Annotated in this window: 49 protein-coding genes (2 of these 49 cut by a window edge); 29 read left to right on the forward strand and 20 right to left on the reverse strand. The window is 61.9% G+C overall.

What is annotated here, in order from left to right; genetic code table 11:
* The 3 genes from M0H32_RS11795 to M0H32_RS11805 all read right to left on the reverse strand — a co-directional run.
* A protein-coding gene (locus M0H32_RS11795) for an MmcQ/YjbR family DNA-binding protein (protein WP_248154139.1) crosses the window boundary here: on the reverse strand, positions 1 to 147 show its beginning. It extends 207 nt beyond the left edge of the window; 147 of the gene's 354 nt are visible here — the first part of the coding sequence; it begins with the start codon at positions 145 to 147; its stop codon lies beyond the left edge, outside the window.
* Positions 144 to 1061 (reverse strand): carbohydrate ABC transporter permease, encoded by a 918-nt coding sequence (locus M0H32_RS11800; RefSeq protein ID WP_248154141.1) that lies wholly within the window; start codon positions 1059 to 1061, stop codon positions 144 to 146. The genes M0H32_RS11795 and M0H32_RS11800 overlap by 4 nt, the downstream gene beginning before the upstream one ends.
* A gap of 80 nt (positions 1062 to 1141) precedes the next feature.
* Positions 1142 to 2401, reverse strand: a complete 1260-nt coding sequence (locus M0H32_RS11805; RefSeq protein WP_248154143.1) for an ABC transporter substrate-binding protein — start codon at positions 2399 to 2401, stop codon at positions 1142 to 1144.
* 117 nt (positions 2402 to 2518) lie between these two features.
* Here M0H32_RS11805 and M0H32_RS11810 point away from each other — a divergent pair, with 117 nt between their 5' ends.
* Together M0H32_RS11810 and M0H32_RS11815 are read left to right on the forward strand one after the other, a co-directional pair.
* Positions 2519 to 3307: an IclR family transcriptional regulator gene (locus M0H32_RS11810; protein ID WP_248154144.1), complete on the forward strand. Its 789-nt coding sequence runs from the start codon at positions 2519 to 2521 to the stop codon at positions 3305 to 3307.
* Positions 3308 to 3333: 26 nt separating this feature from the next.
* Positions 3334 to 4395 (forward strand): ABC transporter ATP-binding protein, encoded by a 1062-nt coding sequence (locus tag M0H32_RS11815; protein ID WP_248154146.1) that lies wholly within the window; start codon positions 3334 to 3336, stop codon positions 4393 to 4395.
* Between the two features lie 352 nt (positions 4396 to 4747).
* On the opposite strand, the gene M0H32_RS11820 is transcribed toward M0H32_RS11815, so the two are convergent.
* Positions 4748 to 5638 (reverse strand): dienelactone hydrolase family protein, encoded by an 891-nt coding sequence (locus tag M0H32_RS11820; protein ID WP_248154148.1) that lies wholly within the window; start codon positions 5636 to 5638, stop codon positions 4748 to 4750.
* Positions 5639 to 6196: 558 nt separating this feature from the next.
* Between M0H32_RS11820 and M0H32_RS11825 the strand changes: the two genes are divergently transcribed.
* The 6 genes from M0H32_RS11825 to M0H32_RS11850 all read left to right on the forward strand — a co-directional run bounded on the left by M0H32_RS11825 (position 6197) and on the right by M0H32_RS11850 (position 11897).
* On the forward strand, positions 6197 to 7369 hold the full coding sequence (locus M0H32_RS11825) for a substrate-binding domain-containing protein (protein WP_425607312.1): 1173 nt from the start codon (positions 6197 to 6199) through the stop codon (positions 7367 to 7369).
* A gap of 128 nt (positions 7370 to 7497) precedes the next feature.
* Positions 7498 to 8283 (forward strand): ABC transporter ATP-binding protein, encoded by a 786-nt coding sequence (locus tag M0H32_RS11830; RefSeq protein WP_248154499.1) that lies wholly within the window; start codon positions 7498 to 7500, stop codon positions 8281 to 8283.
* Positions 8283 to 9008 (forward strand): ABC transporter ATP-binding protein, encoded by a 726-nt coding sequence (locus tag M0H32_RS11835; protein WP_248154152.1) that lies wholly within the window; start codon positions 8283 to 8285, stop codon positions 9006 to 9008. Before M0H32_RS11830 ends, M0H32_RS11835 begins: the two co-directional genes overlap by 1 nt.
* Positions 9005 to 10033: a branched-chain amino acid ABC transporter permease gene (locus M0H32_RS11840; protein WP_248154154.1), complete on the forward strand. Its 1029-nt coding sequence runs from the start codon at positions 9005 to 9007 to the stop codon at positions 10031 to 10033. Before M0H32_RS11835 ends, M0H32_RS11840 begins: the two co-directional genes overlap by 4 nt.
* Positions 10034 to 10044: 11 nt before the next feature.
* On the forward strand, positions 10045 to 11106 hold the full coding sequence (locus tag M0H32_RS11845; protein ID WP_248154155.1) for a branched-chain amino acid ABC transporter permease: 1062 nt from the start codon (positions 10045 to 10047) through the stop codon (positions 11104 to 11106).
* On the forward strand, positions 11103 to 11897 hold the full coding sequence (locus M0H32_RS11850; RefSeq protein WP_248154157.1) for an alpha/beta fold hydrolase: 795 nt from the start codon (positions 11103 to 11105) through the stop codon (positions 11895 to 11897). Before M0H32_RS11845 ends, M0H32_RS11850 begins: the two co-directional genes overlap by 4 nt.
* Positions 11898 to 11979: 82 nt before the next feature.
* On the opposite strand, the gene M0H32_RS11855 is transcribed toward M0H32_RS11850, so the two are convergent.
* From M0H32_RS11855 to M0H32_RS11895, 9 genes are all read right to left on the reverse strand, one after another.
* A complete protein-coding gene (locus M0H32_RS11855) occupies positions 11980 to 12231 on the reverse strand; it encodes a hypothetical protein (RefSeq protein ID WP_248154158.1) in 252 nt (83 codons plus the stop codon).
* Positions 12228 to 12989 (reverse strand): hypothetical protein, encoded by a 762-nt coding sequence (locus M0H32_RS11860; RefSeq protein ID WP_248154160.1) that lies wholly within the window; start codon positions 12987 to 12989, stop codon positions 12228 to 12230. Before M0H32_RS11860 ends, M0H32_RS11855 begins: the two co-directional genes overlap by 4 nt.
* Positions 12990 to 13248: 259 nt before the next feature.
* On the reverse strand, positions 13249 to 14316 hold the full coding sequence (locus M0H32_RS11865; RefSeq protein WP_248154162.1) for a Rieske 2Fe-2S domain-containing protein: 1068 nt from the start codon (positions 14314 to 14316) through the stop codon (positions 13249 to 13251).
* Entirely contained in the window at positions 14313 to 14471 is a 159-nt protein-coding gene (locus tag M0H32_RS11870) for a hypothetical protein (RefSeq protein WP_248154163.1), read from the reverse strand. The genes M0H32_RS11865 and M0H32_RS11870 overlap by 4 nt, the downstream gene beginning before the upstream one ends.
* A complete protein-coding gene (locus M0H32_RS11875; protein ID WP_248154165.1) occupies positions 14468 to 14689 on the reverse strand; it encodes a hypothetical protein in 222 nt (73 codons plus the stop codon). Before M0H32_RS11875 ends, M0H32_RS11870 begins: the two co-directional genes overlap by 4 nt.
* Positions 14690 to 15426: 737 nt before the next feature.
* On the reverse strand, positions 15427 to 17403 hold the full coding sequence (locus M0H32_RS11880) for a thiamine pyrophosphate-dependent enzyme (protein ID WP_248154166.1): 1977 nt from the start codon (positions 17401 to 17403) through the stop codon (positions 15427 to 15429).
* Positions 17404 to 17427: 24 nt separating this feature from the next.
* Positions 17428 to 19038: a glutamate synthase-related protein gene (locus tag M0H32_RS11885; protein WP_248154168.1), complete on the reverse strand. Its 1611-nt coding sequence runs from the start codon at positions 19036 to 19038 to the stop codon at positions 17428 to 17430.
* Between the two features lie 43 nt (positions 19039 to 19081).
* The gene (locus M0H32_RS11890; RefSeq protein WP_248154170.1) at positions 19082 to 20335 is read right to left on the reverse strand and encodes a cation:proton antiporter; all 1254 of its coding nucleotides are present in this window, start codon (positions 20333 to 20335) and stop codon (positions 19082 to 19084) included.
* Between the two features lie 111 nt (positions 20336 to 20446).
* Complete coding sequence (locus tag M0H32_RS11895; RefSeq protein WP_248154172.1) at positions 20447 to 21229, reverse strand: DUF1194 domain-containing protein; 783 nt, start codon at positions 21227 to 21229, stop codon at positions 20447 to 20449.
* Between the two features lie 179 nt (positions 21230 to 21408).
* On the opposite strand from M0H32_RS11895, the gene M0H32_RS11900 reads away from it, so the two are divergent.
* On the forward strand, positions 21409 to 22635 hold the full coding sequence (locus tag M0H32_RS11900) for a hypothetical protein (RefSeq protein WP_248154174.1): 1227 nt from the start codon (positions 21409 to 21411) through the stop codon (positions 22633 to 22635).
* A 155-nt stretch (positions 22636 to 22790) separates the two neighbouring features.
* Here the strand turns inward: M0H32_RS11900 and hemA are convergent, their stop codons facing one another.
* Positions 22791 to 24008 carry a 5-aminolevulinate synthase gene (gene hemA, locus M0H32_RS11905; protein ID WP_248154175.1) on the reverse strand — a complete coding sequence of 406 codons (1218 nt, stop codon included), beginning with the start codon at positions 24006 to 24008 and terminating at the stop codon, positions 22791 to 22793.
* A gap of 349 nt (positions 24009 to 24357) precedes the next feature.
* Here hemA and M0H32_RS11910 point away from each other — a divergent pair, with 349 nt between their 5' ends.
* Genes M0H32_RS11910 through M0H32_RS11930 form a run of 5 tightly spaced genes read left to right on the forward strand, consistent with a single transcriptional unit; the run spans position 24358 to position 28132 of the window.
* Positions 24358 to 25014 (forward strand): TetR/AcrR family transcriptional regulator, encoded by a 657-nt coding sequence (locus M0H32_RS11910; RefSeq protein ID WP_248154177.1) that lies wholly within the window; start codon positions 24358 to 24360, stop codon positions 25012 to 25014.
* Between the two features lie 10 nt (positions 25015 to 25024).
* A complete protein-coding gene (locus tag M0H32_RS11915; protein ID WP_248154179.1) occupies positions 25025 to 25798 on the forward strand; it encodes an enoyl-CoA hydratase/isomerase family protein in 774 nt (257 codons plus the stop codon).
* Positions 25799 to 25830: 32 nt separating this feature from the next.
* The gene (locus M0H32_RS11920) at positions 25831 to 27372 is read left to right on the forward strand and encodes an AMP-binding protein (RefSeq protein WP_248154181.1); all 1542 of its coding nucleotides are present in this window, start codon (positions 25831 to 25833) and stop codon (positions 27370 to 27372) included.
* The gene (locus M0H32_RS11925) at positions 27369 to 27764 is read left to right on the forward strand and encodes a MaoC/PaaZ C-terminal domain-containing protein (RefSeq protein WP_248154183.1); all 396 of its coding nucleotides are present in this window, start codon (positions 27369 to 27371) and stop codon (positions 27762 to 27764) included. Before M0H32_RS11920 ends, M0H32_RS11925 begins: the two co-directional genes overlap by 4 nt.
* On the forward strand, positions 27761 to 28132 hold the full coding sequence (locus tag M0H32_RS11930; RefSeq protein ID WP_248154185.1) for a hotdog family protein: 372 nt from the start codon (positions 27761 to 27763) through the stop codon (positions 28130 to 28132). The genes M0H32_RS11925 and M0H32_RS11930 overlap by 4 nt, the downstream gene beginning before the upstream one ends.
* 274 nt (positions 28133 to 28406) lie before the next feature.
* Here the strand turns inward: M0H32_RS11930 and M0H32_RS11935 are convergent, their stop codons facing one another.
* Entirely contained in the window at positions 28407 to 28796 is a 390-nt protein-coding gene (locus tag M0H32_RS11935; protein ID WP_248154187.1) for a DUF427 domain-containing protein, read from the reverse strand.
* Between the two features lie 191 nt (positions 28797 to 28987).
* Between M0H32_RS11935 and M0H32_RS11940 the strand changes: the two genes are divergently transcribed.
* The 9 genes from M0H32_RS11940 (at position 28988) to M0H32_RS11980 (ending at position 39810) form a co-directional block, all read left to right on the forward strand.
* The gene (locus M0H32_RS11940; protein WP_248154189.1) at positions 28988 to 30244 is read left to right on the forward strand and encodes a glycerate kinase type-2 family protein; all 1257 of its coding nucleotides are present in this window, start codon (positions 28988 to 28990) and stop codon (positions 30242 to 30244) included.
* 42 nt (positions 30245 to 30286) lie between these two features.
* The gene (locus tag M0H32_RS11945) at positions 30287 to 31468 is read left to right on the forward strand and encodes a GAK system CofD-like protein (protein ID WP_248154191.1); all 1182 of its coding nucleotides are present in this window, start codon (positions 30287 to 30289) and stop codon (positions 31466 to 31468) included.
* A 28-nt stretch (positions 31469 to 31496) separates the two neighbouring features.
* Positions 31497 to 31907: a D-ribose pyranase gene (rbsD, locus tag M0H32_RS11950; protein ID WP_248154193.1), complete on the forward strand. Its 411-nt coding sequence runs from the start codon at positions 31497 to 31499 to the stop codon at positions 31905 to 31907.
* Positions 31908 to 32190: 283 nt separating this feature from the next.
* The gene (locus M0H32_RS11955; protein WP_248154195.1) at positions 32191 to 33297 is read left to right on the forward strand and encodes a LacI family DNA-binding transcriptional regulator; all 1107 of its coding nucleotides are present in this window, start codon (positions 32191 to 32193) and stop codon (positions 33295 to 33297) included.
* Position 33298: 1 nt separating this feature from the next.
* Positions 33299 to 34648, forward strand: a complete 1350-nt coding sequence (locus M0H32_RS11960) for an ABC transporter substrate-binding protein (protein ID WP_248154197.1) — start codon at positions 33299 to 33301, stop codon at positions 34646 to 34648.
* A 212-nt stretch (positions 34649 to 34860) separates the two neighbouring features.
* Positions 34861 to 36165 (forward strand): carbohydrate ABC transporter permease, encoded by a 1305-nt coding sequence (locus M0H32_RS11965; RefSeq protein WP_248154199.1) that lies wholly within the window; start codon positions 34861 to 34863, stop codon positions 36163 to 36165.
* Positions 36162 to 37394, forward strand: coding sequence for a carbohydrate ABC transporter permease (locus tag M0H32_RS11970; protein ID WP_248154202.1), 1233 nt, complete (start codon positions 36162 to 36164; stop codon positions 37392 to 37394). The genes M0H32_RS11965 and M0H32_RS11970 overlap by 4 nt, the downstream gene beginning before the upstream one ends.
* 44 nt (positions 37395 to 37438) lie before the next feature.
* Positions 37439 to 38728, forward strand: a complete 1290-nt coding sequence (locus M0H32_RS11975; RefSeq protein ID WP_248154204.1) for an MGH1-like glycoside hydrolase domain-containing protein — start codon at positions 37439 to 37441, stop codon at positions 38726 to 38728.
* Positions 38729 to 38745: 17 nt separating this feature from the next.
* Entirely contained in the window at positions 38746 to 39810 is a 1065-nt protein-coding gene (locus M0H32_RS11980) for an ABC transporter ATP-binding protein (RefSeq protein ID WP_248154206.1), read from the forward strand.
* A gap of 10 nt (positions 39811 to 39820) precedes the next feature.
* Here M0H32_RS11980 and M0H32_RS11985 read toward each other — a convergent pair whose 3' ends face one another.
* The 4 genes from M0H32_RS11985 to M0H32_RS12000 all read right to left on the reverse strand — a co-directional run bounded on the left by M0H32_RS11985 (position 39821) and on the right by M0H32_RS12000 (position 48211).
* Entirely contained in the window at positions 39821 to 41263 is a 1443-nt protein-coding gene (locus M0H32_RS11985) for a serine protease (RefSeq protein ID WP_248154208.1), read from the reverse strand.
* Positions 41264 to 41398: 135 nt separating this feature from the next.
* Positions 41399 to 42274 (reverse strand): transglutaminase family protein, encoded by an 876-nt coding sequence (locus tag M0H32_RS11990; RefSeq protein WP_248154209.1) that lies wholly within the window; start codon positions 42272 to 42274, stop codon positions 41399 to 41401.
* A gap of 60 nt (positions 42275 to 42334) precedes the next feature.
* Positions 42335 to 44740, reverse strand: coding sequence for a circularly permuted type 2 ATP-grasp protein (locus M0H32_RS11995; protein ID WP_248154212.1), 2406 nt, complete (start codon positions 44738 to 44740; stop codon positions 42335 to 42337).
* Between the two features lie 135 nt (positions 44741 to 44875).
* Positions 44876 to 48211, reverse strand: a complete 3336-nt coding sequence (locus tag M0H32_RS12000) for a transglutaminase family protein (protein WP_248154214.1) — start codon at positions 48209 to 48211, stop codon at positions 44876 to 44878.
* A 526-nt stretch (positions 48212 to 48737) separates the two neighbouring features.
* Between M0H32_RS12000 and M0H32_RS12005 the strand changes: the two genes are divergently transcribed.
* From M0H32_RS12005 to M0H32_RS12015, 3 genes are all read left to right on the forward strand, one after another.
* Positions 48738 to 49802 (forward strand): ABC transporter substrate-binding protein, encoded by a 1065-nt coding sequence (locus M0H32_RS12005; protein ID WP_248154216.1) that lies wholly within the window; start codon positions 48738 to 48740, stop codon positions 49800 to 49802.
* Positions 49803 to 49904: 102 nt separating this feature from the next.
* A complete protein-coding gene (gene kynA / locus M0H32_RS12010; protein ID WP_248154218.1) occupies positions 49905 to 50759 on the forward strand; it encodes a tryptophan 2,3-dioxygenase in 855 nt (284 codons plus the stop codon).
* A 437-nt stretch (positions 50760 to 51196) separates the two neighbouring features.
* Positions 51197 to 52333, forward strand: coding sequence for an ABC transporter substrate-binding protein (locus M0H32_RS12015; RefSeq protein WP_248154220.1), 1137 nt, complete (start codon positions 51197 to 51199; stop codon positions 52331 to 52333).
* 218 nt (positions 52334 to 52551) lie between these two features.
* Here the strand turns inward: M0H32_RS12015 and M0H32_RS12020 are convergent, their stop codons facing one another.
* A complete protein-coding gene (locus M0H32_RS12020) occupies positions 52552 to 53607 on the reverse strand; it encodes an NAD-dependent epimerase/dehydratase family protein (protein WP_248154222.1) in 1056 nt (351 codons plus the stop codon).
* A 535-nt stretch (positions 53608 to 54142) separates the two neighbouring features.
* Between M0H32_RS12020 and M0H32_RS12025 the strand changes: the two genes are divergently transcribed.
* The 3 genes from M0H32_RS12025 to M0H32_RS12035 form a co-directional block, all read left to right on the forward strand.
* Entirely contained in the window at positions 54143 to 55882 is a 1740-nt protein-coding gene (locus tag M0H32_RS12025) for an ABC transporter substrate-binding protein (RefSeq protein WP_248154224.1), read from the forward strand.
* A 126-nt stretch (positions 55883 to 56008) separates the two neighbouring features.
* Positions 56009 to 57073 (forward strand): ABC transporter ATP-binding protein, encoded by a 1065-nt coding sequence (locus M0H32_RS12030; RefSeq protein ID WP_248154225.1) that lies wholly within the window; start codon positions 56009 to 56011, stop codon positions 57071 to 57073.
* A gap of 11 nt (positions 57074 to 57084) precedes the next feature.
* Positions 57085 to 57671: the 5' portion of an ABC transporter ATP-binding protein gene (locus M0H32_RS12035; RefSeq protein WP_248154227.1), read on the forward strand. Its footprint extends 502 nt past the window's final position; 587 of the gene's 1089 nt are visible here — the first part of the coding sequence; it begins with the start codon at positions 57085 to 57087; the stop codon falls past the right edge of the window.

Below are 57671 nucleotides of genomic sequence, written 5' to 3' on the forward strand. Positions count from 1 at the left end.
GACCGAGACACCGTCGCCGACGGAGCCGATGCAGGCGAACATCTTGCCGCAGACCTTCCAGGCATCGTGTCCTCCGCCCCAGGGGTCGGACACTTCCGCGCCTGGAAACCGCGCGCAAATGTCGTTGACGAGGTCGCGTCCGGTCATCGCGCACGCTCCTCCTTGTACATCGACCACAGGAAGTAGGCGATGAAGGCCAGCATGATCAGGAACAGCACCACGGCAATCGCCGCGCCGTAGCCCATGCGGAAGCCGTATTCGGAGAGCGCGACCTCGAACATGTAGAAGGAGAGCACTCGGCTGGCGCCGAAGGGGCCGCCATTGGTCATGACCGAGATCAGGTCGAAGGAGCGCAGCGCGCCGATGATGGTGACGACGAAGGCGATGAAGGTCGCCGGGCGCAGCTGCGGCACGATGATGTACCAGAGCATGCGCCAGCCCTTGGCGCCGTCGAGGCGGCCGGCCTCGATCTGCTCCGGATCGACGGCGTTGAGACCGGTCAGGTAAAGGATCATGCAATAGGCGGTCTGCGGCCAGAGACCGGCGACGATAATGCCGACGGTCACCCAGTTCTCGTCGCCGAGCACGTTCATCGGCGGCAGGCCGACGGCGCCGAGCAGCACGTTGAGGATACCGAAGGTCGGATCGTAGAACCAGGTGAAGACGAGGCCGACAACGACCTGCGAGATCACGAAGGGAAAGAAGAACAGAGACTTGTAGAGCCGGATGCCCGTGACGGTCTGGTTCAGAAACAGCGCGATGAAAAGACCGGCCGGGATTGCCAGCAAATACAGCAGCAGCCAGATGACGTTGTTCTTCAGCGATGTGTAGAACGCGTCGTCATAGTAGAGTTCGTCGTAATTGTAGAGACCGACAAATTCCGCCTGACCCAGCCCGTCCCACTCGTAGAGCGACAGATTAAAGGACTGGAAGATCGGGAAGATCACATAAAAGAGGAAGAACAGGATCCCCGGAGCCAGGAACAGCCAGGGTGTCAGCTGTTGCTGGTTGCGGTGCCACCAGGAACTCTGGCGGGTCTCGGTGACGGACGCTTGGGCCATTTTGGATCTCTCGGACGCGCGACGGCTGAAACGGAACGGTGGACGGGGGCGGGCCCCCGTCCGGGTTCGCTAAGCGGTGCTTATTTGTAGATGCGCTCCTGAGCGCGGTCGAGACGGTCCAGGATCTTGTCCAGGTTGTCCGGCTTGACCATGAATTCCTGCAGGCCTTCCATAGCGACCTTGGCCATTTCAGCCGGTGCGTCGCGGTCGAAGAACTGGGCGACGCCGCCCGGGGAATTCGAGGACAGCATTTCGAAGCCCTGCTCCAGGAACTTGTCCTGGTCGACGGAGGACTTGGAGTTCACTGGAAGCTGGCCAAGATGCTTGCCGTCGTTGATCCAGGTCTGAACGTCGGCGGAGGCCACGAATTTCAGGAATTCGCGGGCGTTTTCCTTGTTCTCGGCATTCGCCGGAATGTGGAACGTGTCTGTCGGAGCATCCTCTGCCTTTTCAACACCCGGGGTGATCTCCACGAACTGGTAGAAATCAAGCTGGTCGTCGGTGAGACCGCCGTCGCGCAGCGCGGCGACCGCGAAGTTGCCCATCAGGTAGGCGGCGGCATCGCCCTTGACCATGAACGGCAGGGCTTCCTGCCAGGAATAGGTCTGGTGGTTGTCGATGAAGGCGCCCATGTCGATCAGTTCACGCCAGTTGGCGAATGTCTGACGGACCTTGTCGGACGTCCACTTTTCCTTGCCGGTGAGCAGGTCCATGTGGAAGTCGAAGCCGTTTGTGCGCATGTTCAGGTAGTCGAACCAGCCGCCGGCGGTCCAGAGGAACTTGGTGCCGATCGTGTAGCATTTCTTGCCGGCATCGATGATCTTCTGGCAGTTGGCTTTTTCCTCTTCCCAGGTGGCGGGTTCAGAGAGGCCCAGCTCGTCGAAGATGTCTTTGCGGTAGTAAACACCCCACTGATAGTAGGTGTAGGGCACGCCCCACTGCTTGCCGTCGATGGTCATCGCGCCTTTTGTCGAGGCGAGGTTCTCACCGAGCTCCGTGCCGTCCCAAAGATCGGACACGTCTTCAAAGAGACCGGCTTCCACATAGGGACGCATGCGGTTCGCTGCATACCAGGTAGCAACATCCGGTGCGTTGGCGGTCAGGAAGTTGCGGATCTGGGTCTTGTAGGCCTCCCGGTCGATCACCGTGGTCTCGATGGTCAGGTCCGGGTTCTTCTCCTGGAACTGAGCAATCATCTCTTCCATGGTCGCGCGCGGCGCCGGGTTCGATGTGTCGAGAAAGATTTTCAGATTGCCCGTCAGGCCGTCAGCAGAAGCTGCGCCCATCGCGGCTGCCAACATGGCAAATGCCGCTACGGACGTTTTCAGCATGGAACGCATGGTGTCCTCCCTTTCGGTTCCATTATGTGAAACTTGATTTCGTATATTGATACTTTGATGCGAGCGGGGTAGGTTGTCAACAGGCTCGGCGAGAGAAACGGGCCAAAGGAGGAATGCATGAACAAACAGGCGGGCCCGGCGACCGGTGACGGGACGGTCGGAAAAGCGTTGGAGGTCCTGGATCGTGTAGCAGCCGTGGGGCGGCCCGTGCGGTTTACGGAGCTTCTGGCCGACAGCACCCATCCCAAGGCAACGCTTTACCGTCTGCTGCAGACCCTGGTGAGCCAGGGCATGCTGGCCTATGACGACACGGCGCAGACCTACTCGCTCGGCATCCGGCTTGTGCGTCTGGCGCATGCGGCCTGGCGGCAGAGCTCGATTGCGCCGATTGCGCGCCCCTTTGTCAGCGCGCTGTCGGAAGAGGCGGGGGAAACCGTTCACCTGGCCCAGCTCGACAGCGGTCAGGTGCTCTATGTCGACAAGCGCAACCCGTCGAATGCCATCGACATGTTCTCGCAGGCCGGCAAGGTCGGTCCGGCCTATTGCACCGGCGTCGGCAAGGCGCTGATGGCGTTCCTGGAGCCGTCCGACCTGGACCACGTGCTGCGCAAGCAGTCCTTCTATGCCTATACGCCGGAGACCCTGAACACCGAAGCGAAGCTGCGCGCCGATCTGGACAAGATCCGGCAGGAAGGGGTTGCCTTCGACCGGGAGGAGCACGAGCCCGGTATCATCTGCATTGCCGCACCGATCCTGAATTCAAAGGGCAGGCCCATCGGCGCCCTGTCGGTCACCACATCCACACAGCGCAAGAGCCTGGACGAGCTGATGAGCATCCGTCCGGCCCTTCTGGAAACCGCCACCAAGATTGCCGCGGCAGTCGAGGATTGGCAGTTTCCTGCCTGAACTTTAGTCCTGGGAGAGAGAATTTCATGTCTGGCGTCACACTGACAAAAGCCGTCAAGCAATACGGCGATCTGGAAGTGATCCACGGGGTGGACCTTGAGATCGAGCATGGCGAATTCTGCGTTTTTGTCGGCCCGTCCGGCTGCGGCAAGTCCACGCTCCTGCGCATGATCGCCGGCCTGGAGGAGACCACGTCCGGTATGATTCAGATCGGCGGCCGGGACGTCACCCGAACCGATCCGGCGGAACGGGGCGTTGCCATGGTGTTCCAGACCTACGCGCTCTATCCGCATATGTCGGTCGAGGAAAACATGGGCTTCGGCCTGAAGATGAACGGCCATCCCAAGGCCGAGATCCAGGAAAAGGTCGCCGAAGCCAGCCGGATCCTGCAGCTCGATCCCTATCTGAAGCGCAAGCCCAAGGCACTCTCCGGCGGTCAGCGCCAGCGCGTCGCCATCGGCCGGGCGATCGTGCGCGGCCCGGAAGTGTTCCTGTTCGACGAGCCGCTCTCCAACCTCGATGCCGAGCTGCGTGTCGACATGCGTGTCGAGATCGCCCGCCTGCACAAGGATATCGGCGCAACCATGATCTATGTGACCCACGATCAGGTCGAGGCAATGACGCTTGCCGACAAGATCGTGGTGCTGCGCGGTGGCAATATCGAGCAGGTCGGTTCCCCGATGCAGCTCTATTCCGATCCGGACAACAAGTTCGTCGCAGGTTTTATCGGCAGCCCGAGCATGAATTTTGTCGAAGGCATTGCCGACGAAGGCGCCGTCACGATTGCCGCCTTCGGCGGGATTTCCGTGCCGACCTCCGTCACCTTGCCGGCCAGGGGCGAGAAAGTTCTGGTCGGCCTGCGGCCGCAGCATTTGCAGGTCGCGCCGGCCGGCGAAGGCGCCAGGGTGGATCTGTGCGAACAGCTTGGCGGCGTCGCCTATTCCTATCTCGTCTGCCCGTCCGGTGAGCGCGTGATCGTCGAAACCAAGGGTGAGGACGCCCCGGTCTCCGACGGCACGGTCGCGATCAGCTTCGACCCGGCCTCGGCGCTGTTCTTCGATGCGAAGAGCGAAAAACGGCTGCGCTAAAAGACATTAGATGGGTCGTCATTCCGGACGGTCTGCAGCGAAGCTGCATGGCCAGATCCGGAACCCAGATGTATTTCGCGCCGAAGGCGCGTCCTCGTATAGTCGAATAGAGTTCGCTTGCGCTCACACTGATGCGCTGGATTCCGGATCGGCGCACAGCAAATGCTGTGCTTGTCCGGAATGACGGTGAAAAACGGTTACCCCACTATTGTCATCCCGGCCGCAGCGTAGCGCAGACCCGGGACCCATAACTCCCGGGCGGTAGCGTTTGTGCAAAACGGCCGCCGATGAAGGTTCCTGGTTCTCCGCTTTCGCGGAGAAGACAACTGGGAGGCGGGTGGCGCTCGACCGCCTACATCTTCTCCTTCAGAAACTCCAATACTGCTTTCTCAGCCTTGTCATGCGCGGTGGCATTGAACCCGAATGTCACGCCGAAGGTCGGGCTTTTCAGGGTGTTCTGGTAGTCCGGCATGACCGTTTCCTGACCCCATTTCGGATCGTCGAAACCTTGCAACGCGTCCGGAAATTCGGCGATCTCCACATTTGCATCCACTTCGGCAAGGGACGAGCAGAGTTCCGGCTGGGTCCAGTCGTTTTTGCCGGCATTCAGGATCAGAATCGGATCTGCAAAGACCGCGGAAGCGACCGATTTGCAATTGGGGTAGAACGACACCACCGCCCTGAAGCCTTCTGCGAAAAACTGCCGCGATCCGTCGCGGAGTGCGCTGCCGGTTGTCGAGCTGCGCGACCAGCCGACGGCGCCGATCCGGTTCGGGTCAACGGCCGGATGTTGTTTCAGGTAAAACAGTGCGCCGAAAGCGTCCATGACCCGCTCGCCGCCGAGGCCGCTGACCCCTTCGCCGAGCACATCCTCGCAGGTTCCCGAGACATCGCGTGGCGAGAAACTGTCAACTTGCAGAGTGGCATAGCCCGACGCGCGAAACGTTGCGGCCCAGTCGTCCTGAAAGGCCTGCGGCCCCTGGCAGTCGTGCAGCAGCACCAGGGCGGGGAAGGGGCCGTCGCCATCCGGAAGGCCCAGCTTGCCGGAAATCGGAAATCCGGGCTTGGGCTTCAATTCGATGCCCTTGGCCTTGGCCTGCTTGATCTTGAATTTGCTCGGCGGCGTGGACGCGCTCGGAAAATCGACGATTGTCGTTTCCGCTGCGCTGGTAGGGAAAGGTGCAAGGAGGCTCGTGGCCGCCAGAAGGAGAGGCAAGAGCTGTCGTCGCTTGGCGAGTGGCATGTGGTGTTCCCCCCAATAGATCGTTATTTTTGACGATGATAGGCGCAGAACTCGCGATTGTCTTGAAGAATTCCGGGAGGTTGCCTCAGCGCAAAGCGGCTGCCGATGAGGGGTCCGGGTCTCCGCTTTCGCGGAGATGACGGCAATGCACGTGACCAGGTCCATTCGTCGATGGGGTCGCAACCATCCTGCCCTGCCGGGCACCAAGCTCTAATGTCGGAGGTTGGGCGATGCGTTTCGCTTAATACCACTTCCCGGTTGCAGGGCTTGCGTTGCCTCTGTCATCATATGGTGTCAGGAGAACGCTAGGAGTTGAAAGCGCTGGCATTTTCCGGCTCTTCGCGCCCCAGAATTGCTGGGCGCCGGTCACCTGTTCCGCCAAACCGCCCACATTCCTTGAGTTTTCTTTCTTGACATGAATACTGATTCATGTGTCATATGCTGCAGCGTCAGGCGGCAATTTGGCGTTGTGCGGGCTGTGGGAGCGGCCCGATCGAGACGCCGGCCTTGCGCGCAACGGGAGGAGAATTCATGACGAAACGCGTATTCCGCTGGGCGATGCCGGTTCTGGCTGGCCTCGGCATCGCGGCGGCCGGCGCGACAGGCGCCCTGGCCGAGGACATCAAGATCGCCCATGTCTATGGCAAGACCGGACCGTTCGAGGCCTATGCGAAACAGTCGCATACCGGCCTGATGATGGGCCTGGAATATGCCACCGACGGCACCATGGAAGTCGATGGCCGCAAGCTGGTGGTGATCGAAAAGGACACCCAGCTGAAACCCGACATCGGCAAGGCGGCGCTGGCTGAGGCCTATGGCGACGACGAGGTCGACATTGCCGTCGGACCGGTTTCCTCCGGCGTGGCGCTGGCGATGCTGCCGGTGGCGGAAGAATACGAAAAGCTCTTGATTGTGGAACCGGCGGTCGCCGATTCGATCACGGGCGCCAACTGGAACCGCTACATTTTCCGCACCTCGCGCAACTCGTCCCAGGACGCGATTTCCAACGCGGTCGCGCTTGGCCAGGAAGGCGTCTCCATCGCGACGCTCGCCCAGGACTATGCCTTTGGCCGTGACGGCGTGGCCGCCTTCAAGGAAGCGCTCGAAGGCACCGGCGCCAAGCTGGTGTTCGAGGAATATGCCCCGACCGACACCAAGGACTTCACCGCCAACGCGCAGCGCGTCTTCGATGCACTGAAGGACGAGCCGGGCCGCAAGTTCCTGTTCGTGATCTGGGCCGGCGGCGGCAATCCGATCAGCAAGATCAAGGCGATGGAACCGGAGCGGTTCGGCGTGGAGATCGCGACCGGTGGCAACATCCTGGCGGCCATGAAGGCCTACAAGGAACTGCCGGGCATGGAAGGCGCGACCTATTACTACTACGAGATCCCGAAGAATCCGGTGAATGACTGGCTGGTCGCCGAGCACCAGAAGCGCTTCGACGCGCCGCCCGACTTCTTCACCGCGGGCGGCATGTCCGCGGGCATCGCGATTGTGGAAGCCATCCGCAAGGCCGGGTCCACGGACACCGAAGAGCTGATCGCGGCCATGGAGGGCATGGAGTTCGAGACGCCGAAGGGCAAGATGGTGTTCCGCGCCGAGGACCATCAGGCGCTGCAGCCGATGTATCACTTCAAGATCAAGGTCGACCCGGATGTCGAATGGGGCATTCCAGAACTGGTCCGCGAACTGAAGATCGAGGACATGAATATCCCGATCCGCAACCAGTAACGGCTCCGGCGCGGGCCCCTCCGGCCCGCGCCCTGGGTCTTGCGACCCGCGCTTCCGGTCTGCCGCTTACTGGGCAGCCGGCACTCCATCCGATACAGTTTTGGCGCTCTGACCGACCTGGGAACACAATCGTGGCCAAGGAACACCCGATTCTTGAAACAAGAGACCTGACCATCCGCTTCGGCGGGCATGTGGCGGTCGATCATGTCTCCTGCAGCTTCGACCGGGGCACGTTGACCGCCATCGTCGGGCCGAACGGCGCGGGCAAGACCACCTATTTCAACCTGATTTCCGGACAGCTGACCGCGACCTCCGGCAGCGTGCTTCTGAACGGCGAGACGATCACACGCATGTCCGTGCCCGAACGCACCGACCGGGGCATCGGCCGGGCCTTCCAGCTGACCAACCTGTTTCCGACGTTAAGCGTGCGCGAAAACGTGCGCCTGGTGGCGCAGGCCAAGGCAGGCAAGGGCTTCGATCTCTTTTCCGTTGCCGAAAGCCATGTCGAATTGCTGGAGCGGGCCGATCATGTGCTTTCGGAAGTCCGGCTGATCGACCAGGCGGATCAGATCGTGTCGGCCCTGCCTCATGGCGACCAGCGCAAGCTGGAAGTGGCGCTCCTGATCGCGCTCGGGCCGCAGGTGCTGATGTTCGACGAACCGACCGCCGGCATGAGCGTCGACGAGGTGCCGGTGATCCTGGAACTGATCCAGAAACTGAAAGCCGACATGGACCGCACCATCCTTCTGGTGGAGCACAAGATGGACGTGATCCGCTCGCTCGCCGACCGCATCATCGTCCTGCACAATGGCGAGCTGGTCGCCGACGGCGATCCGGCCGAGGTGATCGCGCTGTCGATCGTGCAGGAAGCCTATCTCGGCAAGGCGCCGGAAGCCTCCGGGGAGGCTGCGTGATGGCCGACAATCTTCTGAGCCTTTCCGGCGTGCACACCCATATCGGCCCCTATCACATCCTCCAGGGCGTGGACCTGACCGTGCCGGTGGGCGGCGTCACGGTCCTGCTCGGACGCAACGGCGCCGGCAAGACCACCACCTTGCGCACCATCATGGGTCTGTGGACCGCGAGCAAAGGCGATGTCCGGTTCGAGGACCATGTCATCACGCGGCTGTCGACGCCGGAGATCTCCCGGCGCGGCATTGCCTTCGTGCCCGAGGACATGGGCATCTTCACCGACCTGACGGTCGGGGAAAACATGCTGCTGGCGGCCGCCAATGGCCCGATCGACGACAAGCGCCTGGCCTGGATCAAGGAGCTGTTCCCGCCGATCGGCACTTTCTGGAATTCGTCCGCCGGCACGCTTTCGGGCGGACAGAAACAGATGCTGTCGGTTGCCCGCGCCATCATCGAGCCGCGCCGGCTGATCCTGATCGACGAGCCGACCAAAGGTCTCGCGCCGGCGATCATCAAGGCGATGACCGATGCGCTCAGGGAGCTGAAGGAAACCGACACCACCATCCTGCTTGTGGAACAGAATTTTGCCATGGCCTCGAGCATCGGCGACACGGTGGCCGTGATGGATGATGGAAGGATCATACATTCCGGATCCATGGCCGAACTGGCGGGGGACGCCGCCTTGCAGGAGAAACTCATGGGGCTGAGCCTGGAGGCGCATCAATGAGCGAGACATCGATCAAACCGCGGATCGAGAAGGTCCCCTTGAGCGAGCAGTTTTTCCAGAAACTGCCGGTGATGCTGGTGCCATTCCTGGCCGTTGCCGGGCTGATTGCCATCGGCAATCCGGCCAGTTGGCTGACCCTGACCGTGGCCGGTCTCGCCATGGGCATGATGATTTTCATTATGGCGTCCGGCCTGACGGTGGTCTTCGGCCTGATGGACGTGATCAATTTCGGTCACGGGGCGTTCGTGGCCGTCGGCGCCTTTGTCGGTTTCACCGTGCTGGCCTGGCTGGCGGGCTGGACGACCTCGCCGTCGGTGATCATGAACCTTGCCGCTGTCCTGATCGCGATCCTGGTGGCCATGGCGATCACCGGGCTTTTGGGCCTTGCGTTCGAGCGGGTCATCGTCATGCCCGTCTACGGCGAACACCTGAAGCAGATCCTGGTCACCATGGGCGGGCTGATTGTTGCCCAGCAGATGATTTACGTGGTCTGGGGGCCGGATGAGCTGCATCTGTCGCGCCCCGAGGCCTTTCAGGGCTCTTGGGTGATCGGCGAGGCGGCGATCGAAAAATACCGCCTGGTCGCGGTCGGCATCGGCCTCGCCCTCTTCGTCGCCATGCGCCACATCCTGAAGAACACCAAGATCGGCCTGCTGGTCAGGGCCGGGGTCGAAAACGGTGAAATGGTCGAGGCGCTCGGCTACCGTATCCGCCGCCTGTTCCTGATCGTCTTCATGACCGGTTCGGCACTCGCCGGTCTTGGCGGTGTCATGTGGGGGCTCTATCAGGAGACGATCACGGCCCATATGGGTTCGGAGATCATGGTTCTGGTGTTCATCGTGGTGATCATCGGCGGGCTCGGCTCGGTCGAGGGCTGTTTCATCGGCGCGATGCTGGTCGGGCTACTGGCCAACTACACCGCCTTCCTGGCGCCCAAGGTGGCGCTGATCTCGACCATCGCGCTGATGGTGGCGATCCTGATGTGGAGGCCGCAGGGGCTCTATCCCGTAGTCAAGGCGAAATAGGAGAGACGATCATGCTGACCAGACTTCTCTCCGGCGACACGCCCCGCAGCGGCCTCCTGACCGCGCTTCTTCTGATCGTTCTGATCTCGCTGGCCTTTGCGCCGTTCCTGTTTCCCGGCACCAAGTCGCTGGAGACAGCGGCCCGGATCTGCATCTTCATCGTGCTGGTGGCGAGCTACGATCTCCTGCTCGGCTATACCGGGATCGTCTCCTTCGCTCACACCATGTTCTTCGGCATCGGCGCCTATGGCACCGCACTGGCCCTGTCGGCGACCGGGCCGACCTACACCTCGCTGATCTGGGGCACCGTCGCCGGTGCCGTGGTGGCGGCGGTGTTCGCCCTGATCATCGGGCTGTTCTCGCTGCGGGTGAAGGCGATCTTCTTCGCCATGGTGACACTTGCGGTCGCGAGCGCCTTTGCCGTTCTGGTGTCGCAGATGTCCTGGCTCACCGGCGGCGAGGACGGGCTCAACTACAGGATCCCGCGCGAGCTGACGCCGGCCTTCAAGCTGATCGACGAGAAGATCCTCGATGTGCGGATCAACGGCAAGCTGATGGCCTATTACCTGGTGTTTTTCGTCTCCGCGATACTGTTCCTGGTGATGCTTCGGATCGTCAACTCGCCCTTCGGACGGACGCTGAAAGCCGTGCGAGACAATGCTTTCCGGGCGGAAGCCATCGGCTACCGGGTCGTCTGGTACCGCACCACGGCAACGGTGCTCTCCGCCGTCATGGCGGCGCTGGCCGGTTCGCTGCTGGCGATCTGGCTGCGCTACACCGGTCCTGCGACCACTCTTTCCATGGAAATCATGATCGACATTCTGCTGATGGTCGTGATAGGGGGCATGGGAACGCTCTATGGAGCGGTGCTTGGGGCCACCTTGTTCATCCTGGCGCAGACCTATCTGCAGAACCTGATGGGCGTGGCGGCCGAGGCAACCAGCGCACTGCCGTTTGTGTCGACGCTGGTGGCGCCCGAGCGCTGGCTGCTCTGGCTGGGCGTCTTGTTTATTTTGTCGGTTTATTTCTTCCCGACGGGCATTGTCGGGCGATTACGGGCAGGGCGTGCGTGAACGACAACTTGCTGCATATCCGCGATGTAGGATCCGGCCGGCCTCTGGTGATGATCCATGGCTGGTCCTGTCCGGGGTCCTTTTTTCAGGCACAGGTCGACGCTCTTATACCGGAGACGCGCTGCATCGTTCCCGATCTCCCGGGGCATGGGCAGACCGGCGGGCGGCTGCCGCTCAGCATCGCGTCGGCGGCCGACGCGGTTTATGCCGCCCTGGTCGAACGGGAGCTTGAGGAGATTGTCCTCGTCGGCTGGTCGATGGGCGCGCTGGTCTCCTATGCCCTGATCGAACGCTATGGTGCCGACCGGATTTCCCGTTTCGTCGCGGTCGACATGTCGCCGAAGGTTCTGAATTCGGCGGACTGGCCTCATGGCACGCGGAACGGGCTCAATGCCGAGCTGAACACCCATTTCCTGGATGGAATGGTCGCCGACTGGCCGAAACTGCCCGGCCGGATCGCGCGCCGGCTGTTCGCGGAAGGAAAAGAACCCGACGCGGATCTGGTCGCCCTGGCGCGCAAGGACATTGCCGCGTCGGATCCGGAAATGCTGCGGCCAATGTGGGCCTCTCTGACCGCGCAGGATTTCCGGCCGCTCTTGAAATCCTTCCCCGTGCCGTTTCACCTGGCCGCCGGTCTGAAGAGCCAGCTCTATGGCGCGGGCGTCCATGCCTGGCACAGGGAAAACGTGCCGGATTACCACTTCCACGGCTTCGAGGCCTCCGGCCACGTGCCGCATATGGAAGAGCCGGAGAAGTTCAATCAGTTGCTGCTGGACCTGGTACGGGGTTAAGCCAACTCCTCAGGATGACGTTGAATGTGTTGTTCTTCTGCCTTCGTTCCTCGTTCGTGGGGGGCGGGAGAGGAGGTGCTGGTCAGTGTCCGCCGCCCCGTTTCGACTTCACGAATTCCACGAGCCGGTCGAGCAATGTCAGCACCAGAAAGACGGCAAGCAGGCCGACGAAGAAGCGCAGGTCCGTCAGCAGGGAGCCGTTGGTGATGTCCCAGCTGCGCACGCCGATATTGGCATAGGTCCAGACGGCATAGGCGATTGCCACGAAAAGCGCGGTTGCGACGAGCGATGTCAGGATGGTCTGCCAGGCCGGTCTGTTGGGTGTGTCGCTCATTTCAGCACCCTCGCGGTCTTGAGATCCACCTTGAACACCATCAGGTCGTCCAGCTGCTCGACCTCGCCTTCGACCTCGACAAAGAGCGCCAGCAAGGGTTTGAGGTCGTCGCCGAGGAGCTTGCCGTCGCTGTCGGCCATCAGGAAGAAATTGCGGCCGTTCACATCGCCGGAGGAGACAAAGACCGGCGGGATGCCGCCGGTGAGGCAGAGGTCGGCGCAGGCCTTGTGGGCAAGGCCCCGGCCGGGGCGCATGGCGCCGGCATAACACTTGCCGTCGCAGATCTCGCCGGTCAGTTTCCAGCGGCCGAGCGGGATGGCCTTGGACGGGAATCCACCCTCAAAACGGGTCTCGGCCGGCTCAACAGCGCCAACCTGGATCATGGTCAGATCTCCGCGCTTGACCGGCACACCGCGCAGGGAGACCGGCGTCGCCTTGTTGGCCTCGGCCTGGTCGAAGACACCGCGTTTGCCTTGCCCCGCCAGCATGTAGGTGCGGGCGGGCGTGTCGCCATCGCCCGGCACCCGCAGAACCGGATAGGGGCGCAGCTCCAGAAGGCCGACCTGTTCAAAGCGGTTGCCCCATTGAAAGGCGCCGTTGCCTGGGTCGTTCTGTGTCGAGGATAGGGCGAGCGCGGCAAGGCCGAGACCGGCGGTGAAACACAGCGAAAAGACGCCGAGAAAAATCACCAGCGGTTTCGGTACCTTGTTGAGATACCCGACGAAGAAGGGAGCGACCTTGGTCTGTTTCCAGCTCATACCAACCTCAACAAATAAAAATCCATTTGACCATGACATGAAACTGTTCCGCGAGGAGCGTGTCGCGGAGCGATGTGGGTCATCGGCCAAGACGCGAGACGCTGCGGAGCGGTTTCATGTCGTGGCCTCCGGTGGCTTGTTCGGGCCCGCCGGACTACGTTGCGTCCCTTGACCGGCCAACCAGGCCGATCTGCGCGCCGCTCCTTGCCGACGGGTCCGATCAAGCCATCAAATGGGTTTTTATTTATTGAGGTTGGTATCATGCCACACCCCCGAACTCGACCGGATCGACATGGGTGCCGGGCGGCAGGGCATTCGGATCGAGCAGGATGGTCGAGCCGATCAGCTTCAGCCGGTAGGTGGCGATCTTTTCGGTGAAGGGCGCCGGGGCGCGGCCGTCGGCGAGATTGTATTGATAGCCGTGCCAGGGGCACGTGATGCAACCCCAGAGCACCTTGCCCTCGCCGAGCGGGCCGTTCTGGTGGGCGCAGACATTGGTGATCGCCGACAGCTTGCCGTCATATTTGAAGATCGCCACGCGCTCGTCGCCGGAGAGTGTCACCACCTTGGCGCAGGTGTCGTCGATCTCGTCGAGGTCGCCGGCAACCACCCAGCCCTGTTCCTCAAGCGAGGCCTGGGCGGTCCGCTCGCCGCGGTCTCTCCTTGCCTCCATGCGGCCGGTGACAAAATGCAGGCCGGAGACCGCAACGACGCTGGCGGCAACGATGGCGGTAAAGATCGGATCGCCGGGTCCCTGCAGGGCGCCGAGCGCGACATGCAGCACCACAAAGGCATAGGCCGCGTAGATGAACATGTGCAGCGCCTTCCAGATCGGTGCGCCCAGAAAGCTCAGCCAGAAATCATGGCTGGTCGCCGCCAGCACGAACAGGATGATCAGCGCGGCGATGCCGAAGGCCTCGAACGGAAAGCCGAGCAGCTGGCCGTAATTCGTGTTGGACGAGAGCAGGGCGACATACCGGTCCGTCGGCGAGAAATTGAAATACCAGCCGAGCACGTAATTGGCATGAACCGCCGCAATGCCGGCGGTCATGACACCGAAGTGGCGGCGGTTGTACAGCAGGGGCAGGAAGCGCCGGTCGAGCCGGGCCAGCGGGCCGATACACAGGATCACGGTCAGCATCAGGAAGGCGCAGCTCCCGAAAGCGCGCATGCGCAGGATGGCGCCGTCAATCGGGCGGGTGACGTCCTCGAAGGCGGGAGCGACCCTGATATAGAGAAAGAGGTAGAGAGCGACCGCGATCAGCAGGACCGCGTCATAAACGATCTTGTTCCTGTTCCAGATGACCGGCATGTATTGCACGCTCATTGCGCGGTCTCCTCGGCGGGGGCTTCGATCAGGATCGCGGGCCGGTCGGCGGGCGGGGACTGGCGCAGCGCCAGCAAGGCGAAGAGGGCAAGCGGCAGCAGAAGGGCCAGCCAGGTCCAGATGCGGGCATGGGCTGTGCGGTGAGCGCGCTTCATCTTGCGCCCTCGCCGTGTTTTTCCAGCCGGAACCAGCGATAGAGCACCAGCGGCCAGATCAGGCAGATGCCGGGAATGAGCAGCGGCCGGAAGACATAGGACCCGCGCGCGGAAGGCTCGACCCGATCGATGCCGATCACCAGAAAGGCGGCCGCGACGACGGCGCCAGCGATCAGGTAATAGCGGCTGATTTCTAGCAATAAGGTTGCTGACTGCATTTCAGGTCTCCGTGGTCCAGCTGCCAACGTGATGACACCACACTAGCTCAGTATGCCGTGATGCCAATAGGCGGTAAGCCATGCAGCTTCGTCATGCCATGGCTCGACCCACTGCTGTCCGGTTAAGCGGGAGCCTCTGACCGCAAACGGGCCTCACCGCTTGTTCCAGTCTCCCCCCTGGAGAGCAGGGCAATTGCATTTGCAATTCTTCATCACAGCTTTTGTCAAAGACGTCACCTACGGTGTCATCCAGGCCAAGCGCAGCGCGAGCCGGGACCCATTCGCAGAGCCGCTTGTCAAAGCGCATGGTGTGTCTGAAATGGTGCCTTCACTCCAGCTCTCTGCAAATGAGTAGGCTCCGGGTCTCACTTCGTTCGCCCGGGGTGACACCGATGTTTGTGGCGCGTCTCTTCCAAATACGATTGCCCTGCCCGCAAGGGTGGAGACGGCAGCAAGCGGTGGATCCGTTTCATGTCCGACAAGCCGTTCACCTCAGATAGTCAAGTCGTTCCAGCATCTTGCTGAAAGCATAGTCGTTTAAACCGGACACAAGTGGGTCGAGCCATGGGATGACGTGGTGAGGGATGTGTTGCCCTCTGCTGTCAGCCCCGCGGAAGCGGTGACCCAGGAGCCTTCATGGCCGGCCGCATGATCACAGCAGTTCTTCCCAGGAGCCCTGGGTCCCGGCTCGCCGCAGCGCGGCGTCCGGGATGACAAAAGGCAATGGGCTGCCGCCATCACACCAGATCCGCGTCGGTAATGATTTCCACCAGGGACGGGCCGTCGTAATTGATGGCATCCGCAATGGCGTCCTTCAAGTCCGAAACCTCCGTAACCCGGTGACCGTGTCCGCCGCACAAGCGCGCAAAGGCGGCGAAGGACGGGTTGGTGAGGCTGGTTTCCCAGACCGGCCATTCGCCGGAGCGCTGCTCCTTGGAGATCTTGCCGAGTTCGGAATTGTTCAGAAGTATATGAGTGATGTTCATTCCGTATTTCACGGCTGTGGTGAACTCCATGGCGTATTGGCCAAAGCCGCCGTCGCCGGAAATCGAGATCACCTTGCGGCCCTTGTAGTCGACAAAATCCTGGGTGGCGCACCAGGCGCCGATGGCGGCCGGCAGGCCGAAGCCGATGGAGCCGAGATAGCCGGACATCAGGATGCGCTGGCCGCGCGGCTCGAAATAGCGGCCGAAGGAATAGGTGTTGTTGCCGACATCGACGGGGATGATCGCGTCTTCCGGGCAAAGTTCGGTCAGCGCCTTGAAGACGGCTGCCGAATGAATGCCCTGGCCGCGGTCTTCGGCAAGACGCCGCTCCTTCTCCTCGCGCCAGAACGCCCAGCGTTCGATGAGTTCCGCTTTCTGGTCGGGCGCGTTTGCGGGTTTCAGCACCTCATCGATGATGGCCTCGCAGAAAGTGCCGATCTCTCCCCAGACGGGCAGGGTGACGGGATGGAACTTGCCGAGCTGCATGCGTTCGAAATCGACCTGGATGATCGGCTTGTAGGGTGCGATGCCGGTGTGATTGGCAAAGGACGAGCCAAGCGAGATGATAAGATCCGCCTCGTTCATGAACCAGCTGGCGATCGGCGTGCCGGAGCGGCCAAGCACCCCGGCGGCGAGCGGATGGGTGTCAGGGATCAGGCCTTTGCCCTTGAAGGTGGTCATCACCGGCGCGCCGATCTTCTCCGCGAGCGCGATCACCTTGTCGCGGACATTCTTGGCGCCGTAACCGAGCACGATGGCCGGACGCTCCGAGGCGTTGATCATCTCGATGGCACGTTCGAGATCATCGGAAGACGGCGTGATCTCCATGCCGCCGAGGCGGCCCTCCGGTGTGCCGGCGTCCTTGCCGCTCGGCAGGGTCTGGACATCGTCCGGAAAGATCAGGTTGGCGACGTCCCGTTCCACCAGCGCGGTCTTCAGCGCCAGCGACATCAGCTCGGCATGGTTGGACGTCGACAGGACCGGCTGGGAGAATTTCGAGACCGCCTCGAAGGCAGATTTCAGGTCGATGTCCTGGAAGGCTCCCGGGCCGAACACCTGGGTCTGGACCTGACCGGTCAGGGCCAGCACCGGCGACCGGTCGACCTTGGCGTCCCAGAGGCCGGTAAGCAGGTTGGTGGCGCCGGGTCCGGCAATTGTCAGGCAGGCCGCAGGCCGGCCGGTGAGCTTGCCATAGGCGGAGGCGGCAAAGGCGGCGGCACCTTCGTGGCGAATGCCGACATACCCGAGATTGCCGGCGTTCACCTGCCGGCGGATGGCGTCTGCGAGGCCAAGATTGGAGTGGCCGACCATGCCGAACACCCGCAGCACCCCCCAATTGACCATGGTCTCGGCCATGATGTCGGTGACCGTGCGTTCGTGCTCCGGTTCGGGATCAAGGCCGACGAAGATCTCATCGTTCTCGATCTTCAGGGGATAGAGCTTCTGGCCGCTGTCCTCGTGACCGCCCGGAGGGGCGCCGGTGAGGGGATCGAAGTCCCAGCCGTGCCAGGGACAGCGAATCCAGCATTTGCCGTCCGTGCCCTTTTCGATCGATCCTTCACCGAGCGGGCCGCGCTGATGCGGGCAGTGATTGTCCATCGCCGCCCACTGACCGTCGAAATGCGACAGGCAGATTGAGGTGGTGCGGGCGGTGACCGTCTTGACCCGGCCTTCGGCCAGGTCGCTGGTGGTGCCGACCTTGATCCAGTCGAGATTCTGAGCGTCCATCGTCTTCCTCCCAAATTAGTCCGATCAGGCGACACCGCCAAAGGCAACGCCGGAAAGATCCGCCATGTCCCGCTTCCAGGTCGTCAGATCGTCCAGGCGGAATTGGTTGAGATGCGAATGGCCGCAGGCGCGCGCCATCACCTGCATCAGCTCAACCGACGCCTCGAAGAAATTGGTCAGCTGGCGCGCGGATTTCTCGATCTGCAAGCGGTTGACCAGATGCGGTTTCTGGGTGGCGATGCCGACCGGGCAATTGTTGGTGTGGCAGGCGCGCATGGCGATGCAGCCGATGGCCTGCATGGCGGAGTTGGACACGGCGATCGCGTCGGCGCCGAGCGCCATGGCCTTGACGAAGTCGGCCGGTTTTCTGAGCCCGCCGGTGATCACCAGCGTGATATCCTTGCGGCCGAGCTGATCGAGATGTCGCCGGGCGCGAGCGAGCGCCGGAATGGTCGGCACGGAAATGTTGTCACGGAAGATGATCGGCGCGGCGCCGGTGCCGCCGCCGCGTCCATCGAGAATGATGTAGTCGACCCCGACCTCGAGCGCGGCGTCGATGTCCTTCTCGATATGCTGGGCGGAGAGCTTGTAGCCGATCGGGATGCCTCCGGTGCGCCCGCGCACCTCGTCGGCGAAGTCCCTGACCTGGGAACAATCCGTCCAGTCCGGGAAGCGCGGCGGCGAAATCGCGTCCTGGCCTTCCTTCAGGCCCCTTACCTCGGCGATCTTGCCCTTGACCTTGGCCCCCGGCAGATGGCCGCCGGTGCCGGTCTTGGCGCCCTGGCCGCCCTTGAAATGGAAGGCCTGCACCTTGTCGAGCTTCTCCCAGGCAAAGCCGAAGCGGGCCGAGGCAAGCTCATAGAAATAGCGCGAATTGGCTTGTTGTTCTTCCGGTAGCATGCCGCCCTCGCCGGAGCAGATACCTGTGCCGGCGAGTTCCGCTCCCCGGGCCATGGCGATCTTGGCGGGTTCGGAGAGGGCGCCGAAACTCATGTCGGAGACAAACAGCGGGATCTTCAGGTGCAACGGCTTCTGCGCGTTCGGACCGATGACAACATCCGTGCCGACCGGTGCGTCTTCCAACAGCGGAAAGCGCTGCAGCTGGGCGGTGAGGATCTGGATGTCGTCCCAATCCGGCAGCTGCGTCCTCGGCACACCCATCGCCTCGACCCGGCCGTGATGACCGGTTTTTGAAAGACCGTCGCGGGCATATTGCTGGATGAGGCCCGTATAAGGCTCTTCCTCGGTGCCGTGGCTGGTGTCGGCATAAAGGCCGAGGTATTTCTCGCGCTGGAACGGCTGCGGATGGTCTCTGGCCCAGGCGGCGACCTCGTCCGCGTCGACCAGCACGTCATCGCCCTCAATCCAGGCGCTGAATTTCGGCAAGGCCTCGGAGTTGTTGTATTCCGAAACGCCGCTGTCGAGCCGGTAATCCCAGTAATGCAGGCCGCAGATCAGATTGTCGCCCTGAACATACCCGTCGGACATCAGCGCGCCCCGGTGCAGACAACGGCCGTAGAACACGGACACGTCCTCGTCGAAACGGACGACCACAAGATCGACATCGGCAACAAGCGCGTATTGCGGGTCGCGGTCCGGCAAAGTGCTCATGGTGGCAACGACTTGTTTTTTCATGCTTTCCCCCGGCTAACGGCGATTTGCCCTGGCTCTTCGGTTTTCAAATCTCGTCTATCGAAATCTTCGGCCGCATCGGCGGCATTTCCTTCATCTCGGCGGCGCCTTCATTTTCCGACAGGCGCGCGCCGTACCACTTGGCGAAAGGCACGGCGGTGACGCCATGAAGAACGGCGCTGATCCAGACGGCGTTGACGGCAAGATTCAAAAGCTGTTCGCCGATTTCGTGGTCGAGCTGATCGACGACCAGCAGCGCGAACAGGGCCGTTGCCAGCCCGCGCGGACCAAACCAGCCGAAAAACAGTCTGGTCAGCGGCGCGGCATCGGTGCCGGCCAGCGACAGCCAGACCGCGAGCGGGCGGACGACGAAGAGGCTGGTCAGGACGATCGCGAGCGTGGCGCCATCAAGATGGGCGACGGCGGTCGGCACAAGAGCGAGCCCGATCAGGAAGAACGCGGCCCAGGACAGCATCTGGCCTTCGCTTTCGGTGAACTCGTAGATGAAGGCGCATTGGCCCTTGATGACATTGCCAAAGAACAGGCCGGAGACAAAGGCGGAGATGAAGCCGTTGCCACCGACGAGATCCGCGGCCAGATAAGCGCCGCAGGCCATGGCAATGGCGCCGATGCCTTCGATGGTCGCCGTGGTCATCGCCCGGCGCTTGGCGGCCAGGAACAACACGCCGCCGACCGCGCCCGTCAGGCCGCCGACCAGTGGGCCCAAAACAAGTTGCTTGGCGCCGAACATCAGCCAGTCGGTTGCGGCCGGCTGCATCATTTCGCCGGCCAGGCTGGCAAAGAGCAGGATCACCGGCAGCGCCAGCCCGTCATTGAGCCCGCTTTCGAGCGTCAGTGCCCGGCGGACCCGCTCGGGAACCGCCTTGTTGGTCACCACGGCCTGACCGAGCGCGGCGTCCGTCGGCGCCAGCAGGGCGGCGGCCAGCGCGGCAACGATCAGGGGCTGAGTGGAAAGAAAAGGGGCGGCGGCGGCCGTACCGATCACGATGGCGACCGGCAGGCCGACCGCCAGCATGCGCAGTGGCCATTGATGCCGCTCGCGCAAGGCCTTCAGGTTGGTCTGCGCGGCGTCCAGAAACAGAAGGACGATCAGCGCGATTTCGGCAACAACATGCAGAAGGCTTTCCGCCTGGGTCAGCGGAAAGAGGTCCGTCTGGGCCATCAGATAGCCAAAGCCGATAAAGAGGATTGGCGCGGTGAGAATGCCGTTGGACAGGGTTTTGGCCAGCAACGTGTAGCAGACGGTAAACAGTGCCAGCATCAAAAGACCGGTGGCCATAAATCTCTCTCCCAGAGCCCACGGCGGCATTAGGGCGACTTGGGCCCGCCAACTCAAATCATAAGCAGATGACACTCCCGTGTGGCAATCGTGAATTTCCCTATGGGAACTTTACTTGGGTAACAGGCGCACCGGGATCGTGCGTTGGCTGGTGTTGGCACTTCCAAGAAGGGCGGCCCTTTGAAGGATACGCTCCCCATCTTCAGGCATTGCCGCGATCTCCAGGATCAGCTTCTTGCGTACCGCTTCGGCGAAGGTTTCGGAGCTGTCGGCAGTCACGACAAAGGCGGCCGGGCCGCCGATGATGGTGCGGAAAAACCGGTCCTCCAGGTCGTAGGCGACAGGCCGGCCGGAACAATGACGGCACAGGACCGCCAGGCCGTTGATGACGATGCCGGAGGAGACGACGGTCTCTCGGGCTTCGGCAATGGTCGGACCGTTCCAGTTGTTGGCGCTGTCGGCGGAGAGATCGATCACCCGGCGCAGGCCCTGATAGGCGTTGCCGTCGATCAGCTCCTTTCCTTTCAGCAGCGCCGCCCCGATGGCGTTGCGGCCATAGGCCCTCCGGGGAGCGGCCATCAGCCTCGCGGCGAAGTCGTCCGCGGCGGCCTGACCGTCGATCACCGTCCAGTCGACGACGACATCCTGGGAGAACATGTCGGCCCATTCGACATAGGTGACGGCGATCTTGCCGTAGATGTTGGAGGAAATGGCATTGAGCACGGGCGCTGACGTGATCGCCTCGGCATAGCCGCGCCGCTGGAAGCGGATCTCGTTCTCGTCGATGGAGCCGGTGGCGTCGGCCAGGAGCACCAGTTCGAGGTCGAGTTCCTCGGAAAGGGCGGGCGGTGCGATCAGCAGGCACCAGAAAACAACAGCCACAACACTCCGCATCCGCATCGCTCCCCTGAAATAGGCACCTGAAGGTAGCTAGGGCGGGGTTCGGAAAAAGCAGTGGGCTGAAGGTCAATCTGTTGCATGCAACTCTCGAACTCCCGTCTCATGCAATTCAAAGTTTTAACTTATTTGATTTGCATGATAGTAAGGTGCCGACGTTTGCAAGGACGAGATGTTTGTCTGATTATTCTGTTATTCGGATCTTTTACTTGCTTTTGGGTCTGTTTTTTGTGGCAGGAGCCTCCACCTTTGGAGCAGCAGCGCGCACCGAAAAAGCCGAACCTGGAAGTGGTCCTGAGATTAAACTTGAGATCATTGACGGCCAGTTTCTGCTGAACGCTCCAATCACAGTCAGGATTTTCAAGCACCGGATTCCGCCGAACTCAAGTGTCGGAATATTCTTGGTGCCTGTTATGCCAGAGAATAATCCGCCAATTCACGGTGTCTGGAATCCAGGCTGCGATGGACCACTTTCGCGCAAAACAATCTCTTTAAGTGGCACAGGTGTGCAAGAGTTCGAGTGGAATGGCCGTGCTACTTGGTGGGCTCCCGCTGACGGCCCAATGCCTTGCGAAGATATTCTTCCAGGCAGGTACCTTTTTCAGATGTACTTGTATCAAGAACAGGATGTGCCACTAGTAGGCATGGGACGAAGGGCCGAGCCTGTCCAGTCGGCAATCTCCTTAACCTTTGATTTGACGGGTGAATTGGATCTTAGCCGTATTGAGCGCGATCTGAATATGCGTGCGGTGGACTTAATTCAAAAGAACCTTGAGTTACCGAATGCAAGCGACTTTGTGCAGGCAATGTATCGCAGCACCGGAAAATTGCAGGATAGAAACGGCGGCTACTTCTGTCAGAACAAGGTGGTTCCACTTCCGCATGAAGGATTGGTCAGGGCGTGCACGACGGTTCCTGTGTTAACGGAACTGGGCTTGAGACTTCCGTATGGTGAATATGTGGAAACTCGTCCAATCATGCGAATATCCAGACGTGCTGGCGCCTTCAGAGATGTGCTGCTCAAGGCACGGGATGCAGCGGCTATCCCCATGCTTGCCAGACTGGAAATGTCAGTGGCAAACGAAGTGGGCAAAGGCGAAAGTTGTTCGATTTCAACCACCGATCCTGAATGTCATGAGAGTTTCGTTTACGTCAAAGAGAGCTCCGTATTGCGGGCCACTGTCGAGAACCTGTTCTACCAACCTGAGAGGGACGATTGGGCATTCTTGTTCAAGTTTGAAGCAAGTAAGAACGGTGAAAGCCTTTTTGAGGTTGAAAGTTTCGTTTGTGTCAGTGGGCAAGGACATGTCATGCAAGTTTCGCCAATAGCACGAGAGTTAAAAGGGGAACGGCGACCCTCTAAAGTTATGAATTTAGTCGGACTGGAATGCGAAGGATCTTGATCTCTAACAGCACACATTTGCTGCAAGCCTTCACCGAAAATTACCAATAACTATATCAGCGCTAGGCTACGCCTCACTTGTCCGGGATCACAGTGATAAAAAACCCGCGCCTCATCGAGACGCGGGTTTCCTAAATTCAGCGGTCCGGACTGGCGTTAAGCCACCGCCCGTGCCAAAGCGCATTGCGACCAGAGGTCGTTGATCGCGGAGGCGAGGTGTTCGATGTCCTCGGCCGTGTGCAGCGGGGTCGGGGTGAAGCGCAGGCGCTCGGTGCCGACCGGGACGGTCGGGTAGTTGATCGGCTGGACGTAGATGCCGTAGGTCTCAAGCAGGATGTCGGAGATCCATTTGCATTTCTTGGCATCGCCCACCATCACCGGAACGATGTGGCTCGGGTTTTCCATGTGCGGGATGCCGCGCTTGTCGAGGGCGGCGCGCAGCTGGGCAACGCGGTCCTTGTGGGCCTTGCGCTCGAACGGGCTGTCCTTGAGGTGCCGGATCGAGGCGGTCGCGCCCGCGGCCAGAGCTGGCGGCAGCGCCGTGGTGAAGATGAAGCCGGAGGCAAAGGAGCGGATGAAATCGACCACGGTCTTCGAGCCGGTGATGTAGCCGCCCATGACGCCGAAGGCCTTGCCGAGCGTGCCTTCGATGATGGTCAGGCGATCCATCAGGCCTTCGCGCTCGGCGACGCCGCCGCCGCGCGGGCCGTACATGCCGACGGCATGGACTTCATCGAGATAGGTGAGGGCGCCGTATTTGTCGGCAACGTCGCAGAGTTCCTTGATCGGCGCGATGTCGCCGTCCATGGAATAGACGCTTTCGAAGGCGACCAGCTTGGGCGCGTCCGGATCGTCGGCGGCCATCAGGCGCTCCAGATCCTCAACGTCATTGTGCTTGAAGATGCGCTTCTCGCAGCGGGCATGACGGATGCCCTCGATCATGGAGGCGTGGTTGAGCGAATCCGAATAGACGATCATGCCCGGGACCTGGGAGGCTAGGGTGCCGAGGGCGGCCCAGTTGGAGACATAGCCGGAGGTGAAGATCAGAGCGGCTTCCTTGCCGTGCAGATCCGCCAGCTCGTTTTCCAGGAGCACGTGATAGTGGTTGGTGCCGGAGATGTTGCGGGTGCCGCCCGCGCCGGCGCCGCATTTCGACAGGACGTCCTGCATGGCGGCGACGACCTTGTCGTTCTGGCCCATGCCGAGATAATCGTTGGAGCACCAGACGGTCACATCCTGGACGGAGCCGTCTTCACGGTAGCGTTTTGCGCGCGGAAAATCGCCGGCCTGACGTTCTAGATCCGCAAACACACGGTAATTACCGTTGTCATGCAGTTTGCCGAGGCGCTCTTCCAGATACGCGTTCACGTCCATTCTCAGGATCCTCTCTTCGCGGGCACCTTTGCCAGCGTCTCTCTCCTGCCCGCGCAACATGCGTCCCGCGCGGCTTTTTCCAGTCTCGACCCGTTCCGTCCTGGCCGAGGCTAGCAGCTCATTTGATGCTATTCAAAACTGCTTAGCAAAGTTTTGGCCTTGATCAAGGTCAAATGCCTGCCTGCGTCCAAACGTCATATATTATTTTTTGCATGTTTTTTCGTTTGAATCCATCCGGCAAATGCCCGGATCTATCCGGCAAATGTCCCGATTGGCTCGAAAATCCGCGAATTCGGCCGTTTCGGGAAGAAGTTTCTTGCTTTCAGGCGTCAAACATGAATACTGATTCATGTTTCAGGAATTCGGGAGGAACGAGGACGTGCGCAAACCGGCCGAAGAGGCGGACATGCCGACGAAGGCGGCGGTCAATCAGCCGAAGACGGCGCGCGGAGAAGCCACGCGACGCGCGATTCTGGCCGCGGCCGAGAAGGTCATCGGCGCCAAGGGCTACAACGACGCCTCCATCGGCCATATTACCAGCGAGGCCGGTGTCGCCCAAGGCACTTTCTACATCTATTTCACCACCAAGGAGCAGGTCTTTTCCGAACTGGTGCTGGAAATGGGCCGTTTGGTGCGGCACACGATCGCCGAGGCGACCCAGGGCATCGGCAACCGTCTGGAGGCCGAAAAAGCCGGCCTTTATGCGTTTCTGGATTTTGTGCAGGCCCATCCGGACCTCTACCGCATCGTTCAGGAAGCGCTGTTCGTCGATCCGGCGGCCTATGAGGAATATTACACGACCTTCGCCGCCGGCTATCGCAGCGGTCTGGAGGCAGCCGAAGCGGCGGGGCAGATTTCGAAGGGCGATTCAGAAACCCGCGCCTGGGCGCTGATGGGCATTGCCAGGTCGCTCGGCGAACAGCTGGTGGTGTTCAAGTCGGACAAGCCGATCCCGGAACTGGTCGCCAGTGCCTATGACCTGATCGAAAACGGAATCAAGCCGTGAGGCGAGCTGGATGAGTTTCGTCGAGACCGAGTACCGGGAAGGGGCCGTCTGGCTGTGGCTGAGCCGGCCCGACCGGCACAACGCACTGATCCCGGCACTGATCTTCGATCTGCGCACGGCACTTGCGGAAGCAGCGGAAAAGGATCCGGCGGCACTGGTGCTTTCGGGCCGCGGCAACAGTTTTTCGACCGGTGGCGATCTTGGAGGGTTCCTGGATCATGCCCGTTCGCAGATCGAGCTCAGGGCCTATGCGGATCTTCTGGTCGGGGGGCTGCATGACGCGATCCTGGATCTGCTTGCCTTTCCGGCACCGGTCATGGCCGCGATCAACGGTCCGGTCACAGGCGGTTCGACGGGCCTGATGCTGGCCGCCGACATGGTCGCCATCGCGGACAATGCCTTTGTGCAGCCCTATTACAGCGAAGTCGGGTTCGGGCCCGACGGCGGCTGGACGGCGCTTTTGCCCGACCGGATCGGCACCGCGCGCGCCCTGGCAATCCAGTACCGCAACACCCGTATCGGAGCTGCCGAGGCGGTGGAGATGGGGCTTGCCGCCGGAAGGGGGCCAGCGGGTGAACTCCGCGGCATGATCGACGGCTGGGTCGCGGATCTGGGCAAGGGCTTTGCCCAGACCCATCAGGCAACTCGCCAGAACATCTGGGACGACCTGCGGCGCGAGGCGGTGCGCAGGCGGCTTGACCAGGAAAAAACACGCTTTCTCGACCTGATCGGCCGTCAGGGCACACTGGAAGGCATGAAGGACTTTACCAAACAGCGCGCCTGAGGGAAACGCGCGCCAGGTGTTTGGGAGGACACATGGATTTTCTGACAGATATGGCCGCCAAGCGGGCCGAGCTGACCCCGGAGGCGCTTGCCTTTGCCGATCAGGAGACGGGCAGGCGGTTTTCCTTCGGCGAGATCAATGACCGCGCCAGCCGGCTGGGCAATCTGCTGCTTGGCCGCGGCCTGTCGCGCGGCGACCGCATGGCGGTGCTGTGCCTCAATCATCCCGACTTCTTCGTGCTGCTGTTCGCCGCCCAGAAGACCGGTATCCTGCTGGTGCCGCTCAACTGGCGCCAGCCCGCGGCCGAGCTGACACCCATCCTGGAGGTTTCCGGCGCCAGGCTGCTGTTTCACGATGACGGTTTTGCCGAGACCGCGCGGCAGCTGGCCGCGCAAACAGGTGTCGAGCTGCTGCCGTTTGGCGCCGCGCAAGGTCAGACCAGCGCTTTGGATCCCTTGCTGGCCGCCGCCAGCCCGGCCGCCATCGGCTGCGGCCGCATCAAGGCTCATGCGCCCTGGTACCTGCTCTATACGTCCGGCACCACCGGCCTGCCCAAGGCGGTCATCCAGACCGCCGGCATGGCCTATGCCAACATGATCAATTACGGCCAGGCGGCCGGTCTTTCGACCGGTGAGAAGGGCGTCAATTTCCTGCCGCTGTTTCACACCGCCGGGATCAATCTTCCCACGCTACCGATCTTCTTGAATGGCGGTTCCTCGACCGTCCTGCGCAAGTTCGATCCCGACACGGTTCTCGGGCTGATCGACGCTGGCGAAGTGACCTGTTTTTTCGGTGTTCCGGCAATTTACCAGGCGCTGTCCCTGTCGCCCGGGATCGGTGCGACCCGGTTCGACGCCGTCCGCTCGCTCGGCTGCGGCGGCGCGCCCGTGCCCAAGCATCTCCTGACCGAATTCCAGGGGCGGGGCGTCACGATCTGCAATGGCATGGGCATGACCGAAACGGGGCCGACCGTGTTTCTGATGGACAAGGCCAACGCGGCCGGCAAGATCGGCTCGGTCGGCAAGCCGCAACTGATGACGGATGTGAGGCTGATCGACACCGATGGCGGGATTGTCGAAGGCCCGGGAGAAGGCGAGCTTCAGTTCCGCGGACCCAACATCACGCCCGGCTACATGGACAATCCGGAAGCGACCATCGCCACCTTCACGGTCGATGGCTGGCTGAAGTCGGGGGATATCGGCCGCCGCGACGAGGACGGCTATTACTACATCGTCGACCGGATCAAGGACATGTACATTTCCGGTGGCGAGAACGTTTATCCGGCCGAGGTCGAAAAAGTGCTGGTCAGCCATCCGGCGATCCTGGAGGCGGTGGTCATCGGCGTTGCCGACGAGAAATGGGGCGAAGTCGGCGCGGCCTTCGTGATCGCACGTCCGGGGATGGAGGTCGATACGGCTGCTCTGCCCGCCTGGTGCCGTACCCACCTGGCGCCCTACAAGATCCCGAAGAGTTTTGCCGTTGTCGACGACATGCCGCGCACCGCCGCCGGCAAGGTGCGGAAGAATATTCTGAAAGACAGGTTTCAATCCGACAAGACACCGGAGGACGCATGACCATGAGTCTTGCCGCAGACGCGCCCCTGAGCGCGACATTCACCTGGGTCCCGCGGCAGGCGGATTTCGATGCCTTCGCCAGACTTTCCGGCGATGACAATCCGATCCATGTCGATCCCGAGTTCTCCGCGCGCACGCGTTTCGGCCGAACCGTGTCCCACGGCATGCTGCTCTATACCCGCGTGTTCGCCCATCTGGAGGCGCTGTTTCCAGGCCGTAGCCACGAGGTGCAGACGCTGATGTTTCCGAACCCGTCCTATGCGGATGAGGAGCTGACTTTCTCCTTTCGGGAAAGCGAAGAGGAAAACGGACGGATCGAAATCGAGGTCAGTCGCAGCGCCGACGGTGCCGTCACCCTGTCGGGAAGCTGCAAACTGGGAGCGCGCGCATGAGCCTGGACCTTGGACAACGCGCCGAGCTGACACGCAGTTATACGGATCAGGACATGCGCGACTTCGCGGCTCTGGCCGGCGACGGCGCGGCCGTTCCGGTTTCCGTTCCGGGGCCCCTGATCGGCGGGCTGTTTTCCTATCTGCTCGGTGTCGAGCTGCCGGGCCGGGGCACAAATTACCTGAAGCAGAGCCTGGAATTCCTGGCGCCGGCCCCGGTGGGCGAACCGCTGACCGCGTCCGTGACGATCACAAGGCTGCGGCCGGAGAAACATCTGGTCGATCTGGAAACGCTCTGTGTTGCCGCCGACGGCACCCGCATTTGCCAGGGCCGGGCCCTGGTCTATGTCGAGGATGTCGGCAAGGGCTGATACCAACCTCAATAGATAGGAACCGATCTGACTGTGTTTGGGGACTGTTCGGCAAGGAGCAGGTTGCAGGGCGATATGGATTATCGTTCAAAACCTGGGACGCCGCTGAACAGTCCCCAAACACCGCCTTCGGTGGCCTGCACCGGCCCGCCGGACAGCGTTGCGCCGCTTGAACGGCCAACCAGGCCGTCCTGTGCAACGCGCCTTGCCGGACAAACCGGATCAGCGCCATCAGATGGGTTCCTATCTATTGAGGTTGGTATGAGCCGATAGGCTATTCCCCTTCCACCACACGCACCTTTGCCGACCAGAAGGCATAGTGACCTTTCAACCGGTTGGCCATGGCGATCGGCGACCGGTAGACCCAGCCGATTTCCTCGGCTTCGTGGGACACATAGCTGGCTTCGCCCTTGATCGGGCAGAAAGTGGTGCGGTCGACATGACCGAGCCGGGTCTTCAGATCCGCTTCCGGGATATAGAGCACCGGATCGTAGAAGGACTTGCCGATTTCCAAGACCCGCAGCGCATGTTTGCTGTCCGCGATGAGGGCTGCGCCGTCGTAGACACGGATGCGGCGCGGCACGTCGCGGATGACCATCAGATGGTCCGGATTGTCCGGATTGCGGATCGCCCCCTCCAGGGCGGGTGTCGTTTGCAGTGTCATCAGGTCCTCCCGTTTCTTCCCCTTCATGTGTGGTCGATGGGCCGGAAACGCAAAAAACTTTCAAGTCGCAAGCGAAGTGTTTCCGGCGATTTCGATGCGCACGGATCGGAATTGCCGCGTTTTGACCTTGAAAAGACGGCCGGTTCTGCGCTCAAAACACTGCAGTGATATTCGCGGGAGAGGCGGGCCGGATGGCTGACAAGGTTCAGGACTTTTTGAGGCAACTGTTCCAGCGGGCGGTCGAAGTGGCCGATCCGATGAAAAGCCTGGCTGCTTATCTGCCGGAAAAACCGGCGGGCCGAGTCGTGGTGATCGGCGCCGGCAAGGCGTCCGCCCGGATGGCGGAGGCGGTCGAGGCCGTCTGGGGGCCTTGTGACGGCCTTGTGATTACCCGCTACGGCTATGGCCGGCCCTGCCAGAGCATCGAGATTGTCGAGGCGGCGCATCCGGTGCCGGATGCCGCCGGGCTTGAGGCCACGCGACGGCTGCTCGATCTGGTTGGTGGACTTGGCGAAGAAACCTTCATACTGGCGCTGATTTCCGGCGGCGCTTCCGCGCTGCTGACCGCGCCCGCAGGCGAGATCACGCTGGTGGAGAAGCAGGCGGTCAACCAGGCCCTGCTCGCCTCCGGTGCGCCGATTGGCCAGATGAACGTGGTGCGCAAACACCTGAGCCGGGTCAAGGGCGGTCAGCTTGCCGCCGCCGCCTATCCGGCGACGATGCTGGCGCTGCTGCTCTCGGATGTGCCGGGCGACGATCCGGCGGAGATCGGTTCCGGTCCGACGGTCGGCGATGCCAGTTCGGCCGAGGACGTGAAAGCGATCCTGACGCGTTGGAAGATCGATGTGCCGGCGTCGGTGGAGGCCGTGCTGAATGGACCAACCGGCGTGCTCGATCCGGCGGACGAAAAACTCTCCCGCGTGACCAATACGGTTTTTGCCGCCCCGTCCCAGTCCTTGGAGGCGGCAAAAGCCCTGGCGGAAGAACGTGGTTGCGAGGTCGAGATCCTGGGCGATGCGCTTGAAGGCGAAGCCCGCGAAGTTGCCGCCGAACATGCGGCACTGGCGCTGAAAAAGCAGGCGGAACGCCAGGCGGACAGCCAACCGCTGTTGCTGCTCTCCGGCGGCGAATTGACCGTGACCCGTCGCGGGGACGGTGTCGGCGGCCCCAATGCCGAATACGCGCTGGCGCTCGCCGCCGCGCTGAATGGCGCGCCGGGAATCCATGCCATTGCCTGCGATACGGACGGTGTCGATGGCGCTGCCGAAGTGGCCGGTGCGGTGATCGGTCCCGAGACACCTGCGCGTGCCGCAAAGGCGGGACGGGTCATGCGGGACGCCCTCGGCAACAATGACGCCCACGGTTTTTTTGCCGACATCGGCGATCAGGTGGTCACAGGACCGACACTAACGAATGTCAATGATTTCCGCGCCATCTGGATCGAATAGGGTTAGGCTTCGTAAGCCGGATGGACGGAACAGGATCTGGACTTGACTGAATTCACCATCACCCGCGCCGTGCGCATGCCGGATCCGTTCCGGATCGAACGGTTCTTGTCCAATCCGAAACTCGGGCCGCGGCTGCTGTTTTTTAGCGGCGGTTCGGCGGCCAACGGCGTTGCCCAGCACCTCAAGCGCTACACGCACAATTCCATTCATCTGGTGACGCCGTTCGACAGCGGCGGCAGCTCCCAGGGACTGCGGCTGGCGTTCAACATGCCGGCCATCGGCGATCTCCGGAGCCGGCTGATGGCACTGGCCGATGAAACCGTGCTCGGCCATCCGGAAGTGTTCCGGCTGTTCACGCACCGGTTTTCCAAATCGGCGGCGCAGGCGGATCTCGCGGGTGAGCTCGAGGCCATGATCGCGGGCACCCATCCGCTGGTCGGGGCGATCGAACAGCCGATGCGCACGCTGATCCAGAACCAGCTCGGCATGTTTCATGCCGCCCGTCCCAAGAGTTTCGATCTGCGCGGCGCCAGCATCGGCAACCTGATCCTCGCCGGCGGCTATCTCAACCAGAACCAGCAGCTCGAGCCGATCATCTTTCTGGTCTCCAAGCTTGTCGGCGTGCAGGGCACCGTGCGCGCCGTGACGGACGACAATCTGCATCTTGGCGCGGAACTCGCCAATGGCGACGTTGTGATCGGCCAGCATTTTCTGACCGGCAAGGAGCATCCGCCACTCGTCTCGCCGATCAGGGACTTCTTCCTCAATCGCGGGCTGAAGGGCAAGGATCCGGCTCACTCCGTCTTTCCGGACCGGAACCGGTCTCTGATCGGCTCGGCCGACCTGATCTGTTATGCGCCGGGCAGTTTCTATACCAGCCTGGTCGCCAACCTGCTGCCCGAGGGCGTTGGCAAGGCCATCGCCAGACGCACGGTGCCGAAGGTCTATGTGCCGAGCATTGGCTGGGATCCGGAAACCGGCGACATGAGCCTGGCGGACAAGGTGCACACGTTGCTGACCTATCTGTTGAAAGATGCCGGACCGGATTGCCCGGCGCACAAGCTGCTCACTTGCGTGATTGTCGATCGGAGCGTTCCGGAAGAAGAGACGCTTGAAATCAGTGCACGCGGTATTGCCGTCTTGCGACTCGATCTCGTCAGCAAGGTGTCCGCGCCCTATTATGATCCGGTGCCGTTGTGCGAGGCGCTGGTGTCACTGACATGACCGGTGCGCCAATGAAAGGGATGAGGCCATGAAACGAACCAGGTTGTTGAACCGGCATCTGAGCAAGCTCGTGGCCTCGCTCGGGCATGGGGACGAGATCGTGCTGGCCGATGCCGGGCTGCCGGTGCCACCGAATGTCGGTGTTATCGATCTGGCGGTCAGCCCGGGCATGCCGGGCCTGTTCGATGTCCTCGACGCGCTGGTCGACGAACTGATCATCGAACAGGCGATCTTTGCCGACGAAGCGTCACCGGAGCTGACCACCGAGATTGAAGTGAGGCTGGCGCATTGGGCGGCCGAAACGGGCAAGCCGATCGAACATGTCCGCGTGCCGCACGAGGGTTTCAAGGCGCAGTGCGGGCGGGCCCGAGCAGTGATCCGCACAGGCGAGTGTACGCCTTACGCCAATCTGATTCTGGTGTCCGGCGTCACCTTCTGATCGCCCAAGGGCAAAAATCCACAAGCCGTATGACAGCCGCCACCGGTTTCCTGCGTGAAGCCGGTGGCGGTTCGTTTCTGAGTGCGTGTCGAAACCGCCGCGGGGCTGTGTTTTGTTGCAAAGACAGTGTCTTCCCGCTCTGCAAAATATTTATCGCGCGGCAACAAAACCGATTTTGTTGACTTACAAAATCGGTTTTGTAAGACTAAATCCAACAAAATGAAGCGTTGCCGTAAAACGGAAAGACGGCGGGAATCGAGCCGGGAGGCTCCGGGGAGGATTGATGTCGCGCTTACGCGGTTCCGTCACGATTGACGATGTCGCCCGCCATGTCGGCGTGGCCAAGGGAACGGTGTCCCGCGTCCTCAACAATTACACCGACATCTCCGAAGGCACCCGCAAGCGTATCCTGAAGGCGGTTCAGGATCTCGGGTATCAACCGTCGGCGACTGCCAGGAACCTGAAGCGCGGCCGCCAGGATACGCTCGGCATCGTCATTCCGGTCGGCCATGGCAGCGGCGCGGACCCGTTCCTGTCCGAATTCATCGACGGCATCGCCCGCGCGCTCGACGAGCTGGGGCTGGACCTTCTGGTGACCACGGCCCATTCGCGCACGCACATGATCGAGACGCTGCAACGCCTGATGGCGCGGCGCAAGGTGGATGGCTTCATTGTCACGCGCACCGAAGTCGACGATCCGCGGATTGCCCATCTCCTGGAACAGGGGTTTCCGTTCGTTGCGCACGGCCGGACCCGCGACCCGTCCGGATATGCCTGGTTCGACATCGACAACGAAAGCGCTTTTGCGGACGGTGTCCGGCATCTCTACAGCCTCGGCCATGAGCGCATCGGCCTGATCGGCGGAACGCTGGACCTGAATTTCGCCCTGCAGCGCCGGAACGGCTACCGGCAAGGTCTCGAGGCCCTCGGGCTCGCACATGATCCAGAGCTCGAAAGCCTTCAGGATGTCGGCGAGAAGGGCGGGTTTGCCGGTGCAAAGGCACTTCTGTCCTTGTCCGAGCCGCCGACCGCGCTCTTATGCGTCACCGACGCGCTGGCCATCGGCGCGGTCCAGTTCTGCCGCAAATTCGGCCTGAAGGTCGGCTCCGACGTCACCGTGATCGGCTATGACGGCCTGCCGGTCGGCGAATATCTCGATCCGCCGCTGACCACGTTTTCGCAAAGCGCGCAGGACGCAGGCGGACGGGTCGCCCGCATGCTGATCGACGTGCTCGACGGCAAGGATCCCAAAAGTTTGCAGGCGCTCGCACAGGCGACCCTGATCCGGCGTGCCTCCGATGGCGCGCCGAGCATGACACCGGCCGCGCTCTCCGAAGCGCTCCGGGACCGGCTGAAGCAACAGCCACATTCTGGCAGTAAGGGAGTATGAGATGTTTGGGAGGACGACATTCCTGGCCTCGACCATGGCAGGCGTGCTTGCGCTTGGCCTGACGGCGGTACAGGCGGACACGCTTCGGTTCTGGACAACGGAAGAACAGCCGGAGCGGCTGGCCAAGCAGGAAGAAATGGCTGCGGCCTTCAAGGACAAGACCGGCATCGAGGTCGAGGTCATTCCGGTTTCGGAATCCGATCTGGGTACCCGGACGACCGCGGCTTTTGCCGCCGGCGACCTGCCGGACGTGATCTATCACACGCTGCAATACGCGCTGCCCTGGGCGGAAGCCGGCATTCTGGACACGGAAGCGGCGACTGAAGTGCTTGAAAACCTCGGCGCCAGCACGTTTGCGCCGGGCGCGGTCGCCATGGCCGCCGTCGAGGATGGCGTCGCCTCCGTGCCGGTGGACGGCTGGACCCAGATGGTGGTCTACCGCAAGGACCTGTTCGAGGAAAACGGCCTGGCCGCGCCCGACAGCTACGAGGCGATCCTGGCGGCGGTTGAAAAACTGCACAATCCGCCAGAAATGTTCGGCTTTGTCGCCGCGACCAAGATCGACGAGAACTTCATGAGCCAGGTTCTGGAACATGTGTTCCTGGCCAATGGCGTCAGCCCGGTCAATGGCGACGGCTTCAGTGCCCTCGATGAAAAGAAAACCATCGAGGCGCTGGAATTCTACAAGGCGATTGCGGAGGCCTCGCCCCCGGGTGACCTTTTCTGGAAACAGTCGCGCGAGCTTTATTTCGCCGGCAAGGCGGCGATGATCATCTGGTCGCCGTTCATTCTCGACGAGCTGGCCGGCTTGCGCGACAGCGCTCCGCCGACCATCACCGACGATCCGACCTCGACCGAACTGGCCTCCAAGACCGGCGTCGTGACCACGCTGAAGGGTCCGTCCAATCCGGACGGAGCCGCCTGGGCCGACATCCGCTATTTCGGCATCACCAACGATGCGGACACGGAAGCCGCCATGCAGTTCGTCGAGTTCTCGATGGATGACGGCTATATGTCGACGCTCTCCATTGCACCGGAAGGCAAGTTTCCGATCCGGCGCGGCACGTCCGACAACGCCACGGAATTTGTCGACGGCTGGGCGAAGTTGCCGGTCGGGGTCGACCGCAAGGCACCGCTGACGGACCTTTATGACGCCGAGACCATCAGCACGATCGTCTCCGGTCTCGACACCGCCAGCCGCTGGGGCGTCAAGGAAGGCCAGCTGTCGCTCGCTTCCAAGATGATCAACAGCCAGGTCATCAACCGCTATGTCCGCGAATATATCGACGGCGAGCGGGACGCTGCGGCAACCGTTGCCAAGCTCAACGAGGAACTGGCCAAGATCCAGTAATCTAATTCCGCCTCTCTGGACCCATTCGAGAGGCGGGGTATTGCTCACCATCCCAGCACAGGACCGGGCGCCCGCCCGAGGTGCCCGGTCCTTCAAGACGAGACTTCCCGCGCCTGGCGCGGGAGATCGGGGAAGGTGTCAGCCGGGACGCATCTGCACCGGGGACGCCTGGACCGACCTGACGTTCACGCTCCAGACACTTGGCCGGGACAATGACCACAGACACTCACGACAGCGCTTCCGCCGGCCCGCCCAAGGGCATCGGCCCCATGCAGCGGCGGGAAATGTGGCTGGCCTATCTCATGCTGGCACCGACCTTCGCCATCATCCTGATGATCGTCGCCGGACCGCTCCTGGCCAATTTCTGGATCAGCGTGAAACCGGTGCAGCTCGCCGACCTGAGACCACCAACCGTGCTGGTGAACGAGCGGGTGCGCGGCGGTCCTGAAGCTGTCGGTGACAGCGCCACACTGGAATACCGCCTGCGCAACTCTTCGCAAGACGAAGAGATCCGCAATGTTGTCTTGAGCGACGAAATCCCGGCGGGTTTCGACATTGCCGAGGTGCCGGAGCCCTGTTCAGTGGACGGCGGCAAACTGACCTGTACCCTCGGTACGGTCGCACCCGGCTGGCGGGACCGGCTGCAGCTAGAGGGTACGGTGACCCAGGTCTTTCTGGACGCAGACCGGCCTGAGCGGCAAAGCGAGCCGCAGATCGCCGGCGAGGCCAACAACATCCTCACCAATTTCGATTTCACTCTGGAAAATTTTCGCAGGATCTTCAGCGCCGACGAGTTCTGGTCCGTTCTGCGGGTAACGTTCTACTATACGATCTTTGGAACCGGCGGCGCGCTGGTGCTGGGCCTCTTCGCGGCCCAGCTGCTCAACACGGTGTTCCCGGGACGCGGCGTCCTGCGCGGCCTGTTCCTGTTTCCCTATGTCTCGCCGGTGATTGCGGTCGCCTTCACCTGGGTGGTGCTGTTCGACCCGTTTTCCGGAACCCTGAACGCGTTGCTGACCAAGATGGGGGTCGTCGCCGATCCGATCAATTTCTTCGGTCAACGCGCCATCGAATTCTCTTTCCTGGGCATTCCGATGGAATTTCCGCTGGCGCTGACCACCGTGATCGCCTTCGAGGCCTGGCGTTATTTCCCGCTGTCCTTCCTGTTCATTCTCGCTCGCATGCAGTCGATCAACACGGACATGTATGAGGCCGCCGAAATGGATGGCGCGACGCCGCTGCAGCAATTCTGGTACCTGTCGCTGCCGCAGCTGATGGGCATCCTGTCGGTGCTGTTCCTGCTGCGCTTCATCTGGACCTTCAACAAGTTCGACGACATTTTCCTGCTGACCGGCGGCAATGCGGGCACGCGCACGCTGACCGTCGATGTTTATGAACAGGGCTTCGCGCTGTCCAATCTTGGTGCGGGCGCGGCCGTTGCCGTCGTCGTCTTCGTGGTGCTGGTCACTTTCGCCACCCTGTTCATCCGCTTCTCGCCGAAGGAGGAAGGGCTATGAGACCCGGCAGTGTCATCCTCGCCGCGCTCACCGGCCTGATCTGGGGCGTCACAGCCATGGTGGTGATCGCGGTGACCCTCACCCTGATCACGGGTGAAGTCGCCCTGCCGCAGGCAACCGTCGCCGGGCTTGCCGGTCTTGTTAGCGCCTTGGCTTTCGTCTGGTGGCGATCATCTGGAGCTGGTGGAGGTCTTCCGGCCTGGGCCCTCTCTGCCGCCATCCTGTTTCTGGTGCTGATGACCGCCTCTTTCGCCGCGCCCTTCGGTCTGCCGCTTGGCACCACGCCGGTGTGGCAGGGGCTCGGCCTGATTGCCTTTGTCGCCGGTGTGACCGCCGCAAACCGGGTCACCCTGTCCGGAGCCCGCCTTGGGCAGATGAGCCGCTATGAGCGCGAGGTCATCTATATCCGCATTGCCAAGGGCATCGGCTTTGTCGTTTTCACCATCATCGTGGCCCTGCCGTTCTACGTGATGGTGATGACCTCGCTGAAGAGCCAGCAGGCGCTGCTCGCCAACCCGCTTGATCTGTCCATCGATGTCAGTCAGGGGATCGACGGCCTGTTCCGCTCCTATGTGGAGCTGTTCACCCAGTTCAATTTCGGCCGCTACCTGATGGTCTCTGCCTTCGTTTCCATCGCGACCGTCGTCCTGACACTGCTGTTCTCCGTGCCCGGTGCCTACGCGGTCTCCAGGCTGCGCTTTCCGGGGCAGGCGTTTCTGGCCCGTTCGGTGCTGTTGATCTACATGGTGCCGGCAATCGTGCTGGTGATCCCGCTCTATGCGGTTTTCTCCCAGCTCGGGCTGCGCAACACGCTCACCGGGCTCCTGATCGTCTATCCGGCGACCACCATTCCTGTCGCGCTTTACATGCTGCAGGGCTATTTCCGCGGGCTGCCGTCGGAACTGGAAGAGGCCGGGCTGATGGACGGGCTGTCGCGGATCGGCGTGATCCTGAAGATCACGTTGCCGCTGTCGCTGCCGGCGCTCGCCTCCGTCTCGCTCTATGTCTTCATGATCGCCTGGAACGAGTTCCTGTTCGCCTTCATGTTCCTGGACGATCCGGACATCTTCACGCTGTCGCGCGGTGTCGTTTCTCTCAATTCCTCCGAGGTGCCGCGTCAGCACCTCATGGCGGGCGCGGTGATTGCGACCGTGCCCGTCCTTGTCATCTTCCTGTGGTTCGAACGTTTCCTTGTGCAGGGCCTGACGGCCGGCAGCGTCAAGGGGTGAGTGTTCAAGAAACGGGCTCGTCAAGGGAGCCCAAGGAGTTAGCTGTGTCGCACACGGACCTGGATCAAAAAGCCAAGACCATCCTGACGGACAACGACCAGGGCGGGTACACCATCCCGACCAAGGGGCTTTATCCTTACCAGTGGAACTGGGATTCCGTCTTTGTCGCGCTGGGATTCGCCGAGTTCGACCAGGACCGCGCCTGGCGCGAGATCGAGATGCTGTTTGAGGGCCAATGGCGCGACGGCATGGTGCCGCATATCCTGTTCCGTAAGGACGACCCGAGCTACTTCCCGGGGCCGGGTGTCTGGGGAACGGATGGCGGGCCGATCCCGAGCTCCGGTCATTCCCAGCCGCCGGTCGCCGCCTCGGTGATCCTCGATCTGGTGGAGAATGACCGCACGGGCAAGGCCCTGGAACGTGCGTCCGCGCTGTTGCCCGGCCTGATGGCCTGGCACCGCTGGTATCTGAATTACCGGGACCCGAAGGGGCTCGGCGTGATCGCGGTGATCCATCCCTGGGAATCCGGCCGGGACAACCTGCCGGATTGGGACGACGCGCTCCGGGCGGTCGAGGTCAAGGACATCGCGCCTTACGAGCGCAAGGACACCTCGCATGTCGATCCGGCCATGCGGCCGCACAAGGAAGACTATGACCGGTATCTCAGCATCGTCGCTGCCTGCCGCAAGGCCGGCTGGGATCCGGCAAAGGTGGCTGAGACCTGCCCGTTCTTCGTTGCTGATCCGGGCGTGACCTTCATCTTCCTGCGCGCCAACAGGGACCTTCTGTCTTTGGCTGAAAAGCTGGACCGGACCGAAGAGGCCAACGAGATCCGTGGCTGGATTGCCCTTATGGAGGCGGGCGCGAAGACCCTTTGGAACCCGGATCTACAGGCCCATGTCGCCATCGACGAGCGCTCCGGCAAGATGACCGACGGCATTTCCAGCGCGTCCTTCCTGGCGCTCTATGCCGGCCTGACGGACGCCGCGACGCTCAAACCGCTCCAGGCCCATTTTGATCGGATCGCCGCGAGGGTCCGCTACATGATGCCGTCCTACGATCCGGATCACCGCTGCTACGAGCCGCTGCGCTACTGGCGCGGACCGGTCTGGGCGATGATCAATTTCATGATCGCCAAGGGTTTCCGCGAGGCAGGCGACACGGTCCGCGCGGACCGGTTGCGCCGGGACACGGCGAGCCTCATCGAGGCCAGCGGGTTCGCGGAATATTTCAGCCCGGAAACGGGCGCCGGCGCCGGAGGCGGGTCCTTTTCCTGGACGGCCGCGATCTGGCTCACCTGGGCCTCGCCCTCACATGCCCGGCAGGCGGCTTAAGAGTAGGAGAGCAAGCGATGGGAGCGATCCAGCTCAACAAGGTCGAAAAGTGGTTCGGCAATCTGCAGGTTATCAAGGGCATCGACCTCGACATCAAGGACGGCGAATTCGTGATTTTCGTCGGCCCGTCCGGCTGCGGAAAGTCGACGCTGCTACGCCTGATTTCAGGCCTTGAGGAAACCAGCCGGGGCACGATCGACATCGACGGCAAGGATGTCACGGCCCTGCCGCCGTCCGGCCGTGGGCTCTCCATGGTGTTCCAGTCCTATGCGCTTTATCCGCATATGTCTGTGCGCGAAAATGTCGGCTTCGGGCTGAAGACGGCCGGTGTGCCCAAGGCGGAAATCGACCGGAAGGTCAATGCCGCCGCCGAAGTGCTGAAGCTTGACGATTATCTCGACCGGCGGCCCAAGGCCCTCTCCGGCGGTCAGCGCCAGCGGGTTGCCATCGGCCGCGCGATCGTGCGCGAGCCGAGTGCCTTCCTGTTCGACGAACCGCTGTCGAACCTGGACGCGGCCCTGCGCGTCGAAATGCGGTTCGAGGTGGCCCGCCTCCACAAGAGCCTCGGCACGACGATGATCTATGTGACCCATGACCAGGTCGAAGCGATGACGCTGGCCGACAAGATCGTGGTCCTGCAGGGCGGCACCATCGAGCAGGTCGGCTCACCGCGCGAGCTTTATGAGCGGCCGGACAATCTGTTCGTCGCCCAGTTCATCGGCTCGCCCAAGATGAATGTGCTGCCCTGTTCGGTCGATGGCGACCGGTTCTCCCTGCAGGGCCATGGCGGCGGGCACTATCCGCATGCGAGCGCCACACAGGCACCGGTAAAGCTCGGCTTTCGCCCGGAGCACATGCAGGTGGTCGGTGTAGGCGAAGGCCATTGCACCGGGACGGTGGAAGTCGCCGAATATCTCGGCGCCGACACGTTTCTCTATGTGGCTCTGGACGGGTTGGAAACGGTTCTCGTGCGGATCAGCGGGGCGGAAACTGTCGAGGAAGGGGCGCGAATCGGTCTGAAGTTCGATGAATCCCGCATGCATTTCTTTGATGTGGAGGGGCGGGCGGTCAGGTCGCTCTAACCGGCCGATCTCAATTCTTGCACAGGATCTGGACCGTGTAGAGGGCGGCTTCCTCGTCGATCACGGTCGGGCTCTTGAGGCGGGTGATCGTGTTGTAGGCGGGCGCGAGGCCGAGGCTTTCCATGAAGGTGGACATCAGCCGGCCGCGAATGGCGAAGTTGATGTTTTCCGGCAGGTCGCCGGCCACCTGCAATGTCTTGAACTTGTCCAGCCGCGAGACAACGGTGCCGATCACGGCGCCGGTCCGATCAAGCACCGGCCCGCCGGAATTGCCGGGCTGAACCGGGGCGGACACCATGAAATGGCGTATGTCGCCCCTGACGCCCGCCAGTGACGAGACGATGCCGTAAGTGAAGTTCAGATTGTTGTCGAGAAGCTGCGCGAAGGGATAGCCGAGGACAAAGACTTCCTCGCCGCGCACGATCGGCTGCTCGGCTCTAAACTGCGCAAAATGCTCGGCATGTTTGTTGTCCAGCTGAATGATGGCGAGATCATTGACCAGATCCGCCTGCACCAGGCTGGCCGTGCCATGGCCGGCGACTTCCAGGAAACTGCACTCGCTGACCACATGGGCGTTGGTGCCGATGTGGCCGGCTGCCGTGACCAGATAACCGGACCCGGAGGAGGATCCCGCCGGCATCTTGCGGCCGCGGTCCGACTTGCCGGTGATACGCACCGCTTTTTCCGGGTCTCTTCCCCCTGAATTCAGATCGGGCGCGGATGTCATCGCGTCCAGCTTGCCCGTGTCCGGGCCGCCTTCGTAAAACCGCAGGCTGTTGGACATCGCCACGGCGACACGGTCCATGAAAACAGCGTGTTTCGGATCCCAGGACAGGGAAAAGCCGCGGCTGTCGCCGGAGGTTTTCATGATCCTGACATAGAAGTCGCGGCCGTCCTGCGTGCCGGAGACGGCAAAATAGTCGTTGCGGAGCAGTTTGGTGTCGACTTTCCTGTCACGACCGTTTCGCGTCAGACGCTTGTAGAGATCCTTGTAGGCCGTTTCGCTACTGGCAACGCTGAGCGTTTCCAGCTCAATGCTGTTGTCGTAGGCCTGCCAGCGTTGCCCGCGTTTGCTCGGGCCGGGTTCCTCGAACAGTTTTACAGGCACGCCGAGCGTGATCCCGGTCGAGGCATCGTTCTTGGTCTCGAAGCCGACCCGTTTGACCAGGTCCAGGCCGTCGCGTTGCAGGACGAGCATTTCGGCGGCATCGAGGACGCCGTCGGGCGTATACTCCCGGTGCTCCTGAAAGGAGGTCAGCGCGTTGTAGGTCAGCTTGCCGAAGGCGCCGTCGACGATCGAAGCGTAGTCGCCGGTAAAGACCAGGAGGAACTGCGTGCGGATGCGTTCCTGGTAGCTCATCTCGTTGAACCAGGTCTTCGAGCTCCTGTAATCCGCCTGGCTTGCGCCGGCCGAGACACATAATAAAAGGATCGCAATAAGGACTGAACGCATCACCAGCTCCCGCACCCGTGGTCGCGCACTACAGTTTAACAAAACCGGGCGCTAGGGAACAGGACGGGACAGGTCCGTGGGGGATATCTCTGAATAAGACCGGTGGGAAACGCCGCGCACCAGGGCAGGCCCTGGTCAAAGCGGAATGACATCCACCTTGTGGCTGGTCGTCTGGCCGCCTGCGGTGCGCAGCACACCCTTGACCGGGGCAACGTCGCCATAATCGCGGCCGCGGGCCACGACCACATGGTCCTGGCCAACCCGCAAGGCGTTGGTCGGGTCGTATTCGATCCAGCCGACCTCAATGCCGCACCAGGCCCGGACCCAGGCATGCATGGCGTCGGCGCCCTCCAGGCGCGGCTGACCCTTGGGCGGGATCGTGCGCAGGAAACCGCTGATATAGCCCGCCGGAATGCCGAGACTGCGCAGGCAGGCAATCATGATGTGGGAAAAATCCTGACAGACCCCGTGACGGCGCTCGAAGGCTTCCAGCGCCGGCGTGTCCACTGTCGTCGCGTCGGCGTCGAATTTGAGATCCGCATTGAGGGCCTTTCCGATCGCCTCGACGGCTGCAAGCGTGCTCATGTCCGGCGACACATGCTCCTCGGCATAGACCGCGAATGCCGGGTCGAGCGGCAACCGGGGCGAGGGGGCGAGGAAATGGACCGGTTCCTTCGGCGCCAGGGACTGGACGCCGGAAAGCTCCTTCGCCAGTTGTCGCAAGGGCGGAGAAATGTCCAGTTCCTCTGGCATTGCGGTCCGGTCGACCCGCGCCTTCAGCTTGAAGGTAAGCTCGCTATGGGGCTTGCGATAGGCGACATCGGTGACCGCGTTGCCGAAAAAATCGACGCGGTCATGCCGTTCCGACGGCCCCGGCTGCAGGTGGATCTGGCCGGCAAGCAATCGCTGTTCACCCGAAATTGTGGCCGGCATCAGCCGCAGGGCATGGAGGCCCGCATTGGCCGGACTGGCATATTTGTAGCTGATTTCGAGGTTCAGGTCGTAAAGCACAATGGTCTCGTTACCTGTGGTTTCCAGGATCCGGCGCGCACTGACGGTGCGGCCTTGGGATCAGCGGATATAGGCACTGGTCAGTTCCACGGAGAGATAGGCGATCTGGTCTCTGAGTTCGCCGAGCTTTTCCGGGCTCAAGGTGTCGGGGGTTGAGATTGCCAGGCTGGTATGGATCTGCAGCACGGAGCGGGCAAGCTCCGACAGGTGACCGTGTTCCGCCGCGCCGGGCAGAGCGCTGACATGGTCTTTCATGTCGGTGAGCTGATAGAGCACCGCGCGCGGGTTCTTTGTGTCCATGGCCAGAAGATCCAGCACCGTGGAATGGCTGAGCGACACCGCGTAGCGGCGGCTCATCGACATGGCGCTGTCGCCAACCTCCAGCAGCAGTTCCAATGACCCTTCCGGTGCGTCCTCGACGGTGAATTCGGCGAGCAGATCAGCCATGCGGTGAGCACGCTCGAGCGCCCGGCCGATGCTGAGGAAGCGCCATCCGGTGAAGCGGTACATGTTTTCATGCACCAGGCCGGAAAAGCCGGTGATCTTGCGCAGGAGAAGGCCCATGGCGCGGGTCACATCGGCGCTTTCGCGCATGGTGCGCCGGGCGCCATTGGCGGTCTGGGCAAGGTCGTTCAGGGCGAGCCAGCCGTCGACGGAGAAGCGGTCGCGCACCTTGGCGGCGCTGGCAACGGCCGATTGCAGCATGTCGCAGAGGCCTTCCGGAATAGGATCGCTCGGCGCGACGCCGATCTTGTCCAGGAACTCCCCCGTCTGGGCCGCCAGCGGGGCTTCGGGATCCGCCGTTTCCAGGAGCCTTGCGTGGTAGGCGCGCAGCAACCGCACGGCGCCCTCGGCCCGTTCGACATACCGGCCGAGCCAGAACAGGTTGTCGGCGGCGCGCGAGGGTAGGGCGCCGCTCTGGGTCTTGAAAAACGGCGATTCCGTTTGGTGCAGCAGCGTTTCCTTGACCGGCTTCTGACCGCCGACAATCCAGACATCGGCAGCCGATCCGCCCGACTGCATGGCAATCGCGCTGGCGTCTTCCGTGCGGCCGATCCGGGCAAAGCCGCCGGCCATGACCTCCCAGCCCTGGGATGTGCGCGCCAGAAACACCCTGAGACTCATCGGCCGCGGCAGCAACTGGCCGTCATGATAGGCCGGTGTCGTCGACAGGGTGACGGCTTCCTGGCCGACCAGGTTGCCGGCTTCGGTGTCGATCCAGCTGTCCAGGATGCCCTGGTTCAGCTTGTCAAAATCCTTACCGATAAAATCGGTCTGGGCCGAGGCGAAGGGCAGCGCCGTGCTCAGCGCCGGGCTGAACATCATGGTACCGGCATGCTGTTTCACATAATCGCGCGTAGAGGCTTCGCCGCACCACCAGGTGGCGACGTTGGGCAGCTTCAGGGGCTCGCCGAGCAGGAATTCTGAAATCCGCGGCAGGAACGCCAGCAGCGCCCGCGTTTCCAGAATGCCGGTGCCGAGCGCATTGACCATGGAGACGGTGCCGCCGCGCACCGCCTGCACCAGCCCGGGCGTGCCGATCTGCGACGTCTCGTTCAACTCGACCGGATCGGTCCAGGCTGCGTCCAGCCGCCGCCACAATACGCTGACCGGTTTCGGTCCGGCGACGGTGCGCACCATCAGCTTGCCGTTCTCGACCGTCAGATCCTCGCCCTCCAGCAGCATGAAGCCGAGATAGCGGGCGATATAGGCATGTTCGAAATAGGTGTCGTTCAGCGGTCCCGGTGTCAGGATGGACACACGGCTATCGGGTTCCGCGCGCAGCTCCAAAAGGTGGTCGCGGAAGCGGCGGAAAAAGCCTGCCAGGCGGTGCACGTTGGCCTTGGCGAAGAATTCGTTGAAGACGCGGCCGGTGGCCACCCGGTTTTCCAGGGCAAAACCTGCGCCGGAGGGAGCCTGGGCACGGTCGGACAGCACCCACCAGGTGCCATCCGGTCCGCGGCCGATCTCAAAGGTCAGAAAATGCAGGAAGTGACCGGATTTCGGTTCAATGCCCACCAGCGGGCGCTGCCACTCCGGGCTCTGCGCAATCAGGCCGGCAGGCAGGTAGCGCTCGGAGACGAGACGGTTCGGGCCATAAAGATCGGCGACCACCTTCTCCAGAAGTTCGGCTCGCTGGGTTAACCCGTCCGAAATCACCTGCCAGTCTTCCTGGCTGATGATCACCGGAATGTGGCTGAGCGGCCATTCCCGCTCATTGGCGCCGTCCTGGCCATACTGGCGGAAATAGACGCCGGCATCGTTCAGATACTGGTTGCCGCGCGCAAAGCGTTCCGTGACCTCGTCCGCAGACAGCTTCGACAGGTGATCGAGAAAGGGCCGCCATACCGGGCGGACGCGGCCGTCCGGATACAGGAGCTCGTCGGAGACACCCGGAAAAGGGCTATAGGCCTTCAAAAGGCTGTAATCGAGTGCCCCTTTTTCTGTGTCTTCATCCAGGCTCATGCATCAGTTTCCAGGCGGTGCGTTCGTCGGTGGCAAATGCCCGACCATCTCCGGCCGGGCATTCGGACCTTATCTCACGCATTACCATAGAGCATCTTGTTTGCATTCGATTAAACGCGCGATGCTTCAGGATCGTCAGACATTCTGCGGTCTGCGCAAGTCCAGGGTCAACGGGAACTCCGGATGGGGCCGTTCCAGGCCCGGCATATAGAGACCCGGATTGTGGCCATGCGGCTCGAAGCGGGCCAGGCGCCGCGCCTCCGCCTCGTTGCCGTTGACCGGGAAGGTGTCGTAGTTGCGCCCGCCTGGATGAGCAACGTGATAGACGCAGCCGCCAAGCGCCCGGCCGCTCCAGCGGTCGAAGATGTCGAAGGTCAGCGGCGCGTCGACCGGGTGGACCGGATGCAGAGCCATGGCCGGCTGCCAGGCCTTGTAGCGCACCCCGGCCACGGAGACACCGTTGGTTTCGGTTTTCTGCAAGGGCATCATACGGCGGTTGCAGGTGACGGTGTAGCGTTCCGGATCGCTGCAGGTGAGCTTGACCTGCAGGCGCTCGGTGGAGCTGTCGGTGTAGCGCACCGTGCCGCCGATGGCGCCGGTCTCGCCCAGAACATGCCAGGGCTCCAGCGCCTGGCGCAGCTCCAGATGGACCCCGTCGATTTCCAGTTCGCCGCAGAACGGAAAGCGGAACTCGGCCTGTGCCTCGAACCAGTCCGGCCTCATCTGGAAGCCATGATGCTCCAGATCCCGCAAGACATCGAGAAAATCGGTCCAGACATAATGCGGCAGCATGAAGCGGTCGTGGAGCGCCGTGCCCCAGCGGGTGAGGTTACCGGACAGCGGATGCTGCCACAGCCGGGCGATCAGCGCGCGCAGGAGCAGCTGCTGGGCAAGGCTCATGCGCGGATCGGGCGGCATCTCGAAACCGCGGAACTCGACCAGGCCCAGGCGCCCGGTCGGACCGTCAGGCGAATAGAGCTTGTCGATGCAGATCTCGGCCCGGTGGGTGTTGCCGGTGACATCCACCAGCAGATTGCGCAGGAGCCGGTCGACCAGCCACGGGAACGGCGCGGGGCCTTCCTGTGGCCGGTGGATCTGGGCGAGGGCGACCTCAAGCTCATAAAGCCCGTCGTGGCGAGCCTCGTCGACCCTCGGCGCCTGGGAGGTCGGGCCGATGAAAAGGCCGGAGAACAGGTAGGACAGGCTCGGGTGGCGCTGCCAGTGCAGGATCAGGCTGCGCAGGAGATCCGGGCGCCGCAGGAACGGGCTGTCGAGCGGCGTTGCTCCGCCGACCACCACATGATTGCCGCCGCCGGTGCCGGTGTGCTTGCCGTCGATCATGAACTTGTCTGCGCCGAGGCGCGACTGCCGGGCGTCTTCATAGACGCCTTCGGTGATGTCGACGCAGTCCTTCCAGCTTTCGGCCGGATGGATGTTGACCTCGATCACGCCCGGATCCGGAGCCACCCGGATGACATTCAGGCGCGGGTCGGTTGGTGGCGGGTAACCCTCGATATGCACCGGCAGGCCGAGGTCGGCGGCGGCGCTTTCGGCCACGGAAACCAGCTCCAGGTAATCCTCGAGCCGCTCAACTGGCGGCATGAACACACACAGGCGTCCGTCGCGCGGCTCGGTGGACAGGGCGGTGCGAACCGCGCCTTCGCCGAATTCGTCCTCCGGCAGGCTTTGTTCGCGCCGGTCCTGCTGGGCCTCGCTGGCGGTGAAACGGGCGACATCCTGCTTGCGGTCAGGTTTCGGTCCCGCCGGAAAGTCAGGCAGGGGATCGCGTGGTACGGTTGGATCGGCAATGTTCGTGTACGGATATTGCGACGGCGGCACGTGCGGCAGAGATTCCAGCGGGATCCGGTAACCGACCGGGCTGTCGCCGGGCACAAGGAAGAGCGCGTCACGGCGCAGTTTCCAGCGTTCGGAGCGCCAGCGCTTGCCGGCGGCGGCTTTTGCCTGCCAACGCTGAACCGGCAGCACATAACCTGCCGGCGAGGCCAGACCCCGGTCGAACACCTTTGCGATGCGATGACGGGCTTCGGCGTCTTCCAGCTTGGAATTGGCCGGCGTGACGTTGTCCGGGAGATTGGCTTCCTTGACCAGCCAGACCGCGGGATCTTCGTAAGCCGGAACCACATAATCCGGGTCGATCTCAAGCCGGTCGGCAATGGCCTTCATCAGGGCCTCGGCCTTCGGCGCATCCGCGCCGGTGTCCTGGCCCTCGTCGGCAATCAGCTCCGGGTCGTGCCAGATCGGCTTTTCGTCCCGGCGCCAATAGAGCGAAAAGGTCCAGCGCGGCAGGGTCTCGCCCGGATACCACTTGCCCTGGCCGTAATGCAGGAAGCCGCCCGGGGCGAACCGGTCGCGCAGGCGACGGATCAGGGTGTCGGCCAGTTCGCGCTTGGTCGGACCGACCGCGTCGGTGTTCCATTCGGGGGCCTCGAAATCGTCGATCGAAACAAAGGTCGGTTCGCCGCCCATGGTCAGGCGGACGTCTTCCTGGGCGAGGATCCGGTCGACCTTGTCGCCAAGCCGGTTGAGCGCGGTCCAGGCGTCATCGGAAAACGGCTTGGTGATGCGCGGGTGCTCCGCGACCCGGGCGACCTTCATGTCGAAGGCAAAATCGACATCCGCCTTGCTGGCCATGCCCACGATCGGTGCGGCATTGGTGTAATGCGGCGTGGCGGCGAGCGGAATATGGCTCTCGCCGGTCAGCAGGCCTGAGGTCGGGTCGAGGCCGATCCAGCCTGCGCCGGGCAGATAGACCTCTGCCCAGGCATGCAGGTCGGTAAAGTCGTGGTCTGTTCCGGAAGGGCCGTCCAGGGCTTCCAGATCCGGCTTCAGCTGGATGAGATACCCGGAGACGAACCGGGCTGCGAAACCCAGATGCCGGAGGGCCTGGACGAGAAGCCAGCTGGAGTCCCGGCAGGAGCCGGTACCTTTCTCGAAGGTTTCCTCGGGCGTCTGCACGCCCGGTTCCATGCGAATGACATAGCCGACTGCCTGGGAGACGCGCGCGTTCAGCATGACAACGAAATCGACCGTGCGCATTTCGTCCTTCGGGATCGTTTCCAGAAAGGCCGTCATGCGCGGTCCGGTCGGGTCCAGGCGCCGGTAGATCTGCAGGTCTTCGTTGAGTTCGGGCGGATAATCGAACGGCCAGGTCTCCGCGCGCTCCTCGACGAAAAAGTCGAAGGGGTTATAGACCGTCATGTCGGCGACCAGATCGACCTCGATCTTGAATTCGCGGACCGGCTCGGGGAAGACGAACCGGGCCAACCAGTTTCCGTAGGGATCCTGCTGGTGATTGACGAAGTGATTGGACGGCGACACTTTCAGGGTATGCGACAGCACCTTTGTTCGGCTGTGAGGCGCGGGGCGGAGCCGGATGATCTGTGGGCTTAATGTGACCGGTCGGTCGTATCGGTAATGAGTGAGATGATAAATGCTTGCTCTTATGGACATTTCCTGGGCCCCGATCCGCTGCCGATCAATCACGCGGCTTCAGGTTTTCACAAAATGACACACCGCACCACGTCTTTCTGCGGGCGGAATTCCCTGGCAGGGTTTGCCAACAATGCGCCTGCAGGAATAAAAGAAAACTTTAGTAAAATTGCTCCGGCTCTACTGGTTCTGTTAAGCATTTCGCCATCTTGCCGGGCACATACTGCTGATGTGTCCTCTGTTGCTGTATTTTGAGCTTGCATTGAAATTGTCTTGCTTTACGTAAACGGAATGCACAGGACGTGCAGTTTGCAGCTCAGGCCGGGCCAGCGCATGCGCAGCAGCCCGGTGAAAAGGCACCATGCCGGAGCAATCCGATTGCTTCAGGTGAATAAAATGTGCGTAAGCGGCTGCTTTCACTACAGAACGTAACGTGAGTGGCTAAGATGGCCTTGGGTGCCTGGTACCCAGGGTGGATAGGGATTCCTGTTTGGCACGGCAGGAAACCGGGTGAAGGATTTCGATGTTCGTCAGGCTCGTGTGCATAATGTGTTTCTGGATCGCTTCTTTTGCGGTTCAGGCGGCCGATTTTCGCGTTACCTTCATCAATCCGGGCGACGACACCGGGTTCTGGGGAGAAGTCGCGAAGACCATGTCGGCCGCGGCCAGGGATCTGAATGCCGATCTGGAAATCCTGAACGCCAACCGGCGGCCCTATGCCATGGAAGAATTGCTCAGCCACCGGCTGGAGCGCGGAGACCTCCCCGACTATTTCATTCTTGTGAACGAAAACCAGGCGGCTGCGCGGCTGATGCAGCTGATGGAAGGTCATCCCAGCAAGGTTCTGTTCCTGCTCAACAAGCTGACCCCGAACCAGAAAACCAACCTGGAACGGCGCAATATCGACCTGCGCAGTATCGTTGCCTCGATCGTTCCGGACAATGAAACCGCGGGTTACGACATGGCGACGAGCCTGATCGAAAAGGCCCGCCGCTCCGGATCGTTCAAGGGCAAGATCCGGTTGCTGGCCCTGACCGGTGATACAAACACCCCTGCCGGTTTGCAGCGCGAGCTCGGTATGCTGCGCGCGGTTGCCGATCATTCCGACGTCAAGCTGGTTCATGCCATTCCGGTGGACTGGAGCGAAGAGCTCGCCTATCAGCGCACCAGGGATGTTCTAGCGCGAACCCGTGTGGACATTGTCTGGGGGGCCAGTGACGATCTGGCGCTGGGGGCGCAGAAGGCTGCCCGGGAAGCCGGTCTTGTGGCTGGTAAGAACATTTTCTTTGCGGGTCTGAACTGGTCGAAGCGCGGCATGGATGCCGTCGCCACCGACGGCATGACCATGAGTCACGGCGGCCACTTTTTTGCCGGAGCGTGGTCGATGGTGATGCTGCGCGACCATTTCTTCAAGAGCGTCAAGGGCGAGGTCTTCGTCGACGTCCTGTTCAAGATGTCGCCGATCACGATGGACAATGTCGAGGTCTATCTGACGCATCTCGGGGACGGCGACTGGGACAAGATCGATTTCACCCGCTTTTGCAAGTCACGTACCGGCCGCAGCCATTACGATTTTTCCGCCGAAGCCATCCTTGAGGCGGCGGGCAGCTGACCATCTTTCCATAACTTCTTGAATTCTCTCCTATCCAAGCGCCTTTCCGGGGCGCTATAGATCCGGGAAGGGCCGCGTTCCAATGAGCCCAGGGAGAGAGCGATGACGAAGCAAACCGACGAGACCGGCGCCTATAATCCGGAAAAGGAAGGCGCCGAGATGCGCTTTGCCGACAAGATGTCCTATGGCGATTATCTCGGTCTGCCGCGGATCCTGAGCGCCCAGGCGCCGCTGTCCGATGCACCGGACGAATTGCTCTTTATCATCCAGCACCAGACGTCGGAACTCTGGATGAAGCTGATGCTGCACGAGCTGAATTCGGCCCGGGATGCGATCGCCGACGATCACATGCCCGAGGCGATGAAGCTGCTGGCGCGGGTGAGCCGCATCATGGAGCAGCTCAATTCCGCCTGGGACGTGCTCCGGACGATGACCCCGAGCGACTACACCAAGTTCCGCGATGCGCTGGGCATGTCGTCGGGTTTCCAGTCGCTGCAATACCGCCTGATCGAATATGCGCTCGGTAACCGCAACACCGCCATGGTCAGGCCGCATGAGCACGATCCGGACAGTGTCGCGCTGTTGAAGGCCGAGCTGGCGCGGCCAAGCCTTTATCAGGTGGTGCTGTCCTTTGCCCGCCGCCGGGGCCTTGCCGTGCCGGAGGCGATCACCGACACGCCATCGGCTGTACCGCACACGGAAGTGCCGGAGATCATGGCGCTGTGGCAGACGGTCTACCGGGACCCGTCCGCCCATTGGGCGCTTTATGAAGTCGGCGAGAAGCTGGTCGATCTGGAAGATTATTTCCGCCGCTGGCGCTTCAATCACGTCACCACGGTGGAGCGCGTGATCGGCTTCAAGCGCGGCACCGGCGGCACCGGCGGCGTCTCCTATCTGAAACGCATGCTGGAAGTGGAACTCTTCCCCGAACTCTGGCACGTGCGCACGGCGCTTTGAGACTGATAAGGCGGGACGGGCAATAGGTGAGAAGGGGCGCGAAATGTCACTTCTCCCGCCGCAGGGACCTGAGCGCTGAAAAAGACTCGCACTCACCGGCGTCATCCCTGTCAAGCGAAGCGCGAGCCGGGACCGGGGAGGCAGACGCTTTTGATCCTCAGCTCCCTTCAGCATGCAGGCCCGGGCTCCCCGATCCCGGGTCTTCGCTCCGCTGCGCCCGGGAAGACGGTGTTAGGGCTTTCGGCAGACTATGAGAGGCCGAATGTCCGTTTGCGTCAGGACATCCCGGTTGTGGTGTGCCGAGTCATGGGCGTCGAACTCCACCCCTTCCTTATTCTCCGAATTGCGTGTTTGCCATCGGCGAGGCTGCCGATAGAGTGTCTTGCCAAGAGCCTCCAAGAAGGCTCGACGGGATTGAAAGAGAGGGGATTTTCGAAATGTTCAAACAGCTTGCAGCCACGGCCAGTGTCCTGGCCCTTCTGACCGGCGGTGCCTTGGCCGAACCGGTCAAGGTCGGCATGATCACCACGCTCTCGGGCGGTGGCGCCGGGCTCGGCATCGATGTGCGCGACGGGTTCCTGCTGGCGGTCAAGCAGGCCGGCAACGAGGATCTGGAAGTCATTGTCGAGGACGATCAACGCAAACCGGATGTGGCGGTGCAGCTCGCCGACAAGCTGGTCCAGTCGGAAAAGGTCGATGTCCTCACCGGCATAATCTGGTCGAACCTGGCCATGGCTGTGGTGCCGTCCGTGACCGCGCAGGGCAAGTTCTACCTGTCGCCGAATGCCGGACCGTCCGCGCTGGCAGGCAAGGGCTGCCATCCGAACTATTTCAACGTCGCCTGGCAGAACGACAACCTGCATGAGGCCGCAGGCGCCTATGCCAAGGAAGCCGGCTACAAGAACAGCTTCATCCTGGCACCGAACTATCCGGCCGGCCAGGACGCGCTGACCGGTTACAAGCGCTTTTACGGCGGTGATCTGGCCGGTGAAATTTACACCAAGCTTGGCCAGACGGATTACGCCGCCGAACTTGCCCAGATCCGTGCGTCGGGCGCCGACAGCGTCTTTTTCTTCCTGCCGGGTGGCATGGGCATTTCCTTCCTGAAGCAGTATGCCGACAGCGGCATCGACCTTCCGGTGGCCGGTCCGGCCTTCTCGTTCGACCAGGGCATCCTGCAGGCCGTCGGCGATGCGGCACTGGGTGTGAAAAACACCAGCCAGTGGAACAAGGATCTCGACAACGACGCCAACAAGGCCTTTGTCGAGAGCTTCCAGGCCGAATATGGCCGCCTGCCGTCGCTCTATGCGTCCCAGGGCTTTGATACGGCCAACCTGCTGTTGTCCGCGATGGCCAAGGCCGACGTGAAAGACGCCGATGCGTTCCGCGCCGCGCTGGAAGCGGCCGATTTTGCCTCGACCCGCGGCGATTTCAAATTCGGTCCCAACCATCACCCGATCCAGGACATCTATGTCCGGGAGGTGATCAAGGAAGGCGACGTCTACACCAACAAGATCATCGGCACCGCGCTGGAAGATCGCGCGGACGCCTATGCGGCCGAGTGCAAGATGTAGGTCGGACAGGTCCAATTGACGGAGAGAGCGCGGCCATTCGGCCGCGCCTTTTTGTTGTTCGGCAACCCTTCAGTTCGTCATCCCGGGCGAAGCAGAGCGAAGACCCGGGATCGGGGAGCCCGAGTGTATCGACGCTATCAGACATGTAACGGTCAAACTGCGGGCTCCCCGGTCCCGGCTCGCGTTGCGCTTGGCCGGGAAGATGGCGGTTAGGGGGGCTACCTCCGAAACACCCCGGCCTCGATCATCTGCTGGAACATGTCCTCCATGGATTCCTTGTAGGGCCGATAGGTAACGCCAAGAGCGCGTTTGCTCTTGGAATTGTCGGCGCGCCACTTGATGTCGACATTGTTGGAAACGAATTTGCGCGAAATGCCGCCGAGGATCGGTCCGACGGCCCAGACGATCCATTTCGGCAGGGACTTGCGCGGGACCGGGTAACGGTCGCCGTATTTATCGATGAGGGCCTTGCCGAGTTCCAGGAGGTTGGTGTTGTGGCCCGAGACGATGTGGCGGCCCTCCGCATCCTCGACAAACCCCGCCGCGACATGGGCCTTGGCAAGGTCGCGGACATCGACAACGCCGATGCCGAGTTTCGGCGCGCCCTGTTTCATGGTGCCGTCGCCCATCTGTCGGACGATGTTGAAGCTTTCAGAGGTCGGCTTTTTGGCAAGAGCCGGTCCGATCACCAGCGACGGGTTGACGGTGACCAGCCTGAACCGGCTCTGGTTCTCGGCTATTTTCCAGGCTTCCTTCTCGGCCAGCGTCTTGGAGTAGCTGTAGGGCTGATAGGAAAGGGACGCGGTCGTGTTCCAGATCGCCTCGGTCAGGACGCCGCCAGGCGCCTGCTGGCAGTCAATGGCATCGGTGTAGATGGCAGCGCAGGAGCTGGTGACCACAACGCGCTTGACGCTCGGGGTCGCCGCGGCGGTTTCCAGAACGTTGCGGGTGCCTTGGACGGCCGGATCGATCAGTTCCTTTTGCGGGTCCTTGACTGAGACCGTGAAGGGCGAAGCGGTGTGAAAGACGACGGAACAGCCCTGCATGGCCGCCTCATAGGAGCCGGGTTGCAGAAGATCGGCCTTGAAGAACCTGATTTCGCCTGGAGCCGTTTCGGCAATCGCGGTCAGGTGCGAGAGCTTCTCCGTTGCCGCCGGATCGCGGACGGCCGCATGGACAGTGACGCCTGCTTCGAGCAGCTCTTTCACCAGCCAGCCGGCGACATAGCCGGTGGCGCCTGTGACCAGAACGGGGGCGTCGGTTGAAAGTGTCATTTGTTGGGTCCTCGTTCCACCTTTGGCGGGCCTGGGGTTCAGTCTTCAGGGTCTACCGAGAGCCTGTGGTCTGTTCCGGTCAACGTCTGCCGGGTGACGTATCCATATCTATCGTTCCGGGACCCTAGCTTCAAAGCCAATGGCGCCAACTTGACTGCAGATCGCGCCAATGGATCTCTTTCAACGCTGATGTTGCGATGCAGCATTTGTGACTGATTTTCGTTTTGCAGTGCAAAACGAAGCTAAAAAGAAGTCATTCTGCGTTTTAACTGAAAGACCCGAAACCGGATTTCGGGCTACCTCTCGTGTCAAATTTATGCCACACTAGGCTCGTTCGGTGGGGCTGATGACATCGAAGTGACAGTGTTTTTCACGCGCGGTCGTTCGAAATAACAGATAAAAATCAGCAAGTTATAGCCCGATAACGTAGGGCCGGATATCTACTAAAAAATTAGTTTGACATCGTGGCGAGGCTGTGACTTTGTATGTCCAGCCGGATAGTCACGGCGAAAATATCTCACGGGAGGAGATGCAGATGCGTAAGTATCTACTCTCCGCAGTCGCAGCTGGTGCTGTGCTTGCGGGAGCAGGGTCCGCTTTTGCTGACGAAGCAGCGGCCCAAAAATGGATCGACCAGGAATTCCAGCCGTCCGTTCTGTCGAAGGATGAGCAGCTTGCAGAAATGCAGTGGTTCATTAAGGCGGCCGAACCGTTCTCTGGCATGGAAATCAACGTCCTGTCAGAAGGCATTCCGACACACTCTTACGAGTCGGAAGTTCTAACCAAGGCCTTCGAAGAAATCACCGGTATCAAGGTCAATCACCAGATCCTCGGCGAAGGGGAAGTGGTGCAGGCCGTGCAGACACAGATGCAGACCGGCCGGAACCTCTATGACGCCTATGTCAACGATTCCGACCTGATCGGCACCCATTCCCGCCTGCAGCTGGCCTACAACCTGACCGACTGGATGGCAGGTGCTGCCAAGGACGTCACCAACCCTGGTCTCGACCTCGATGACTTCATGGGCACCCAGTTCACCACCGGTCCGGACGGCGATCTCTATCAGCTGCCCGACCAGCAGTTCGCGAACCTCTACTGGTTCCGCAAGGACTGGTTCGACCGCGAAGACCTGAAAGCGGCCTTCAAGGAAAAATACGGCTACGACCTGGGCGTTCCGGTCAACTGGTCGGCATATGAAGACATCGCCGAATTCTTCACCAAGGACGTGAAGGAAGTCGACGGCGTCACGATCTACGGTCACATGGACTACGGCAAGCGCGCACCGGATCTCGGCTGGCGCATGACCGATGCGTGGCTGTCCATGGCCGGTGCCGGCGACAAGGGTGAGCCGAACGGCATCCCGGTCGACGAATGGGGCATTCGCATGGAAGCGGGCACCTGTAACCCGGTGGGCGCATCCGTGTCCCGCGGTGGTGCCGCCAACGGTCCGGCCGCGGTCTACGCGATCCGCAAATGGGACGAATGGCTGCGCAACTACGCCCCTCCGGGCGCTGCCAGCTTCGACTTCTACCAGTCCCTGCCGGCTCTCAGCCAGGGCAACGTCGCCCAGCAGATCTTCTGGTACACCGCCTTCACCGCCGACATGGTGAAGCCGAAGTCCGAAGGCAACAACACCGTGGATGACGAAGGCACGCCGCTGTGGCGGATGGCGCCGAGCCCCCATGGTCCTTACTGGGAAGAAGGCCAGAAGGTCGGTTATCAGGACGTGGGTTCCTGGACCATTCTGAACTCCACTCCGGAAGACCGCGCGAAAGCTGCCTGGCTCTACGCTCAGTTCGTCGTCTCCAAGACGGTCGACACCAAGAAGAGCCATGTCGGTCTGACCTTCATCCGTGACAGTACGGTCAACCACGAGTCCTTTACCGAGCGCGCTCCGAAGCTGGGCGGCCTGGTCGAGTTCTACCGGTCTCCGGACCGGGTGGCCTGGTCCCCGACCGGCATCAACGTTCCGGATTATCCGAAGCTGGCCCAGATCTGGTGGCAGCAGATCGGTGACGTGAACTCCGGCGCCTTCACGCCGCAGGAAGCCATGGACCGTCTCGCGGAAGAAATGGACATCGTCATGGCCCGCATGCAGCAGGCCGACGAACGCGCCAACGTCTACGGTGGTTGCGGTCCGCGTCTGAACGAAGAGTCGGATCCGCAAGAGTGGCTCGCAAAGCCGGGTGCTCCGAAGGCCAAGCTCGAAAACGAGAAGCCGCAGGGCCAGACCGTCAACTACGACGAGCTGGTTGCTCGCTGGGCCAAGAACTAAGCCCTGAGTTGACTTAAAAAAACCGGACCGGGGCTTGTCCCCGGTCCCTCTCCGATCCGAAAGTGACGGGCCGCAACCGCTCAAGGTTGCCAATGGAGCCCAGTCCGGACGCGGGTAAGAAGCACAATGTCTCTAGAACTTAAAAACGTCAGCAAGCGCGTTGCCGGCATCACGCATGTCAAGGAAACGAGCCTGACGCTGCAACCGGGTCACTTCAATGTTCTCCTCGGGGAAACAGGCTCGGGCAAGACCTCGCTGATCAAGCTGATGGCCGGCCTCGACAGCCTGGCCTCCGGGCAGATCGTCCTGAACGGCAAGGATGTGTCCCGCCTGTCAGCGCAAAAGCGCAACATCAGCCTGGTGCACCAGTTTTTCGTCAACTACCCGCATATGTCAGTCTATGACAATATCGCCTCGCCGCTGAAGGTGGCCGGCATTGCCAAGTCTGAGATAGACGGCCGGGTGGAAGAAGCTGCGGCCATCCTGAAACTGAAGCCCTATCTCGACCGCAAGCCGAACGAATTGTCCGGCGGCCAGCAGCAGCGCACGGCGCTCGCCCGCGCCATCGTCAAGGAAAGCGACGCTGTGTTCCTCGACGAGCCGCTCGCCAACCTCGATTACAAGCTGCGCGAGGAATTGCGCGACCAGCTGCCGGAACTCTTTGCCGGCCGCGGCGCCGTGGTGGTCTATGCGACTTCCGAACCGGAAGAAGCTTTGCTGCTCGGCGGTCATACCGCCCTGATGACCGACGGCAACGTCGTCCAGTTCGGCCCGACCGCGGATATCTACCGCAAGCCCAAGGATCTCGATGCGGCCAAGGTGTTCTCCAACCCGCCGATCAACACGGCGCCGGTGAACAAGCAGGGCGACACGATCATCCTGAACGACGGCGTCCGCTGGCCGGCGTCCGGCGCGGCGGCGAGCCTGCGCGACGGGCCCTACACGCTGGCGATCCGGCCGCATCACGTGATGCCGGTGGAAAGCCCGCATCACAGCGTGCGTCTGCAGGGCAACGTTCTGGTGACCGAGCTCTCGGGCTCGGAAAGCAGCGCCCATTTCGACATGCAAGGCCAGTCCTGGGTGTCGCTGTCGCCGGGGGTCCATCCCTATTTCGTCGGCGAGGTCCACACGTTCTTCCTGGATCCCAGCCATTGTTTCTTCTTTGCGCCAAATGGCGACCTGGCGGCCTGAGGAGAGGACTTATGGCACAAATCAAACTCTCCAACCTGCGCCACAGCTACAGCCCGAACCCGTCGAGCGATGCTGATTACGCGCTGAAAAAAATCGACCTGACCTGGGACGACGGCGGCGCCTATGCGTTGCTTGGGCCCTCCGGCTGCGGCAAGTCCACGCTTTTGAACATCATTTCCGGCCTGCTGGTGCCGTCCGAAGGGCAGATCCTGTTCAACGATCAGGACGTGACCGCCCTGCCGCCGGCGAAGCGCAACATCGCCCAGGTGTTCCAGTTCCCGGTCATCTACGACACCATGACCGTCTACGACAATCTGGCCTTCCCGTTGCGCAACCGCGGCCGGGACGAGGACATCGTCAAGCAGCGCGTCATGGCGATTGCGGAAATGCTGGAAGTCGAGGACATGCTGACCACACGGGCGGCAAACCTCTCGCCGGACAACAAGCAGAAGATCTCCATGGGCCGCGGTCTCGTGCGTCAGGACGTCAATGTGGTCATGTTCGACGAACCGCTGACCGTGATCGACCCGCATCTCAAATGGAAACTGCGCTCCAAACTGAAAGAGCTGCATCTGAGGGTCAAGGCGACCATGATCTA

The organism is Roseibium sediminicola, assembly GCF_023156505.1.
In the GTDB taxonomy this organism is placed as follows: domain Bacteria; phylum Pseudomonadota; class Alphaproteobacteria; order Rhizobiales; family Stappiaceae; genus Roseibium; species Roseibium sediminicola.

What these genes read in the sequence shown, in the direction of transcription:
- M0H32_RS11800 (WP_248154141.1), bottom strand. Translation starts at nt 1,061, where the DNA reads ATGGCCCAAGCGTCCGTCACCGAGACCCGCCAGAGTTCCTGGTGGCAC.
- M0H32_RS11805 (WP_248154143.1), bottom strand. Translation starts at nt 2,401, where the DNA reads ATGCGTTCCATGCTGAAAACGTCCGTAGCGGCATTTGCCATGTTGGCA.
- M0H32_RS11810 (WP_248154144.1), top strand. Translation starts at nt 2,519, where the DNA reads ATGAACAAACAGGCGGGCCCGGCGACCGGTGACGGGACGGTCGGAAAA.
- M0H32_RS11815 (WP_248154146.1), top strand. Translation starts at nt 3,334, where the DNA reads ATGTCTGGCGTCACACTGACAAAAGCCGTCAAGCAATACGGCGATCTG.
- M0H32_RS11820 (WP_248154148.1), bottom strand. Translation starts at nt 5,638, where the DNA reads ATGCCACTCGCCAAGCGACGACAGCTCTTGCCTCTCCTTCTGGCGGCC.
- M0H32_RS11825 (WP_425607312.1), top strand. Translation starts at nt 6,197, where the DNA reads ATGCCGGTTCTGGCTGGCCTCGGCATCGCGGCGGCCGGCGCGACAGGC.
- M0H32_RS11835 (WP_248154152.1), top strand. Translation starts at nt 8,283, where the DNA reads ATGGCCGACAATCTTCTGAGCCTTTCCGGCGTGCACACCCATATCGGC.
- M0H32_RS11840 (WP_248154154.1), top strand. Translation starts at nt 9,005, where the DNA reads ATGAGCGAGACATCGATCAAACCGCGGATCGAGAAGGTCCCCTTGAGC.
- M0H32_RS11845 (WP_248154155.1), top strand. Translation starts at nt 10,045, where the DNA reads ATGCTGACCAGACTTCTCTCCGGCGACACGCCCCGCAGCGGCCTCCTG.
- M0H32_RS11855 (WP_248154158.1), bottom strand. Translation starts at nt 12,231, where the DNA reads ATGAGCGACACACCCAACAGACCGGCCTGGCAGACCATCCTGACATCG.
- M0H32_RS11860 (WP_248154160.1), bottom strand. Translation starts at nt 12,989, where the DNA reads ATGAGCTGGAAACAGACCAAGGTCGCTCCCTTCTTCGTCGGGTATCTC.
- M0H32_RS11865 (WP_248154162.1), bottom strand. Translation starts at nt 14,316, where the DNA reads ATGAGCGTGCAATACATGCCGGTCATCTGGAACAGGAACAAGATCGTT.
- M0H32_RS11870 (WP_248154163.1), bottom strand. Translation starts at nt 14,471, where the DNA reads ATGAAGCGCGCTCACCGCACAGCCCATGCCCGCATCTGGACCTGGCTG.
- M0H32_RS11875 (WP_248154165.1), bottom strand. Translation starts at nt 14,689, where the DNA reads ATGCAGTCAGCAACCTTATTGCTAGAAATCAGCCGCTATTACCTGATC.
- M0H32_RS11880 (WP_248154166.1), bottom strand. Translation starts at nt 17,403, where the DNA reads ATGGACGCTCAGAATCTCGACTGGATCAAGGTCGGCACCACCAGCGAC.
- M0H32_RS11885 (WP_248154168.1), bottom strand. Translation starts at nt 19,038, where the DNA reads ATGAAAAAACAAGTCGTTGCCACCATGAGCACTTTGCCGGACCGCGAC.
- M0H32_RS11890 (WP_248154170.1), bottom strand. Translation starts at nt 20,335, where the DNA reads ATGGCCACCGGTCTTTTGATGCTGGCACTGTTTACCGTCTGCTACACG.
- M0H32_RS11895 (WP_248154172.1), bottom strand. Translation starts at nt 21,229, where the DNA reads ATGCGGAGTGTTGTGGCTGTTGTTTTCTGGTGCCTGCTGATCGCACCG.
- hemA (WP_248154175.1), bottom strand. Translation starts at nt 24,008, where the DNA reads ATGGACGTGAACGCGTATCTGGAAGAGCGCCTCGGCAAACTGCATGAC.
- M0H32_RS11910 (WP_248154177.1), top strand. Translation starts at nt 24,358, where the DNA reads ATGTTTCAGGAATTCGGGAGGAACGAGGACGTGCGCAAACCGGCCGAA.
- M0H32_RS11915 (WP_248154179.1), top strand. Translation starts at nt 25,025, where the DNA reads ATGAGTTTCGTCGAGACCGAGTACCGGGAAGGGGCCGTCTGGCTGTGG.
- M0H32_RS11920 (WP_248154181.1), top strand. Translation starts at nt 25,831, where the DNA reads ATGGATTTTCTGACAGATATGGCCGCCAAGCGGGCCGAGCTGACCCCG.
- M0H32_RS11925 (WP_248154183.1), top strand. Translation starts at nt 27,369, where the DNA reads ATGACCATGAGTCTTGCCGCAGACGCGCCCCTGAGCGCGACATTCACC.
- M0H32_RS11930 (WP_248154185.1), top strand. Translation starts at nt 27,761, where the DNA reads ATGAGCCTGGACCTTGGACAACGCGCCGAGCTGACACGCAGTTATACG.
- M0H32_RS11935 (WP_248154187.1), bottom strand. Translation starts at nt 28,796, where the DNA reads ATGACACTGCAAACGACACCCGCCCTGGAGGGGGCGATCCGCAATCCG.
- M0H32_RS11940 (WP_248154189.1), top strand. Translation starts at nt 28,988, where the DNA reads ATGGCTGACAAGGTTCAGGACTTTTTGAGGCAACTGTTCCAGCGGGCG.
- rbsD (WP_248154193.1), top strand. Translation starts at nt 31,497, where the DNA reads ATGAAACGAACCAGGTTGTTGAACCGGCATCTGAGCAAGCTCGTGGCC.
- M0H32_RS11955 (WP_248154195.1), top strand. Translation starts at nt 32,191, where the DNA reads ATGTCGCGCTTACGCGGTTCCGTCACGATTGACGATGTCGCCCGCCAT.
- M0H32_RS11960 (WP_248154197.1), top strand. Translation starts at nt 33,299, where the DNA reads ATGTTTGGGAGGACGACATTCCTGGCCTCGACCATGGCAGGCGTGCTT.
- M0H32_RS11965 (WP_248154199.1), top strand. Translation starts at nt 34,861, where the DNA reads ATGACCACAGACACTCACGACAGCGCTTCCGCCGGCCCGCCCAAGGGC.
- M0H32_RS11970 (WP_248154202.1), top strand. Translation starts at nt 36,162, where the DNA reads ATGAGACCCGGCAGTGTCATCCTCGCCGCGCTCACCGGCCTGATCTGG.
- M0H32_RS11980 (WP_248154206.1), top strand. Translation starts at nt 38,746, where the DNA reads ATGGGAGCGATCCAGCTCAACAAGGTCGAAAAGTGGTTCGGCAATCTG.
- M0H32_RS11985 (WP_248154208.1), bottom strand. Translation starts at nt 41,263, where the DNA reads ATGCGTTCAGTCCTTATTGCGATCCTTTTATTATGTGTCTCGGCCGGC.
- M0H32_RS11995 (WP_248154212.1), bottom strand. Translation starts at nt 44,740, where the DNA reads ATGAGCCTGGATGAAGACACAGAAAAAGGGGCACTCGATTACAGCCTT.
- M0H32_RS12000 (WP_248154214.1), bottom strand. Translation starts at nt 48,211, where the DNA reads ATGTCCATAAGAGCAAGCATTTATCATCTCACTCATTACCGATACGAC.
- M0H32_RS12005 (WP_248154216.1), top strand. Translation starts at nt 48,738, where the DNA reads ATGTGTTTCTGGATCGCTTCTTTTGCGGTTCAGGCGGCCGATTTTCGC.
- kynA (WP_248154218.1), top strand. Translation starts at nt 49,905, where the DNA reads ATGACGAAGCAAACCGACGAGACCGGCGCCTATAATCCGGAAAAGGAA.
- M0H32_RS12015 (WP_248154220.1), top strand. Translation starts at nt 51,197, where the DNA reads ATGTTCAAACAGCTTGCAGCCACGGCCAGTGTCCTGGCCCTTCTGACC.
- M0H32_RS12020 (WP_248154222.1), bottom strand. Translation starts at nt 53,607, where the DNA reads ATGACACTTTCAACCGACGCCCCCGTTCTGGTCACAGGCGCCACCGGC.
- M0H32_RS12025 (WP_248154224.1), top strand. Translation starts at nt 54,143, where the DNA reads ATGCGTAAGTATCTACTCTCCGCAGTCGCAGCTGGTGCTGTGCTTGCG.
- M0H32_RS12030 (WP_248154225.1), top strand. Translation starts at nt 56,009, where the DNA reads ATGTCTCTAGAACTTAAAAACGTCAGCAAGCGCGTTGCCGGCATCACG.